General features: G+C 24.0%; 55 protein-coding genes, 7 tRNA genes and 1 pseudogene (1 of these 63 running past the window's edge). 28 read left to right on the plus strand and 35 right to left on the minus strand.

Annotated elements, in window-relative coordinates:
• The 4 genes in view from gshB to hemW are tightly spaced (at most 45 nt apart) and all read left to right on the plus strand, a layout consistent with a single transcriptional unit that may run on beyond the window.
• Window positions 1-858 carry the 3' portion of a glutathione synthase gene (gshB, locus tag D9V59_RS02765; RefSeq protein ID WP_158364867.1) on the plus strand. 105 nt of this gene lie to the left of the window's left edge, so only the last 858 of its 963 coding nucleotides appear in the window; the start codon falls outside the window, past its left edge; the stop codon is at window positions 856-858.
• An 11-nt stretch (window positions 859-869) separates the two neighbouring features.
• Window positions 870-1,283 (plus strand): Holliday junction resolvase RuvX, encoded by a 414-nt coding sequence (gene ruvX / locus D9V59_RS02770; RefSeq protein ID WP_158364869.1) that lies wholly within the window; start codon window positions 870-872, stop codon window positions 1,281-1,283.
• 45 nt (window positions 1,284-1,328) lie between these two features.
• Window positions 1,329-2,009: a YggS family pyridoxal phosphate-dependent enzyme gene (locus D9V59_RS02775; protein WP_158364871.1), complete on the plus strand. Its 681-nt coding sequence runs from the start codon at window positions 1,329-1,331 to the stop codon at window positions 2,007-2,009.
• Window positions 2,010-2,046: 37 nt separating this feature from the next.
• Window positions 2,047-3,177, plus strand: a complete 1,131-nt coding sequence (gene hemW, locus D9V59_RS02780) for a radical SAM family heme chaperone HemW (protein WP_158364873.1) — start codon at window positions 2,047-2,049, stop codon at window positions 3,175-3,177.
• Between the two features lie 10 nt (window positions 3,178-3,187).
• On the opposite strand, the gene trmB is transcribed toward hemW, so the two are convergent.
• Complete coding sequence (gene trmB / locus D9V59_RS02785; RefSeq protein WP_158364875.1) at window positions 3,188-3,910, minus strand: tRNA (guanosine(46)-N7)-methyltransferase TrmB; 723 nt, start codon at window positions 3,908-3,910, stop codon at window positions 3,188-3,190.
• 148 nt (window positions 3,911-4,058) lie between these two features.
• Here trmB and mutY point away from each other — a divergent pair, with 148 nt between their 5' ends.
• From mutY to murI, 3 genes are all read left to right on the plus strand, one after another.
• Complete coding sequence (gene mutY, locus D9V59_RS02790; protein ID WP_158364878.1) at window positions 4,059-5,126, plus strand: A/G-specific adenine glycosylase; 1,068 nt, start codon at window positions 4,059-4,061, stop codon at window positions 5,124-5,126.
• Between the two features lie 5 nt (window positions 5,127-5,131).
• Window positions 5,132-5,365 (plus strand): oxidative damage protection protein, encoded by a 234-nt coding sequence (locus D9V59_RS02795; RefSeq protein ID WP_158364880.1) that lies wholly within the window; start codon window positions 5,132-5,134, stop codon window positions 5,363-5,365.
• Between the two features lie 73 nt (window positions 5,366-5,438).
• Window positions 5,439-6,224: a glutamate racemase gene (gene murI / locus D9V59_RS02800; protein WP_158364882.1), complete on the plus strand. Its 786-nt coding sequence runs from the start codon at window positions 5,439-5,441 to the stop codon at window positions 6,222-6,224.
• Here murI and sbcB read toward each other — a convergent pair.
• Window positions 6,214-7,653 (minus strand): exodeoxyribonuclease I, encoded by a 1,440-nt coding sequence (gene sbcB, locus D9V59_RS02805; RefSeq protein WP_158364884.1) that lies wholly within the window; start codon window positions 7,651-7,653, stop codon window positions 6,214-6,216. The genes murI and sbcB overlap by 11 nt on opposite strands.
• Window positions 7,654-7,766: 113 nt before the next feature.
• On the opposite strand from sbcB, the gene D9V59_RS02810 reads away from it, so the two are divergent.
• A complete protein-coding gene (locus D9V59_RS02810) occupies window positions 7,767-8,075 on the plus strand; it encodes a DUF496 family protein (protein ID WP_158364886.1) in 309 nt (102 codons plus the stop codon).
• Between the two features lie 10 nt (window positions 8,076-8,085).
• On the opposite strand, the gene D9V59_RS02815 is transcribed toward D9V59_RS02810, so the two are convergent.
• A tRNA-Asn gene (locus tag D9V59_RS02815) sits at window positions 8,086-8,158 on the minus strand.
• Between the two features lie 135 nt (window positions 8,159-8,293).
• Between D9V59_RS02815 and D9V59_RS02820 the strand changes: the two genes are divergently transcribed.
• Together D9V59_RS02820 and pyrE are read left to right on the plus strand one after the other, a co-directional pair.
• Window positions 8,294-8,366: transfer RNA gene (locus D9V59_RS02820), tRNA-Ile, on the plus strand.
• A gap of 172 nt (window positions 8,367-8,538) precedes the next feature.
• Window positions 8,539-9,156: pseudogene (pyrE, locus tag D9V59_RS02825) on the plus strand (orotate phosphoribosyltransferase); the annotation flags it as partial.
• On the opposite strand, the gene dut reads toward pyrE, so the two are convergent.
• The 14 genes from dut to pgi all read right to left on the minus strand — a co-directional run bounded on the left by dut (window position 9,153) and on the right by pgi (window position 25,321).
• Window positions 9,153-9,614, minus strand: a complete 462-nt coding sequence (gene dut, locus D9V59_RS02830; protein ID WP_261979412.1) for a dUTP diphosphatase — start codon at window positions 9,612-9,614, stop codon at window positions 9,153-9,155. The pseudogene pyrE and the gene dut overlap by 4 nt on opposite strands.
• A gap of 29 nt (window positions 9,615-9,643) precedes the next feature.
• The gene (gene cysQ / locus D9V59_RS02835) at window positions 9,644-10,402 is read right to left on the minus strand and encodes a 3'(2'),5'-bisphosphate nucleotidase CysQ (protein ID WP_158364890.1); all 759 of its coding nucleotides are present in this window, start codon (window positions 10,400-10,402) and stop codon (window positions 9,644-9,646) included.
• 40 nt (window positions 10,403-10,442) lie between these two features.
• Window positions 10,443-10,895 (minus strand): 50S ribosomal protein L9, encoded by a 453-nt coding sequence (gene rplI, locus D9V59_RS02840; protein WP_158364892.1) that lies wholly within the window; start codon window positions 10,893-10,895, stop codon window positions 10,443-10,445.
• 47 nt (window positions 10,896-10,942) lie between these two features.
• A complete protein-coding gene (gene rpsR, locus D9V59_RS02845; RefSeq protein WP_158364893.1) occupies window positions 10,943-11,170 on the minus strand; it encodes a 30S ribosomal protein S18 in 228 nt (75 codons plus the stop codon).
• 117 nt (window positions 11,171-11,287) lie between these two features.
• Window positions 11,288-11,629 (minus strand): 30S ribosomal protein S6, encoded by a 342-nt coding sequence (gene rpsF, locus D9V59_RS02850; RefSeq protein WP_158364895.1) that lies wholly within the window; start codon window positions 11,627-11,629, stop codon window positions 11,288-11,290.
• A gap of 155 nt (window positions 11,630-11,784) precedes the next feature.
• Entirely contained in the window at window positions 11,785-13,968 is a 2,184-nt protein-coding gene (gene rnr, locus D9V59_RS02855; RefSeq protein WP_158364897.1) for a ribonuclease R, read from the minus strand.
• Between the two features lie 109 nt (window positions 13,969-14,077).
• Window positions 14,078-15,376 (minus strand): adenylosuccinate synthase, encoded by a 1,299-nt coding sequence (locus D9V59_RS02860; RefSeq protein ID WP_158364899.1) that lies wholly within the window; start codon window positions 15,374-15,376, stop codon window positions 14,078-14,080.
• A gap of 39 nt (window positions 15,377-15,415) precedes the next feature.
• On the minus strand, window positions 15,416-16,345 hold the full coding sequence (gene hflC, locus D9V59_RS02865) for a protease modulator HflC (protein WP_158364901.1): 930 nt from the start codon (window positions 16,343-16,345) through the stop codon (window positions 15,416-15,418).
• A 4-nt stretch (window positions 16,346-16,349) separates the two neighbouring features.
• Complete coding sequence (gene hflK / locus D9V59_RS02870; protein ID WP_158364903.1) at window positions 16,350-17,588, minus strand: FtsH protease activity modulator HflK; 1,239 nt, start codon at window positions 17,586-17,588, stop codon at window positions 16,350-16,352.
• A gap of 132 nt (window positions 17,589-17,720) precedes the next feature.
• The gene (miaA, locus tag D9V59_RS02875) at window positions 17,721-18,623 is read right to left on the minus strand and encodes a tRNA (adenosine(37)-N6)-dimethylallyltransferase MiaA (protein WP_222836974.1); all 903 of its coding nucleotides are present in this window, start codon (window positions 18,621-18,623) and stop codon (window positions 17,721-17,723) included.
• Between the two features lie 37 nt (window positions 18,624-18,660).
• Entirely contained in the window at window positions 18,661-20,328 is a 1,668-nt protein-coding gene (mutL, locus tag D9V59_RS02880) for a DNA mismatch repair endonuclease MutL (RefSeq protein ID WP_158364907.1), read from the minus strand.
• A gap of 93 nt (window positions 20,329-20,421) precedes the next feature.
• Window positions 20,422-21,588 (minus strand): mannitol-1-phosphate 5-dehydrogenase, encoded by a 1,167-nt coding sequence (locus D9V59_RS02885; RefSeq protein ID WP_158364909.1) that lies wholly within the window; start codon window positions 21,586-21,588, stop codon window positions 20,422-20,424.
• A gap of 50 nt (window positions 21,589-21,638) precedes the next feature.
• Entirely contained in the window at window positions 21,639-23,555 is a 1,917-nt protein-coding gene (locus D9V59_RS02890) for a PTS mannitol transporter subunit IICBA (protein WP_158364911.1), read from the minus strand.
• A 116-nt stretch (window positions 23,556-23,671) separates the two neighbouring features.
• Window positions 23,672-25,321, minus strand: coding sequence for a glucose-6-phosphate isomerase (gene pgi, locus D9V59_RS02895; protein ID WP_158364913.1), 1,650 nt, complete (start codon window positions 25,319-25,321; stop codon window positions 23,672-23,674).
• A gap of 212 nt (window positions 25,322-25,533) precedes the next feature.
• Here pgi and orn point away from each other — a divergent pair, with 212 nt between their 5' ends.
• The 3 genes from orn to D9V59_RS02910 all read left to right on the plus strand — a co-directional run bounded on the left by orn (window position 25,534) and on the right by D9V59_RS02910 (window position 27,380).
• Window positions 25,534-26,082: an oligoribonuclease gene (gene orn / locus D9V59_RS02900; protein WP_158364915.1), complete on the plus strand. Its 549-nt coding sequence runs from the start codon at window positions 25,534-25,536 to the stop codon at window positions 26,080-26,082.
• Window positions 26,083-26,152: 70 nt separating this feature from the next.
• Window positions 26,153-26,228, plus strand: a tRNA-Gly gene (locus tag D9V59_RS02905).
• A 438-nt stretch (window positions 26,229-26,666) separates the two neighbouring features.
• Window positions 26,667-27,380, plus strand: coding sequence for an N-acetylmuramoyl-L-alanine amidase (locus D9V59_RS02910; RefSeq protein ID WP_158365006.1), 714 nt, complete (start codon window positions 26,667-26,669; stop codon window positions 27,378-27,380).
• Between the two features lie 67 nt (window positions 27,381-27,447).
• Here D9V59_RS02910 and rpmE read toward each other — a convergent pair whose 3' ends face one another.
• Window positions 27,448-27,666: a 50S ribosomal protein L31 gene (rpmE, locus tag D9V59_RS02915; protein ID WP_158364917.1), complete on the minus strand. Its 219-nt coding sequence runs from the start codon at window positions 27,664-27,666 to the stop codon at window positions 27,448-27,450.
• 527 nt (window positions 27,667-28,193) lie between these two features.
• On the opposite strand from rpmE, the gene hslV reads away from it, so the two are divergent.
• The 4 genes from hslV (at window position 28,194) to D9V59_RS02935 (ending at window position 31,605) form a co-directional block, all read left to right on the plus strand.
• The gene (gene hslV / locus D9V59_RS02920) at window positions 28,194-28,724 is read left to right on the plus strand and encodes an ATP-dependent protease subunit HslV (protein ID WP_158364919.1); all 531 of its coding nucleotides are present in this window, start codon (window positions 28,194-28,196) and stop codon (window positions 28,722-28,724) included.
• Window positions 28,725-28,735: 11 nt separating this feature from the next.
• Window positions 28,736-30,067, plus strand: coding sequence for an HslU--HslV peptidase ATPase subunit (hslU, locus tag D9V59_RS02925; protein WP_158364921.1), 1,332 nt, complete (start codon window positions 28,736-28,738; stop codon window positions 30,065-30,067).
• 201 nt (window positions 30,068-30,268) lie between these two features.
• Window positions 30,269-30,751 (plus strand): Hsp20 family protein, encoded by a 483-nt coding sequence (locus D9V59_RS02930; RefSeq protein WP_158364923.1) that lies wholly within the window; start codon window positions 30,269-30,271, stop codon window positions 30,749-30,751.
• Window positions 30,752-30,846: 95 nt separating this feature from the next.
• Window positions 30,847-31,605, plus strand: a complete 759-nt coding sequence (locus tag D9V59_RS02935) for an FAD-binding oxidoreductase (protein WP_158364925.1) — start codon at window positions 30,847-30,849, stop codon at window positions 31,603-31,605.
• Window positions 31,606-31,621: 16 nt separating this feature from the next.
• Here the strand turns inward: D9V59_RS02935 and epmA are convergent, their stop codons facing one another.
• Complete coding sequence (gene epmA / locus D9V59_RS02940; RefSeq protein WP_158364927.1) at window positions 31,622-32,599, minus strand: elongation factor P--(R)-beta-lysine ligase; 978 nt, start codon at window positions 32,597-32,599, stop codon at window positions 31,622-31,624.
• 97 nt (window positions 32,600-32,696) lie between these two features.
• Between epmA and coaD the strand changes: the two genes are divergently transcribed.
• Entirely contained in the window at window positions 32,697-33,191 is a 495-nt protein-coding gene (gene coaD, locus D9V59_RS02945) for a pantetheine-phosphate adenylyltransferase (RefSeq protein ID WP_158364929.1), read from the plus strand.
• Window positions 33,192-33,260: 69 nt separating this feature from the next.
• Here coaD and D9V59_RS03125 read toward each other — a convergent pair whose 3' ends face one another.
• Together D9V59_RS03125 and D9V59_RS02955 are read right to left on the minus strand one after the other, a co-directional pair.
• Window positions 33,261-34,058 (minus strand): hypothetical protein, encoded by a 798-nt coding sequence (locus D9V59_RS03125; protein ID WP_261979385.1) that lies wholly within the window; start codon window positions 34,056-34,058, stop codon window positions 33,261-33,263.
• Window positions 34,059-34,348: 290 nt separating this feature from the next.
• Window positions 34,349-34,687 (minus strand): hypothetical protein, encoded by a 339-nt coding sequence (locus tag D9V59_RS02955; protein ID WP_158364931.1) that lies wholly within the window; start codon window positions 34,685-34,687, stop codon window positions 34,349-34,351.
• 188 nt (window positions 34,688-34,875) lie between these two features.
• Here D9V59_RS02955 and D9V59_RS02960 point away from each other — a divergent pair, with 188 nt between their 5' ends.
• Window positions 34,876-35,625, plus strand: a complete 750-nt coding sequence (locus D9V59_RS02960) for a class I SAM-dependent methyltransferase (RefSeq protein ID WP_158364933.1) — start codon at window positions 34,876-34,878, stop codon at window positions 35,623-35,625.
• A gap of 52 nt (window positions 35,626-35,677) precedes the next feature.
• On the opposite strand, the gene D9V59_RS02965 is transcribed toward D9V59_RS02960, so the two are convergent.
• The 3 genes from D9V59_RS02965 to dapF form a co-directional block, all read right to left on the minus strand.
• Entirely contained in the window at window positions 35,678-37,150 is a 1,473-nt protein-coding gene (locus D9V59_RS02965) for an inorganic phosphate transporter (RefSeq protein ID WP_158364935.1), read from the minus strand.
• A 130-nt stretch (window positions 37,151-37,280) separates the two neighbouring features.
• A complete protein-coding gene (locus tag D9V59_RS02970) occupies window positions 37,281-38,498 on the minus strand; it encodes an MFS transporter (protein ID WP_158364937.1) in 1,218 nt (405 codons plus the stop codon).
• Window positions 38,499-38,528: 30 nt separating this feature from the next.
• The gene (dapF, locus tag D9V59_RS02975) at window positions 38,529-39,383 is read right to left on the minus strand and encodes a diaminopimelate epimerase (protein ID WP_158364940.1); all 855 of its coding nucleotides are present in this window, start codon (window positions 39,381-39,383) and stop codon (window positions 38,529-38,531) included.
• Window positions 39,384-39,584: 201 nt separating this feature from the next.
• Between dapF and cyaY the strand changes: the two genes are divergently transcribed.
• From cyaY to D9V59_RS02995, 4 genes are all read left to right on the plus strand, one after another.
• Complete coding sequence (gene cyaY / locus D9V59_RS02980; protein ID WP_158364942.1) at window positions 39,585-39,917, plus strand: iron donor protein CyaY; 333 nt, start codon at window positions 39,585-39,587, stop codon at window positions 39,915-39,917.
• A 69-nt stretch (window positions 39,918-39,986) separates the two neighbouring features.
• Complete coding sequence (gene hemC, locus D9V59_RS02985) at window positions 39,987-40,931, plus strand: hydroxymethylbilane synthase (protein ID WP_158365010.1); 945 nt, start codon at window positions 39,987-39,989, stop codon at window positions 40,929-40,931.
• An 11-nt stretch (window positions 40,932-40,942) separates the two neighbouring features.
• Complete coding sequence (locus D9V59_RS02990; protein ID WP_261979413.1) at window positions 40,943-41,275, plus strand: uroporphyrinogen-III synthase; 333 nt, start codon at window positions 40,943-40,945, stop codon at window positions 41,273-41,275.
• A gap of 2 nt (window positions 41,276-41,277) precedes the next feature.
• Window positions 41,278-41,685 carry a uroporphyrinogen-III synthase gene (locus D9V59_RS02995; protein ID WP_261979414.1) on the plus strand — a complete coding sequence of 136 codons (408 nt, stop codon included), beginning with the start codon at window positions 41,278-41,280 and terminating at the stop codon, window positions 41,683-41,685.
• 4 nt (window positions 41,686-41,689) lie between these two features.
• Here D9V59_RS02995 and D9V59_RS03000 read toward each other — a convergent pair.
• The 9 genes from D9V59_RS03000 to D9V59_RS03040 all read right to left on the minus strand — a co-directional run bounded on the left by D9V59_RS03000 (window position 41,690) and on the right by D9V59_RS03040 (window position 49,728).
• Window positions 41,690-41,766 (minus strand) — tRNA-Pro (locus tag D9V59_RS03000).
• Between the two features lie 19 nt (window positions 41,767-41,785).
• Window positions 41,786-41,861 (minus strand) — tRNA-His (locus D9V59_RS03005).
• A gap of 35 nt (window positions 41,862-41,896) precedes the next feature.
• A tRNA-Arg gene (locus D9V59_RS03010) sits at window positions 41,897-41,970 on the minus strand.
• 188 nt (window positions 41,971-42,158) lie between these two features.
• Complete coding sequence (gene rho, locus D9V59_RS03015) at window positions 42,159-43,418, minus strand: transcription termination factor Rho (RefSeq protein WP_158364948.1); 1,260 nt, start codon at window positions 43,416-43,418, stop codon at window positions 42,159-42,161.
• Window positions 43,419-43,531: 113 nt separating this feature from the next.
• Window positions 43,532-43,861, minus strand: coding sequence for a thioredoxin TrxA (trxA, locus tag D9V59_RS03020; RefSeq protein ID WP_158364950.1), 330 nt, complete (start codon window positions 43,859-43,861; stop codon window positions 43,532-43,534).
• A gap of 141 nt (window positions 43,862-44,002) precedes the next feature.
• Window positions 44,003-46,006 (minus strand): UvrD-helicase domain-containing protein, encoded by a 2,004-nt coding sequence (locus D9V59_RS03025; RefSeq protein WP_158364952.1) that lies wholly within the window; start codon window positions 46,004-46,006, stop codon window positions 44,003-44,005.
• Window positions 46,007-46,067: 61 nt separating this feature from the next.
• Complete coding sequence (gene ilvC / locus D9V59_RS03030; protein WP_158364954.1) at window positions 46,068-47,540, minus strand: ketol-acid reductoisomerase; 1,473 nt, start codon at window positions 47,538-47,540, stop codon at window positions 46,068-46,070.
• A gap of 39 nt (window positions 47,541-47,579) precedes the next feature.
• Window positions 47,580-49,433, minus strand: coding sequence for a dihydroxy-acid dehydratase (gene ilvD / locus D9V59_RS03035; RefSeq protein WP_158364956.1), 1,854 nt, complete (start codon window positions 49,431-49,433; stop codon window positions 47,580-47,582).
• 221 nt (window positions 49,434-49,654) lie between these two features.
• Window positions 49,655-49,728: transfer RNA gene (locus D9V59_RS03040), tRNA-Trp, on the minus strand.
• 174 nt (window positions 49,729-49,902) lie between these two features.
• On the opposite strand from D9V59_RS03040, the gene D9V59_RS03045 reads away from it, so the two are divergent.
• The 5 genes from D9V59_RS03045 (at window position 49,903) to fdx (ending at window position 54,324) form a co-directional block, all read left to right on the plus strand.
• Window positions 49,903-51,117: an IscS subfamily cysteine desulfurase gene (locus D9V59_RS03045; protein WP_158364958.1), complete on the plus strand. Its 1,215-nt coding sequence runs from the start codon at window positions 49,903-49,905 to the stop codon at window positions 51,115-51,117.
• 28 nt (window positions 51,118-51,145) lie between these two features.
• Entirely contained in the window at window positions 51,146-51,526 is a 381-nt protein-coding gene (gene iscU, locus D9V59_RS03050) for a Fe-S cluster assembly scaffold IscU (RefSeq protein ID WP_158364960.1), read from the plus strand.
• A 96-nt stretch (window positions 51,527-51,622) separates the two neighbouring features.
• Window positions 51,623-52,138, plus strand: coding sequence for a Fe-S protein assembly co-chaperone HscB (gene hscB / locus D9V59_RS03055; RefSeq protein WP_158364962.1), 516 nt, complete (start codon window positions 51,623-51,625; stop codon window positions 52,136-52,138).
• A 21-nt stretch (window positions 52,139-52,159) separates the two neighbouring features.
• Complete coding sequence (gene hscA, locus D9V59_RS03060; RefSeq protein ID WP_158364964.1) at window positions 52,160-53,989, plus strand: Fe-S protein assembly chaperone HscA; 1,830 nt, start codon at window positions 52,160-52,162, stop codon at window positions 53,987-53,989.
• The gene (gene fdx, locus D9V59_RS03065) at window positions 53,989-54,324 is read left to right on the plus strand and encodes an ISC system 2Fe-2S type ferredoxin (protein WP_158364966.1); all 336 of its coding nucleotides are present in this window, start codon (window positions 53,989-53,991) and stop codon (window positions 54,322-54,324) included. Before hscA ends, fdx begins: the two co-directional genes overlap by 1 nt.
• A 3-nt stretch (window positions 54,325-54,327) precedes the next feature.
• On the opposite strand, the gene der is transcribed toward fdx, so the two are convergent.
• Window positions 54,328-55,683 carry a ribosome biogenesis GTPase Der gene (gene der / locus D9V59_RS03070; RefSeq protein WP_158364968.1) on the minus strand — a complete coding sequence of 452 codons (1,356 nt, stop codon included), beginning with the start codon at window positions 55,681-55,683 and terminating at the stop codon, window positions 54,328-54,330.
• Window positions 55,684-55,713: 30 nt separating this feature from the next.
• A partial coding sequence (locus D9V59_RS03075; protein WP_158365012.1) for a YfgM family protein occupies window positions 55,714-56,221 on the minus strand: 508 nt, incomplete at its 5' end.

Raw genomic sequence — 56,221 nt, forward strand, 5'->3', positions numbered from 1 at the left:
AGAAATCATGCAATTTATTATATGAAAATGAATGATCTTTATTTAAAAAATGGCAATCCATATGCAAAAACTCGTATAATAAAATTAATTAAAAATACGCAAAAATGGCATGAAATTATTCAAGAAAAAAATATATCTTTAAATGAACTAGATGTTATTTTGATGAGAAAAGATCCTCCATTTAATACTGAATTTATTTATTCAACTTATATTTTAGAACGTGCAGAAGAAAAAGGTGTATTAATTATTAACAAACCTCAAAGCTTAAGAGACTGTAATGAAAAAATGTTTATATCTTGGTTTCCTGAATTAATCACTAATACTTTAGTCACAAGAAATATTTCTAAAATACGAGATTTTTGGATAGAACATCAAGATATTATAATAAAGCCATTAAATGGGATGGGAGGGGCTAGTATTTTTCGTATTAAAAAAAATGATCCTAATTTTACAGTTATTGCTGAAATTATGACGAATTATGAAAGAAAATATTGTATGATTCAAAGTTTTCTGAAAGATGTAGAATTTGGTGATAAAAGAATTTTAGTTATCAATGGAGAAGCAGTTTCTTGGTGTTTAGCTAGAATTCCATCTCTTGGAGAAACAAGAGCTAATTTAGCTGTTGGAGGAAACGGTAAAGTACAAAAATTAACTCAAATAGATTGGAAAATAGCAAACTACTTATCTCCTATTTTAAAAAAAAGAGGATTAATTTTAGTTGGATTAGATGTAATAGGTGATAAATTAACAGAAATAAACGTTACAAGTCCAACATGTATTTGTGAAATTGAATCAGAAACAAAAATTTCTATTACTGGTATGTTATTAGATTACATTGAAAAAAAAATATTAAAATAGAGATCAGAAAAATGATTATACTTTCATTTGATTTTGGTATGAAAAAAATAGGAGTAGCAGTAGGAGAAGATGTTACTAAAAAAGGAAGGCCTTTAATAGTTTTAAAAGCGTTAAATGGAAATCCAAATTGGAATATTATAAAAAATTTAATTGAATATTGGCATCCTAAATTTATTATTGTTGGTTTGCCATTAAATATTAATGGCACAAAACAAGATATCACTAATAAATCAGAAAAATTCGCTAATATATTAAAATATAAATTTAATATAATTGTAAAAATGCACGATGAACGTTTAACTACAGTTGAAGCTAAATCCATAATGTTTAAAAAAAGAGGTTTTAAAGCATTGAAACAAGCAAAGATTCATTCTTTTGCTGCCGTCGTTATATTAGAAAGTTGGCTGAATCTAAATATAAAATAAAATTTTTTTGTATATAAGATATTAAATTTTAAAAAAGAGAAAACAATGAATTATATTTATCTAAATTTTAAAAATTTAAAAAAAAATATAGAAAATATTATTATTGAAAATAATATTTTAATAAAAAAAATTAAAATAATAGCGGTTAGTAAAAATCAAAATATTAATACACTCAAAAAAACAATATTATTAGGAATAAATAATTTTGGAGAAAATTATCTACAAGAAAGCATTCCAAAAATAAAAAAGTTAAAAAAATATAATATTATTTGGCATTTTATTGGTAAGATACAGTCTAATAAAGTTAAAATGATTACTAAATATTTTGATTGGTGTCAAACAGTTGATAGAAAAAAAATCGCTTTTTTATTAAATAAACATAGACCTAAAAATCTACTGCCAATAAACGTATTAATACAAGTCAACGTATCTCAAGATTTACACAAAAATGGCATTAATATAAAGGATTGTTATCAATTAGCAGAAATAGTTTCTTCAATGTCTAATGTTTGCTTGAGAGGAGTGATGGCCATGCCTTCAATAACGACAAATATTATTGAAAATAAAAAACAATATGAAACGATAAAATTTATCTTTAAACAATTAAAAGATAAATATAAATCAATAGATACTTTATCATTAGGTACAAGTAATGATATAAAAGAATCATTATTAGCTACAAGTAATATGATAAGAATTGGACGCAATATTTTTAATAAGCAATAATATCATATGAAAAAAATTCAAAAAAGATAAAAATATCATGGTTACCTCAATTCCTATAAGTTTATACATTCATATTCCTTGGTGCTTAAAAAAATGTGGATATTGTGATTTTTATTCTTATGTTAGTAAAACAACTATTCCGGAAAAAAAATATATTGACAATTTATTAAAAGATTTTGAACAAGATTTATCTTTAGTTGGCAATAGAGAAATAAATACTATTTTTATTGGAGGAGGAACTCCTAGTTTACTAAAAAATGAATCTATAGAATATTTGTTAAATAGTATCAAAAAAAGAAGCATAGTTTCTAATGTTGCAGAAATTACTATAGAAGCGAACCCTAAAATACTAGAATATCAAAAATTTGTTAATTATAAAAAATGCGGTATTAATCGTTTTTCTATAGGAATACAAACATTTAATTCAAATTTATTAAAAAAAATAGAACGTACATATGATTTTTTAGAAGCAATTTATTCTATTCAAGAATCAAAAAAAAATAATTGTAACTTAAATTTAGATTTAATGTATGGATTACCTGATCAATTATTAGAAAACGCAATATTAGATTTACAATATGCTATCAAATATCATCCGGCTCATATATCATGGTATCAATTAACTATAGAACCTAATACTCCTTTTTATGCAAAAAATATCAAATTACCTGATGAGAATATGATTTTTCAAATGTTCTCTGAAGGCGATCAATTATTACGTAAATCAGGATATAATAAATATGAAATATCGTCTTATTCCAAATTAAATTATCAATGTCAACATAATTTAAATTATTGGAATTTTGGAGATTATATCGGAATAGGATGCGGGGCTCATGGTAAAATTACTCAAGATAATGGACAAATAATTAGAACTGTTAAAAATAAAAACATTCATGATTTTTTAAATGGTCATTATCTTAATAAGATGCATGTAGTTTCTAAAAAAGACAAAATATTTGAATATTTTATGAACGTTTTAAGATTATATAAACCTGTTTTTAAAAAACATTTTAGAGAAACAACTAATATCAATGAAATTTATATAGAAAAAAAAATTCAAATCGCAGTACAAGAAGGATTTTTAATTGATACAACAGATTATTGGGATACTACAAAAAAGGGTAAGTTCTTTTTAAATTCATTATTAGAAATTTTTTTAAAATAAACTGCAAATATTATTCTTTTATTTGAAACATTAAATCAAAAATTTTATTACCTTGAAGAAATGCTTTTCTTTCAAATCTAGTTATTATACGAGATGTCGGACGTTCAACAAACAAATGTTTTTTGGATAAATTTTTATATTCTTGAACATCTTTTATTTCATTTAATATATATAAAGCATATTCCTCTGAATCTGTAGCAATATGCAATATACCACTAATTATTAACTTTTTTGAAATTATTTTTAAAAAACTACATTTTAATAATCTTCTTTTATGATGACGTTTTTTGTTCCAAGGATCTGGAAAAAAAATTTGTATTTTTGATAAAGTACGATTTAAAATCATAGTGTTTATCACTTCTATTGCATCATGATTAATAATTTTTAAATTTTGAATTTTAGAAGAATAAGCAAAATTTAAACAAGAACCAATACCTGATTTATATACTTCTATTCCTAAAAAATTTTTATCAGGAAAATTTTTTGCAGTTTCAACTAAAGACTGGCCCGAACCAAAACCAATTTCTAATATAATTGGATTATTGTAATTACTGAAAATAGATTTTAAATTTAATGGTGTTAATTGAAAATCGATACCTATTAAAGACCAATGTTTTTCAATAGCATTTAATTGAGATTGAGTAATACGACCTTGTCGACAAACAAAACTACGAATTTGACGAAAAAAAACACCATTTTCATTATATTCTTCTGTTAAAATATTTTTCTTCATATTTATTTAATTAAATTTATATTATTAAAACAAAAAAACTTTGTTAAAAATGTTATTTAAAAATAATAACATAAATCAATATAGTTTAAAATATATATTCATCTAAATAAGACTTTAGTTTTATTTTTTAAAAAATGGTTTAACTATAATGACAACATATATTTTTTCACAATTAGTTTTAAATTGGTACCATAATAATGGTAGAAAAAACTTGCCATGGCAAAAAAATAAATCATTATATATTGTATGGATATCTGAAATTATGTTACAACAAACTCAAGTGAAGTCTGTTATTCCATATTTTAAAAAATTTATACTAACATTTCCTAATATAAAATCTATAAATGATAGTACATTAGATGAATTATTACATTTATGGAGTGGTCTTGGGTACTATAGAAGAGCTGTAAATATTTATAAAACAGCTAAAATCATTGAAAGAGAATTTCAGGGTGTATTTCCTACAAAATTTTTAGATGTCATTAAATTACCAGGAATAGGAAGATCTACAGCAGGCGCTATTCTATCATTATCCTTGAATTTTTTTTATCCTATTTTAGACGGAAATGTAAAAAGAATTTTAATTCGCTATTATGGTATTGTTGGAACTTTACAGAATAAAATTATAGAAAAGAAATTATGGAATATTATTGAATTAATTACACCAATACATAATACCGGAAAGTTTAATCAAGCTATTATGGATATAGGTGCAATAATTTGTACTCATAAAAAACCAAAATGTAAAATATGTCCATTACAAGAAAAGTGTATTACTAAATTAGAAAAAAAATGGGAAAAATATCCCTTAAAAAATATAAAAAAAATATGTTTAAAAAAAATATCTTGGTTTGTTGTAATTAAATTTAAAAATAGTTTTTGGATGCAAAAAAATATAAAGAAAAAAATTTGGAAAAATTTATTTACTTTTCCAACATTCGAAACTGAAATATTAGCTTTAAACTGGTTAAAAGAAAAAAAAATTAATATAACAAAATATGAAAGAATGACATCTTTTATTCATAAATTTAGTCATTTTAATTTACAGGTTTATCCTGTTTTAATTAAAATATCTTATAATTCAAAATTTTATAAAGAAAACAATACTGGTCTTTGGTATAATTTAAAAATGCCTCAAAATATAGGATTACCTAAACCTGTTCAGGTAATATTGGAAAGTTTTAAGAAAAACACTTTAAAAAAAAAGGAGAATTAGAAACTATGAAACGTATAATTTTTTGTACATTCTTAAAAACAAAATCTGAAGGTCAGGATTTCCAAGAATATCCAGGTGAACTAGGAAAAAAAATATATAATGAAATTTCTAAACAAGCTTGGAAAAAATGGCTAGAAAAACAAACTATTTTAATAAATGAAAATAAGCTTAACATGTCTAAATTAGAAGATCGAAAAAAAATAGAAAAAGAAATGAAATTATTTTTATTTCATGAATAAAACTATTTTATATTAACATTAACCGTTAAAAATAAAAATTACTTTCTTATTTCATTAATAAAACATTAATACAGTGCTTATATTTGATTCTGGTGCAGGTGGTTTATCTTTTTTAAAAATTATTAATAAAAGAATGCCTAATATTAAATATATTTATATATTAGATAATGAAGCATTTCCTTATGGAAATAAAACAGAACTCTTTCTTATTGAAAGAAGTATAAAAATAATTAATATAATAAAAAAAAAATATCCTATTACTATAGTAGTAATAGCATGTAATACAGTTAGTACTGTAGCTTTATCTACTTTAAGAAAAAAATTTAATTTTCCTATTATTGGAATATTTCCTAGAATAAAAGCTGCAGAAAAAATTACAAAAAACAAAATCATTGGTTTAATAGCAACGAAAAGAACTATTAATTCATCGTATACTCAAAATATAATATATAAAAAATCTTCTTGTAATATTATAAAAGTCATAGGTACGAATAAATTAGCTTTAATAGCCGAAAAAAAAATTAGAGGTCTTAAATTTTCAAAAATATCATTAGCTAATATTTTTAAACCATGGAATCAAGTCCAAAAAAAACCTGATACAATTATATTAGGATGTACACACTTTTTATTATTAAAAAAAGAAATTAAAAAAATTTTATGTACACCATATATTTATTTTATAGATTCAACAGAAATACCACTGTTACAGATTAAAAAGTATTTTGCAAAATTTAACAAAAATCAGATAATACAAAAAAATATTTTTTTTTATTCAGAATATAATAAAGAATTAAGAGAGTTATTATTTTTTTTAAAACAATATGATTTTTATACAATTCAACATATTATTATAAATTAAAACTAATATAACATAATTTTTGATGTTTTTTTATTGCATAATCCAACAATCTTGTCAATAAGATTTTGTTTTTTGAATTAAAAGAATATTTCTTTAATAAACACTCAATTTTATTTTGATATTCATTTAAAGTAAACGGATTTAAAATTTCAAAACAATGTTTTAACCAGATTTTTTTTTCGTTATTATCTAATGTATGAAAAAAATTTCGAGCTCGATAACGAAAAAAAAGCACTTTTAAACGGGGATCATGAAAATTACAATATTCTTTTTTTAAATATATTGGCTCAATTTTTCTAATATCGTTTATAATTTTTTTATCATTTAAATTAAAAAAAGAATTGTATATTTGCAGATCAACATTAGAAGAATGATTAACAATATTGTCTTTAGAAAAGATTATTTGAATATTTTTAATCAAAGAAGAATTTCTCTTTAAAATTTCAATTTTTTTATAATATAAAATTAAATTAAATTTTAATCGATCATGATCTTCTTTACGAATTGTTTTAATCGGCGCTAATATAGGACAGCGATTCAAATGTACTAATACTACTCCTGAATCCAATAATTCTTTAATAAAAGAACCTTCAAAAGAAATATTTTTGCATAAAAATATAAGTTTTTTAATATCTTTAAATAAATCAATAGCAATTAATATATTTTTGTTATTTTGATGCCATATTAAAGGAAAAATACAACTAGCATTTTTCCGAATAGCACCAAAAAAATTAGAAATACAAACAATTGGTTCTGATTTTTTTAAATTAATTAATTTATACAATTCTTTTTTATTTTTGTTTTTAAAAAAGAAATTAAATAATTTAGGTTGTTTAGTTTTAACAAGTTTTGCCATTTCAATAGTCGCGTATACATCTGACATAGCATCATGTTTATCTAAATGTATGATATTATTAATTTCAGTTAAATCTGATAGTTTAAAACTAGGTAATCCTAATTGATTTTTAGGCCATTTAATACCAATAGGTCTTAATGCGTAACAGGCTCTTAATAAATTTATTATATCCCAACGAGAATTTTTATTCTTCCAACTCCATTCATAAGGATCAAAAAAATTTCTATAGAATATATTTCTTGTAATTTCATCGTCAAAATTTATATTATTAAAACCAACAGTACAAGTATAAGGTTGCATTAAAATATCATATATTTTTTTTGAAAAGTTATATTCATTCATGCCATTTTTTTGAGTATATTGAGGAGTAATATGAGTAATTAAAACAGATTGAGGATCTGGTAAATAATCATCTGCTGGAAAACAATAAAAACATTCTGGAATATCTATGATGTTCAAATTTAAATCTGTTCTAATACAAGCAAATTGAGCTGGTTTATCTAAAGCTGTATGTGTTCCAAAAGTTTCATAATCATAAAATAAAAAAGTAGGTTTATAGTTTTTAAAAAGCATTATGGTATTATTTTATATTAGTAATTAAATAAGATGTTAATTTTTTAAAGATCATTAAAACAATCAAAAGAAATACAATTTACATCGAACATAAAAAATAAAAGGATTATCAAATGTCAGAAACTAAGAAATCATTTAAAAATGTTTTAGAATTCGTTCATAAATTTAGAAGAAAAAATAAAATTAAAAGAGAAATATGTGATATTGAAAAAAAAATTAGAGATAATCAAAAAAGAATACTACTTCTAGATAATCTTGCTCAATATATTACATCAGATATGAATCATGAAGAAATTAAAAAAATAATTTTTATGATGAAAAATGATTATGAAGATAGAATAGATGATTATATTGTAAAAAATGCAGAATTGTCAAAAGAAAAAAGAAATTTATCAAAAGAATTAAAATTAATTATTAATTAAAATTGTTTTTCTCCCCTGACTGGATTCGAACCAGTGACATACGGATTAACAGTCCGCCGTTCTACCAACTGAACTACAGAGGAAGTAAATTTATATATATCAAAATTTTATATCTCTGTCAAATATATATAAAATATTTTTAAAAAAAATATAATTTTTAAAAAGAATTCTAGATTATTAGAAAAAATTGATTTATAGTAAAGATAGCAAAATAATGTGGCCCTTTAGCTCAGTGGTAAGAGCAGGCGACTCATAATCGCTTGGTCGCTGGTTCAAATCCAGCAAGGGCCATCATAAAAATAAAAAAATTACTTTTCTATAGTATATTGTTTTGCATAACAATAAAACTAGATAAGTATCAATGTTAATTGATATAAATATTTATAATGAATGTATATGTATTAAAAATTTTATAATAAATTAAGGTTTAATTTTTTATGTATTTAAAAAAAGAAGTAATTAATTTTTTTGTAAAAAAAAAGTATTAAAATTTGGATCTTTTAAATTAAAATCAGGAAGAAATAGTCCTTATTTTTTTAATTCAGGTGTATTTTCTACCGGAAAAGATATTATTAAAATTGGTTTATTTTATGCTCATGCTATAATAAATTCAAAAATAGAATTTGATATATTATTTGGTCCAGCATATAAAGGCATTCCTATTTCTATAGCTACTTCTATAGCACTAAAACATTATTATAATTTAAATATTCCGTATTGTTTTAATAGAAAAGAACACAAAATACATGGAGAAAAAGGAGAATTAATTGGTCAAAACGTTTCTAATAAAAAAATTGTTGTTTTAGATGACGTTATTACATCAGGAACAGCTATACATCAAGCTATTAAAATACTTGAAAAAAAAGAAGCAAAAATCGTATCTGTTTTCGTTCTTTTAGATAGACAAGAAAAAGGAAGAAGAAACTTAAATGCTGTTAGTCATATAAATAATAAAAAAAATTATAAAATTATTTCTATAATTACCATTGAAGATTTAATTAATTATTTACTAGAAGATAAAAAATTAAAGAAAAATATTCCCCAGTTAATAAAATATCGTGAAAAATATGGAATCTTTTAAAGTAATCCAGAATGACCAAAACCTTTTTGATCACGTACTGTCTTTTCATTAAAATCTTTTACTAAAGAAAAATATGGTTTAATAATCGGAATAAATATTATTTGTGCTATCCTATTATTAGGATAAATAAAATATTGTTTTTTACTACGATTCCAAATTGAAATCATCAATTGACCTTGATAATCTGAATCAATTAAACCAACAGAGTTTCCTAATATAATACCTTTCTCATGACCTAATCCAGATCTAGGCAAAATTAAAGCAGCAATGTTAGGATTTGCAATATGTATAGCTATACCTGTTGGAACTAAAACAGTATCTTGAGGATTTAATTGAATTTTTTCTTTTATGCAAGCCTTAAGATCTAAACCAGAAGATCCTTCTGTTGTATATTTAGGTAAAGAAAAATTTTTATTTATATGTGTATTTAAAATTTTTATTTCGATTTTATTCATAATAATATTATCTACTTTTTAATAAAAAATGTTTAACAAGTTTCTGATGCAGATACGTAAAAACCAGAATTAATAAAAGAAGAACGAGAAGATAATAAATAATTTAATGTATCCCCAGTCCATGTTCGCACTATTCCCCCAGCAGCAACAACAATAGCATGACCAGCAGCAGTATCCCAAATATGTGTATTCCCAAACCTTGGATAAATTTGAGCTTTTCCTTCTGCTATCAAACAAAACTTTAATGAAGATCCTAATTTTTTTATTTTATAATTTTTTATTTTTTCTAAGTAATCATTTAATTTATTATGAGAATGTGAACGACTAGTTATTAATAATGGAATATTTTGGTTAGAAACATAAATTTTTTCTCTTAAACCTAATTTGGTCTCTTTCCAAGCATTTTTTTCAAAAGAACAATATAAAACATCAAAAAAAGGTGCATATATTACTCCCAAAACGGGTATTCCATTTTTAATTAAACTAATATTTACTGTGAACTCACCGTTTTTTTTTAAAAATTCTTTAGTTCCATCTAATGGATCGACTAACCAATAATTATTCCAAGATTTACAAATTTTAAAATCATATAATCCTTCTTCAGAAATAATAGGAATTTTAGGATCGATTAACGCAAGACCTTTTTTAATTATATTATTAGCTTCACGATCAACATTAGTTATAGGGCTTTTATCTGATTTATAAAAAATATTTAAACGTTTTTCAGAATTATAAAAACTCATAATTGTATTTCCAGCACTACGTGCTAACTGACAAATTTGATCTAACATTTTATACCGTAGATTTATATATTAAAAAAATTTTAAAGAATTAATTTTTTGGAATGATATTGACTATAAAATAAACAACAACATCATGATGTGGTTGAAACATTACTTTATGTTCACCAATGTGACGTAACAAACCATTTGGCAGTCGAATTTCTTTTTTATTTACTTTGATTCCTAATGTTGTTATTTCTTTAATAATATTTCTTACACCTACAGAACCAAATATTTTATTTTCTTTTCCTACTTTAGAAGCAATAGTTATAGATTGTATTTTTTTAATTTTATCAGCTCGAGACTGTGCTATTAATAATTTACTTTTATTTTCTTGTTCCAATGCAATACGTTGTGCTTCAAAAGATTCGATATTTTTTTTGTTAGCTAATATCGCTTTTCCTTTAGGAATTAAAAAATTTCTTGCATAACCAGATTTAACATTAACAATTTTTCCAGAATCACCTAATTTATAAATTTTAGATAAAAGAATGACTTCCATAGTTTATTATTCTCTTTGATAGTTAACTTGTTTTTGTAATTATCGTATCAACGATGTTGATCAGTATATGGCAATAAAGCAAGATACCGTGCGCGTTTAATAGCTCTAGATAATTGTCTTTGATACTTTGCTCTAGTTCCAGTAATGCGACTAGGAACAATTTTACCACTTTCTGTAATATAATTTTTTAAAACTGCAACATCTTTATAATCTATTTCTTGAATACCTTCTGCAGTAAATCGACAATATTTTCTACGACGAAAGTAACGTGCCATTTATATTTTCTCCAAATATAATAAATATATTATATTAAATATTTGTTTTTTTAAAAGATTAAAGAAACTTTTTTTTAAAGATTTTTTAAATATCATTAAAACTTTTTATGATTGACGTTATTTTTTTTCTTTTTTATCATCTTTTAATTTTAATATAGGTGATAATTCAGTTATTGCTTTTTTCATAGACATAATCATATTTCTAAGAATAATGCTATTAAAACGAAATTCTGTTTCTAACAGATTAATGGTTTTAGGAAAAACTTCTATATTCATTAAAATATAATGTGCTTTATGTAATTTTTTAATAGAATAAGATAATTGACGTCTGCCCCAGTCTTCTAGACGATGTATAATTCCTTCGTTATCAGAAATTATTTTTTTATACTTTTCAATCATAAGAGGTATTTTTTCACTTTGATCTGGATGAATCATAAATATTATTTCATAATGACGCATAAAATATGTCCTTTTGGTTTTTAAGCTTCCTTACTAAGATGGTTGTATACACTTTTTAAGGAAGCAAGGCACAATGTTAAATTAAAGAAAATAGGTATACATGGTATTTTAATTACAAAAAAAAATCAATATAATTTATATTATACAAAATAGAATTAATAAGATTTACATAAAGATAATTCTATTTTTCGTTCATTTAAATTAATAGAAATAACTTGAACTTTTAAAATATCACCAAGACGATAAATTTTTTTACTAGACTTTCCAATTAGCTTCAGTCCTATAGAGTCAAAATAATAATAATCGTCATTTAACGAAGCTATATGAACTAATCCATCAATAAAAAATTGATTTAAACGCACAAAAAATCCGAAAGAAGTAACATTAGAAATTACTCCAGTAAATATTTGTCCAATTTTATTACTCATAAAATCGCATTTCAACCAGTCAATAACATCTCTACTAGCTTCATCTGCTCGTCTTTCAGTCATAGAACAATGCATTCCTATTTTTTTTATTTCATGAGAATTATACAAATAAGCATTATAATTAGAAGATTTATTCTGCTTTTTAGATAATAAATATTTAATAACTCTATGTAATATAAGATCAGGATAACGTCTAATAGGTGAAGTAAAATGAACATAACTAGACAAAGACAAACCAAAATGTCCGCAATTATCAGGAGAATATACAGCTTGTTTCATAGATCTTAATAATATTGTTTGAATCATTTCATATTCAGGAAGATGAGCAATATTTTTTAATAAATTTGAATAATGCATAGATTCAGGTGTTTCTCCTCCAGATAATGTAAGTCCTAATTCTTTTAAAAATAGACGAAAACTAACAACATTTTCTCTTTTAGGACGATCATGATTACGAAAAAGAACAGGATATTTATATTGCGAAACAAAAGAAGCAGAAGCTATATTTGCTAAAATCATACATGATTCAATAAATTTATGCGCATCATTCCTAATATTTTTATAAATATTTTTAATTCTATGATTAACATCTAAAATAAATTTAGGTTCTATGCTGTCAAAATCAATACCTTTTTTAGAAAAAATACTTTTATTAAAAACTTTTTGTAAATGTGAAAAATTGTCAATGTATTTTAATAATTTTTTATATTTAGAACGAAGAAAAATATCCCCATTCCATATTTTAAAAATTTCGTTATATGTAAATCTTCCATGAGAAGAAATAATTGCTTCATAATGTTTGTAGCTAACTAACTCTCCTTTTTCAGATAAACTGATTTCACATACTAAACATAGACGTTCTTTATAAGGATTTAAAGAACATAAATCTGTAGAAATTTTTTCTGGTAACATTGGCACTACTAAGGAAGGAAAATATATAGATGTTCCTCTTTCTAATGCCGCTTTATCTAGTGCACTATTAGGTTTAATATAATAACTAACATCTGCAATCGCAACCCATAAATTCCAACCTCCTTCTGAATATGGTTTTTTTTTACAAAAAACAGCATCATCAAAATCACGAGCATCTTCATCATCAATGGTAAAAAATGGAAAATTTCTTAAATCTATTCTCCTTTTTAAATCATATTCACTAAATTTACTATTAATTGCAGATATTTCTTTTTTAACTTCATTCGACCATAGGTAAGGAATAGAATGTGTGCGTAATGCCATATTTATGGATAGATTAATACCCATTTCTTTTCCGAGAACTTCTACGATTAAACCTTGTATTTTGCTATTTCGTATAATATTTTGTTTTAATTTAACAACGACAATAGAACCTGTAGAAATTTGTTTATTGACAGATGAAATTATAAAAATTTTAAAATGAAAACGAGTATCATTAGGAATAACAATTTTTTTTTCATTTTCAATAGCATATCTACCAACAATTAATATATTATTAGGTTGTAATAATTTCAAAAACCTAGCAGTTTTTCTTCTCTTTTTATCAGAATTAATAATATGAGCTAGAATAATATCACCATGAATGCAATATTTCATTTGCTCTGAAGACAACCAAAGATCATCTTTTAATGTTTCCGTTCGAAGAAAACCATAACCATCTCTATGACCAATTACTTTTCCTTTAACTATTTTTAAATTTTCAGGAACGATATAACAGCGATTTCTGGTATATATTACTTGACCGTCTCGTTCCATTGCTCTTAATCTTCGACGTAGTGCTTTTTTTTGTTCTTGATTATTAATATCAAATTTTTTTTCTAAGTATTTCTGACTTATTAAATCATCACAAGTTTTTAAACACGATAAAATATACTCTCGACTAGGAATAGGATTTTGATATTTTTTAGCTTCTCTTTTTTGGTAGGGATCTGCTACCATATTTACTTCTCCATGTATATTGTGTTTTAAAACAATATATTAATAATAAATAGATATCTATTTTAGATTTACATTATATTAAATGAATATCAATAATTTAAAAAAATTATTACTTCATATAAAACAGATCGCGAACTAAAATAATATCAGAACGATCAGGACCTGTAGAAATTATATCAATAGGAACTTGAGTTATTTCTTCTATACGATTAATATAGTTACGCGCTTCATAAGGCAAATCTTTAATTTTATTTATTCCTAAAGTTTTTTTAGTCCATCCTGGATAAGTTTCATATACTGGTTTTATACTGTCCCAATCATTATTTTCAAGAAATGATGTAGGATTTAAAGTTTGAGAATTTTGATAAGATGTACAAATTTTTATTTCTTTTAGTCCATCTAATACGTCTAATTTAGTTATGCATAAACTAGACAAAGAATTAATTTTTACTGCTCTACATAAAGATACCGCATCTAACCAACCAGTGCGTCTTTTTCTTCCAGTTGTAGAACCAAATTCATGACCTTTTTTAAAAAAATGTTTGTCTATATCATCAAATAATTCAGTAGGAAAAGGACCATAACCAACTCTTGTAGAATATGCTTTTGTTACTCCAATAATATAATCTAAATTTTTAGGGCCTATCCCTGTTCCAGTCATAACACCACCGATAGTGCTATTAGAAGAAGTAACATAAGGATATGATCCATGGTCAATGTCTAAAAAAGTTCCTTGAGCTCCTTCAAAAATTATTTTTTTATTATCTTTGATGGCATTATGTAAAATATATGTAGTGTCTTGTATCATATCATGTATGATATCTATGATTGGTAGTAAATCTTTTAAAATAATCTTGTAATCGATAGATTTGTGTTTGTAAAAAGATACCAATTGATGATTGTAATATTCAACTATTTTTTCTAAACGTGAAGATAAAACTTTTTCATTTTTTAAATCCCCAACACGTAAAGCACGGCGTGCTATTTTATCTTCGTAAGCAGGACCTATACCTCGTCCTGTTGTTCCTAATAAATTAATTCCTAATCTCTTTTCACGAGCAATATCCATTTCAATATGATATTGTAAAATTAAAGGAGCTGAATTAGAAATAAATAAACGTTTTCTAGTGAAAACATTATTTTCTTCTAGCATTTTTATTTCTTTTATTAATTCTAATGGAGATACTACTACTCCATTAGCAATAATGCCAGTGACGTTATTATGCAACAACCCAGAAGGTACTAAATGAAGAATGATTTTTTTTTCATTAACAACTAAAGTATGACCGGCATTATGACCGCCTTGATATCTTACAACATAAGAACCATCTGAAGTTAAACAATCTACTATTTTACCTTTTCCTTCATCACCCCATTGTGTCCCAAGTATTACAATATTTTTTTTCATACTTAATCATACCTATTAATATTTTTATATTTATAAGATTTATTCTTTTATTTGAATCATCTTATTCATATATTTAAAAAACATACTATCTGAATTAATCAGCATAATGTTTTCTTGATTTTTAAAACTATTTTCATAAGCACGCAAACTACGAATAAAAAAATAAAAATATGGTTCTTGACTAAAATTTTGTGCAAATAATTTTGTTACTGTTGCTTCTGCTTCTCCTTTAATAATCAATGCTTGTTTTTTTGCTTCTGCTAATATTATAGAAACTTTATAATCTGCTGCTGCTCGTAATTTTTCAGCTTTTTCTTTTCCTTGAGAACGTTGACTTCTAGCTACAGCTTCTCTTTCTGCTCTCATTCGATTGTATATAGCATCAGAAACTTCATTAGGTAAGTTAATTTGTTTGATACGAATATCTACAACCTCTATTCCTAATGCATTCATGCTATTTACATTAATTAAAGATGTTTTTTCTAAATTCATACTACCTTTATTTAATGAATCGAGAACATCTGTAGTTAATCTGCCTCGTGAATCTGTAACAATCTCTTTAACATTAAGACGACCTATTTCTGAACGTAATCGATCGCTAAATTTTCTTTTTAGCAATACTTCAGCTTGAAAAATATCTCCTCCTCCAGTTGCAAGGTAATAACGACTAAAATCATTAATTTTCCATTTAACGTAAGAATCAACAATAAGATCTTTTTTTTCTTTTGTAACAAAACGATCCGCTTGATTATCCATAGTATGAATGCGTTTATCTAATATCTTGACTGTTTCTAAAAAAGGTATTTTAAAATGCCATCCAGGATTGTACACTAAAGTCTTTTGTTCATTATTACGTAAAACTTTGCCAAATTGTAAAACAATTCCACATTCTCCTTCTTTTACAATAAAAAAAGAAGAAGAAATAAAAAAAAACAATACACTTGATAAACAAATTAAAATTTTGTTCATATATTTATTCTCTCTCTTCATTAGTTTCGTAACTTCTTAAAGAGTTAATACGACGTTGTTCTAAAATATCTTTAGAAGATAATGAAGAAGAATTATTAGTTTTTTTATCTTTATTAGAAAAATAAGAATGATTTTTATTATTTCTATTAAAATTATTTTTTTTTCTAAAATTTTTATTAATAGATTCTATTTGAGAAAAAAGTTTATTTAAAGATAAAAAAAATATTGATTTATTTTTTTCATCAATAAATATTTTTTTATTTTTACTTAATAATCTTTCCATAGATTCTATGTAAAGACGTCTTAAAGTTATTTTCTTAGCTGCTTTATATTCAGGTAAAATTTTAGAAAAACACGCTACTTCTCCTTCAGCTTCTAAAATTATGCGCGATGAATATGCTTTAGCTTCTTCTAAAATTCTTTGTGCTTGTCCATTAGCTCTAGGTTCTACTTCATTTGAATAAGCTTCAGCTTCACGTATATATTGTTCACGATTTTCACGAGCTGCAATTGCATCATCAAAAGAAGCTTTAACTTCTTCAGGAGGTCTAGCTGTTTGAAAGTTAACGTCTAATATTGTAATGCCCATTTTATAAGGTTTAATTGTTTCTTCAATCTCTTTTTGAGTATCGCTACGTACTAGAGTGCGTCCTTCTGTTAGTACTCGATCCATAGTTGAGTGCCCAATAACTCCTCTTAAAGCGCTATCAGTTGCTTGACGCAAGCTATCATCTGGATAAGAAACAGAAAATAAATAGTCAGCAGGATCAGTTATTTTATATTGTACATTCATTTCTACACGCACTACATTTTCATCTGAAGTCAACATTACACCTGAAGTTGCTAATTCTCGTACTGTTTCGACATTGACAGTTTTTACTTCATTAATAAAAATTGGTCTCCAATTTAATCCAGGTTCTACTATATGACTAAATTTACCAAAACTAGTAACAACACCACGTTCAGCTTCTTTTATGGTATAAAAACCACTAATACACCAAGTTAAAAAACTTATAAAAATTATTATTAAAAAAGAATAATTTTGATTATTTGATAAAGTTGTAGAATTATTTTTTTTATTAATAGTATTTTTTATGTTATAAAAAAAAATTTTTATATCTTCTATAATAGTTTTTTTAATTATTTTTTTATTATTTTGATCTTCAGATTTTTTATTATCATTTTTATTATCCCCCCATGGATTAAGATCAGGTTTATTATCACTTGGTTTATTCCAGGCCATTCTATGCCTCATTTATTATTGTTATCACCAAAAACTCAAAAAAATTATTGAGAATTAAATTTTAAATTTAAACAAATATTTAATTTATTTATTAATAAAATATAAATAAAATTGTATTTCTCAACAATAATATTATATAGATACTTGATGTTTTTTAACAGTTTCTAATATTTTATTGACTGTAATGTTAGTGTTATCACTATATAATATTTTATCAAGATTTTTCCATTTTTTTATCCATGTTAATTGATGTTTAGCAAGTTTTCTTGTAGCATAAATAATTTTATTAAACATTTCTTTATAACTATTTTTATATTCAAGATATTCCCACATTTGACGATATCCTATGCATCGAATAGATGGTAAATTTATATGTAAATCTCCTCTTAAAAAAAGTGTTTCTACTTCTTTTTGAAAATCTAGATCTAGTATTTTCTTTGTACGAAGTTCAATTTTATTATTCAACCATTCTTTATTAGGAGGCATAATAGCAAATTGAAAGATATTATAGGGTAATTCATTACTATTACTTTTTTTAAATTCTGTTAAATTTTTTCCAGAAAGATAAAAAATTTCTAATGCTCTTAATAATCTTTGAAAATCATTTTTATGAATTCGATTAGCAGAAATAGGATCTATTGATTGTAATTTTTTATGTAAAGTATTTTTATTTTCTTGAAGTAAAAACTCACGAAGTTTAACATTAGACGATGGTAAAATAGATGATTCATGCAATAATGTATGATAATAGAACATCGTTCCGCCAACAAGACAAGGTATTTTTCCTAATTGAATAATATCTGTAATTGCTTTTAGAGCATCATGTTTAAATTCAAAAGCTGAATAGTATTCACTTGGATCTTTAATATTTAATAAGCGATGCGGATGATTCGATAAAATAGATGGACTAGGTTTATCTGTTCCAATATCCATTCCATGATAAATTAATGCAGAATCTACACTGATTAATTCTATTGGCAAATACTTTCTAAGATCAATAGCCAGTTGACTTTTTCCACATGCTGTTGGTCCCATTAAAAAAAGAACTATAGGTTTTTTTTTTAACATAATCTTATATTTTTAACGTATATAATACTGTATCAATATTTATTTTTTGTAATAATTTTAGAGGAGGATTTGTTAATAATAAAGGATAACAATATTCTATTTCTGAAATTACTGCAATGCCATTAGTATAATTCCAATTTTTTTTTTCTATAAAAATATTAAGATAAAACCAATTTATTATTTCTGAAATCGATATTTTTTTTCTAAGAAATAAAAAATTAAAAAAATGCAATATTATATAATTAATATATTTTTTTAAAAAACATGGAATAGATCTTAAAATAACATATTTTGTTTTAAAGATTAAATTAAATCCAACTTGTAATAAAATTTCTTTATTTTCAAATAATATGATATATTCTTGAGGTATTGAAGAAATTTTAATATTAATTAAAGTAATATCAGATATATTTTTTTGTTTAATATTTTTAATAAATTTATTTTTCCTAATTATACCTTTGGCTAAAGGTAATGAAAGTAAGTACAAATTATTATTATAGTAGACCAAACCATAATATTTGCGAATAATAATTAATAATTTTACTAAAGAAAAATTATATTTTATTGAAGATGCATTCATAATATAATTTCTATGATCTTTTATTGTATCTTCTTTGTAAAGAATATGTTTTGTATTTAATAAATACTTTTTTTTTAATTCTACTAGATTACACACAATAGTTTCATAAATAAATTGATAAATAAAACAAGGATTATGAAATTTAATTTCTTTTTTGGTAGGATGAATATTTACATCAATACAGTCAGATGGAATTTGAAAATATAAAATAAAAGACATTTTATTATTGCCTATAATTTTATTACAAGCTTTTCGAAAAGCATTAATAACAATATGATTATAAACAAATCTATTATTAATATAACAATATTGTATTTTTTTTTGTTTACTAATATCTTCTGTATAAAATGTCCATCCAAATAAAAAAACATTATTTTTTTGAGAATTTATTTCTATTAATTGATTTACATCTAATTCATGGAATATTTCTTTCAATCTATGATTGTAATTATTTTGATTATTTATAGTTTTTTTATTTTTATTTATAGCATAATATCGTGTAATTAATTTATTATTATGTATAAGAGAAAAATTAATTTCAACATGAGACAAAGCTATTTTCTTTATTACTTCAAAAATTTTTAAAAATTCTAATTTTTTATTTTGAATAAACTTAAGACGAACTGGTATATTATAAAATAAGTTTTCTACTATAACAGTAGTACCTTGAGGGTGTGCTATCGGTTGCAAAAGAATATTATTGTTAATAAATCTTTCAGAATATATTTTCCAAGCAACATCACTATGTTGAGTACAAGAAATTAATGTTAATCTTGAAACAGCTCGAATACTAGCTAAAGCTTCTCCCCGAAAGCCAAAAGTAGAAATAGTTTTTAAATCTAATAAAGAAGTAATTTTACTTGTAGCGTGATGAGTTATAGCAAGTAATAATTCTTTTTTTTTAATACCACAACCATCATCTGTTACAGAGATATATTGAAAACCACTTTTTTCAACTGTAATATTAATATTTTTTGAACCAGCATCTATACTATTTTCTACAATTTCTTTAATTACACAAGATGGTCGCTCAATAATTTCTCCAGAAGAAATTTGACTAGATAAATTACGTGGCAATATAACAATAGGCATTACCTAATTCTCGAAATAAATGAAAAACAAAACTATTTTAAAAACAGAATGAAATCCTGTATAAATTAGAAATAAAATTGACTTATTAGATAATTACTTTTTTTTATTGAAAAAATTAATATATTCTAAAATTATAGAATATAATTCAGGACTATTTTTAGATAAATTACAAATTTTAATTATAGCATTTTCAATTCCTTTGTCTTTGACGAAAGATGATATTTTCATTGATTCTAAATCTTGAGGATTATGATAATGAAATGCTGCGGCAATACCTTTTGATAAATTAAAATAGGGTAAGTTGTATTGAATACTACCTAATAACGGTCCTATTAAACGTTCTTTATTTCCTAATTTTTGCAATGGATTACGTGCTATACGTTTGAGACTATCTGATAAAAAAGGATTGTCAAAACGACTAAAAATTTTATTAATATAATTAGCATGTTCATTTTTATTAAAATTATAACGTTTAATTAATACTAAACCACTTTCTTCCATAGCAGATTTAACAACCAAACGTATTTCTTCATCTAACATAGATTCTTGTATAGAATTATAGTTTTTCATTAAACCTAGATAGGCAGCTATAGCATGACCAGTATTTAATGTAAATAATTTGCGTTCTATAAAAGACTTTAAATTATCACTATATTTTATATCAATTATTTTAGGCAAATCTCCTTTAAACTGATTAACATCAACTATCCATTCTTTAAAATCTTCAGCAAGTAAAAATAAAACATCTTTATTGTTTTTAAAATGAACTAAAGGTATAATTGTATCAATACTACAATCTATAAATCCAACATATTTATTTAGATAATCATGATATATTGGAGATAATTTTTTTAATATTTCTTTTTTCAAAAAAGAACTTGCTTGAACTTTATTTTCACAAGCAATAATGTTTAGTGGTGTTATAGAACCGTTTTTAATTTTTAGTAATATTCCTTGAGCAAGAATTAAAGCAACAACGTGCAATGCATTAGCACCGACTGCTGTAGTAATTAATTTAACTGAAGAAATTATTTTCATAATTTTTAGATCATGAAAATGCACAGCACTAACTTTTCGAACATTAATAATTTTTTCTTGATGATTACCTACTATTTTGACAGTATACTGTTGATTAGAATTAATAATATTTATTAAATTTTGATCTATATCAGAAAAAATTACATCATAACCTGATTCTGATAAAATTCTTCCTATAAAACCTCGTCCGATATTTCCAGCTCCAAAATGGAGTACTTTCATAAATTATTCCAATAAAATTTATTAAATAAAAAATTAATCACAGATATATATTAATCTTTTTTCATTTTTAAAAGTGATAACACTTCTTCTACACTAGTAGTATTAGATAATTGTTTAATTACGTCTTTATTATCTAATGCATTAGTAATGTTACTCACAACCATGATGTGTTCATTATTTTTAGCTGCTATACCAATAACAAGATAGGCGATATCGTCAATATCTTCTCCAAAATGAACACCCTTGGGAAATTGACAAAAAATTATTCCAGTTTTTAAAACTGAATCTTTTGATTCAATAGTTCCATGTGGTATAGCTATTGATTCTCCTAACCAAGTAGAAGATATTTTTTCTCTTTCTAACATTGAATTAATATAATTTAATTTAACATATCCTTGTTTTACTAAATGTTTTCCAACAATATAAATAGCTTCTTCTTTATTAGCTGCATATTGATTTAAAACAATGTTTTTTTCACTTAACTGAAATAGATTATGTGATTTTACCTCACAATTTACACTGTTATTATTATCGAATAGATTAATGTTTTTTTGATCTAAAACAATCATATTTTTAGTTATTTTTTTTATTAAATTATCATAAAACGTGTTGCTAAGAAAGTTTTTTAAAGATAAATGATTAGCATAAGGTGCGTATTCTTTAGCACGATTTGTTAAATTTTTGTGTGTAATAATTAAATCTGCATTTTTAGGAAGCATATTAATTGCCATATTCAGTACAGAAATATGATTTAAATTAGCATTCTTTATTTTTTTTCGAAGGATACTTGCACCCATTGCACTAGATCCCATTCCAGCATCACAAGCAACTATAATCGTTTTTACATTCGCAAAAAAATTAGATTGAAAATTATTATTCTTTTTGAGAACATTTGAATTTAAAGAATTGTTGTTTTTTTTAAAATTTTTTTTATCATCTTTCTCAATTATATAAAAATCATATTTTAGCAATATAAAAGAAGTTATAAAAGAAATTAAAAAAGAGCAAAAAACAGAGGATATATTAGCAATATATAAACCTTTAGGTGTCATGGCTAAAATAGCTAAAATAGAACCTGGTGATGCAGCAGAAATTAAACCACCATGTAATAAAACTAGTATAAAAATACCAGTCATTCCACCTAAAATAAGCGAAAAAATTAATTTTGGTTTAATTAAAATATAAGGAAAATAAATTTCATGAACTCCTCCTAAAAATTCAATTATTGCTGCTCCACCTGAAGATTTATATAATTCCCCTTTACCACAAAAAAAACATGCTATTAACACTCCTAATCCTGGACCTGGATTAGATTCAATTAAAAAAAATATAGAACTATGATTCTCAGATGCATCTTGAATGCCTAAAGGAGAAAAAATTCCATGATTAATAGCATTGTTTAAAAAAAATATTTTAGCTGGTTCTATTATAATAGAAGTAAAAGGCAGTATATTATAATGTACAATAACTTTTATCAATTGCCCTAAAATATGAGATATATATTCAATAAATGGACCAATAAAAAAAAATGAAATTATTGCTAATAACATTCCACATATAGCGATAGAAAAATTATTTACTAACATTTCAAAACCATTTTTTATCCTATTTTCTATTTTTTTATCAAAATATTTTATAGCATAACCTCCTAAAGGTCCTGCAATCATTGCTCCTAATAACATTGGACTGTTCGTGCTAACAATCATTCCTATAGTTGTTATGCTTCCTACTAAACCTCCTCGAATGTTAGAAATTAAACTTCCTCCAGTATATGCAATTAAAATAGGTAAAAGATAAACAATTATAGGTGATATTAACTGTTCTAAAGTTTTATTAGGTTGCCATCCTAAGGGTATAAATAAAGCAGTCATCATTCCCCATGCAATAAAAATACTTATATTAGGCATTATCATACTGCTTAAAAATTGACCGAATTTTTGTATTTTTAATCTAATTGATATAAACATAATAACCACTCATATTACGAAAAACTAAGATTATAAAATAGTTTTAAAAAAATATAATTTTATTCTATTTAATTCTTTAAAGAAAATTTAAACTTATTTAAACTGTAAATAAGTAGTTAAATTAAACAAGATTTATAAAAATTAATAAGTCCTTCAGTAGAAGAATCATAATTTTGATTTTTTATATTATTATTTAAAGAATTATAAATATTTTGAGATAATTCTTTTCCTATTTCAACACCCCATTGATCAAAACTAAAAATATTTAAAATATAACCTTGAACAAAAATTTTATGTTCATATAAAGCAATTAATGCTCCTAAATTATATGGAGTAATTTTGCGTATTAAAATTGAATTTGTAGGTTGATTTCCTTCACAAACCTTAAAAGGTAAAATTTTATTTAAATCATTATAATTATTTCTAGATAATTTAGATTCTTCTAAAAACAGTTCTTTAGATTTACCAAAAGCTAAAGCTTGTGTTTGAGCTAAAAAATTAGATAAAAGTTTTTTATGATGATTGTCTAAATTATTATGCGAAATAACTGGAGCGATAAAATCGCAAGGAATTAATTTAGTACCTTGATGCAATAATTGATAAAACGCATGTTGACCATTTGTGCCAGGTTCTCCCCAAATAATAGGACCTGTTTGATAAAGTATTTTTTTGCCATTTCTATCAACAGATTTTCCGTTAGATTCCATATTAGATTGTTGAAAATATGCAGAAAAACGATGCATATATTGATCATATGGCAAGAGTGCTTCTGTTTCAGAACCAAAAAAATTAGTATACCAAACACTAATTAATGCTAATAATATTGGAATATTTTTATTGTAACTGCTTTGATAAAAATGATTATCCATAGCATGTGCACCATCTAAAAATTTTTCAAAATTATTAAATCCAATTGATAATATAATAGATAACCCTACTGAAGACCATAATGAAAATCGCCCACCTACCCAATTCCAAAATTTAAAAATATTATTAATATTAATTCCAAAATTCAAAACATTTTCTATATTGCTGGATAATGCAAAAAAATGTTTATTTAAAGCATCTAGATTTTTTGCACTATATAAAAACCATTTTTTTGCGCTATGTGCATTAGTCATTGTTTCATCTGTTGTAAATGTTTTAGAAGCAATTAAAAAAATAGTTTTTTCAGGATTTACTTTATTCAGTACTTCAATTAAATGAGTGCTATCTATATTCGAAACATAATGAATATTTAAATGATTTTTATATGGACGTAATGCTTCGGTAACCATATATGGTCCTAAATCGGACCCACCAATTCCAATATTTATAACGTCAGAAATAGTTTTTCCACTATAACCTTTCCAGTCACCATTGATAATAGAACGTGAAAAATTCTTCATTTTTTTAAGAACAGTGTTAATTTCTAACATAATATTACAATTATCAACTATAATAGGACGATTGCTTCTATTACGCAGTGCTATATGTAAAACAGCACGATCTTCTGTTTTATTTATTTTTTCACCAGAAAACATTGATTTTATTCCAGATTTTACATCAGTTTCTTGTGCTAAATTTAATAAATAAATTAAAGTTTCCTCATTAATTCGATTTTTTGAAAAATCGACTAAAATCTGATCTTTAAATAAAATTGAAAATTTTTTAAATCTATTCAAATCAGATGCAAATAGATCTCTTAAATGAATATTTCTTATTTTTTTAAAATGTCTTTTTAAATTTTTATAAGATTTAGTATAGTAAAAATTAATATTTTTCATTAAAAATTTTATCTCTCTTATTATATCAAAACAACATCAATATATATATTATCTGCTTGAAAAAAAATTAAAAATTTTAAGATACAGAAAAGAAAATATTTTAAATTAAAAATTTAATGTATAATTATAATATAAAAATAATGAAGAACTTCTAATAATCATCAAGATAATTAGACTTAATTACAATTAGTTTTTCTTGATTAAAGAATATTATGAAAATTAATAAAAAAAATTTAATTTGGATTGATTTAGAAATGACTGGATTAAATCCTAGTATACATCGCATTATAGAAATTGCTATATTAGTTACAGATATTAACTTAAAAATAATTGCAGAAGGACCCGTAATTGCTATACATCAAAAAAGAGAAGATATTTTATCCATGAATTCATGGAATCGTTTAGTACATAACAACAACGGATTAATACAACGTATTAAAAATAGTTTATATAATGAAAAAAAAGCAGAAAAAGAAATTTTATTTTTTTTAAAAAAATGGGTTCCTATAAAATCATCTCCAATTTGTGGAAATAGTATTAATCAAGATCGAAAATTTTTATTCAAATATATGCCAAAATTAGAAAATTATTTTCATTATAGAAGTATAGATGTTAGTACGTTAAAAGAATTAGTAAAGCGTTGGTATCCAATTATATATAGTAAATTTAGAAAAAAAAATCATCATAAAGCATTAGAAGATATTCGAGAATCTATCATAGAATTAGATTTTTATAGAAAAAACGTTTTTAAATTAGAATAAAAATAATTTTTTGTAAAAGAAAGCTTGAAAATTATATTTTATATATATAAAATATATTATATATTCATAAGCGGGAATAGCTCAGTTGGTAGAGCACAACCTTGCCAAGGTTGGGGTCGCGAGTTCAAATCTCGTTTCCCGCTCCAATCTTATTATTATTAAAATATTTTTTTAAAATAACTAGTAATTTTTCAAACGTAAAAAATATTTTATTTTTTAAATCTTATCTAAATTAAATATTATTATAATATTAAATTTTAAATGATTAAAAAATTCATAAATATAAAATAAAACAATTAAGGAAAACATTTATGAATTTTTACTGTTATAAAAAATGGAGCTTTCAAAAATTGAAAAAATCATTTTTTTATAAATTAATAATATTTTTCACCTTATTATTTTCAAATCAAATTCAAGCTATTAATATAAATAATCTTCTATTTAATAAAAACAGTTTTAAAAAAAATTATTTTTTTTTTAATCAATTAATCAAAAAAAAAGAAAAAGGTATTTTTTTAAAAACATTCGATTTTTCTAGTAAAAAAAATTTTTTAAATCAAATTCAAAAAAATCATGATATATGTATATCAAGAAAAATTACAATAGCTATTGATGCCGGACATGGAGGTAAAGATCCCGGAGCAATTGGTTATTCAGGACTGCAGGAAAAAAAAGTAAATATTGAAATTGCACTTAAACTAAGTAAATTACTAAATAATGATAATATGTTTAATGCCAAATTAATACGTAATGATGATTTATATTATTCATTAAAAAAAAGAAAAGATTTTTTAAAACAAAACTATGTAAATTTATTAATTTCTATTCACGCCGATTCCTCAAAAAAAGAATATGTATCAGGAGCATCTATATGGATAGTTTCAAACATTAGAATGAATCGTGAAATTAATAATTTTATTAAGAAAAGATTAACAACATATTTTCCTAAAAATATTGAAAATATATTTAAAGATAACGAAAATGATATTTTTTTAAAAAAAACTATTTTAGATTTACAATCTTATAATTTTCAAAAAATAGAATTAGATTTATCAAATCATATACTTGAACAACTAAGAAAAAATATAAAATTACATAAAATACATCCGAATTACGCTAGTTTAGAAATATTAAGTTCTATACACATACCTTCTATATTAATAGAAACTGGTTTTCTTACAAATATTTTAGAAGAAAAAAAACTGAAAACATCTGACTATCAAAACAAAATTGCTAATTCTATTTATTTAGCTCTAAAAAATTATTTTTATAATTTTTTTAAAAGTAAATGTTTTTAAAAATAGTTTTTTATAACCTCTTAAGCATCTAAAAAAATAACTTAAGATGCTTAAACTAAAGATAATTTTAAGTTAATTCTTTTTTAGAAAATTTAAAACGTTTTTTAAATCTTTCAACACGTCCTCCAGTATCAATAATTCTTTGTTTTCCCGTATAGAATGGATGACATTTTGCACATATATCTAAATTAAGATTATTAGTAATAGTAGAAAAAATTTCAATTACATTGCCGCAAGAACAAGTAGCAGTAATTAGAGCATAATGAGGATGAATGTTTTTTTTCATAAAGATTTTTCCTAAATGTTAAAGTGTCTTTTCTCTAAGTTGAATAATAATATATTAATATCAAAAAACTAATAGTTTTTTAAAAAAATATTACAAAAATATATGTATGATAATAAAAAAAAGATTGATTTTATATATTTTAAAAAAAAAAGAAGGTATTCGAATTTATTTTTGACAGTAATCTTTATGTTTTTTATCTTTTTTATTTTTTTTAATATAAAAAATAAAAATACTTCTCAAATAAGAAATACTGATTTTAAAAAAAATAGCAAAAGTAATATTTTATTACCTCCCAAACCAAAAAAAAAATGGAAATATATTGAAAAATTAAAAAATTTATAAAAAAATATAATTTTTAAAAGAATTAAATACGTTTGCTAATAGTTTATATTACAACATATTGCTTAAAAATTTTAGAGACTAATGTAAAAAAAATATTTCTCATGTTATTAAAATAGTAAATTCTATTTATGTTATCTGTTTTTAATAATCAAAAATAAAAATGTTATTTTAAAGAGGCTTTTCTTGTGACTACAATATTAAGTGTAAGATTAAAAAATAAAGTAGTAATTGGAGGTGATGGACAAGCCACTTTAGGCAATACAATCATGAAAAGTAATGTCAAAAAAATTAGATCATTGTATCACGAAAAAGTAATTGCTGGTTTTGCTGGAGGAACTGCCGATGCGTTTACTTTATTCGAAATGTTTGAAAAAAAATTAGCAATGTATCAAGGTCAATTGCAACGTTCAGCCATTGAATTAGCAAAAGATTGGCGATCTGATAGAATGTTACGAAAACTTGAAGCTTTATTAGCTGTAGCTGATAAAGAAACGTCATTAATAATAACAGGAAATGGAGACGTCATACAACCTGAAGACGATTTAATAGCTATAGGATCAGGAGGCACATATGCTCAGTCTTCTGCTAGAGCATTAATTGATAATACAAATTTAAATGCCAATCAAATTGTAGAAAAATCTTTAAATATTGCTGCAAATATTTGTATATATACAAATCATACTTTTACTATAAAAGAACTATTTTCAGAAAAATAAGGATTATCTCTATGTCTGAAATGACTCCTCCTCAAATTGTTTCTGAACTTGATAAATTTATTATTGGTCAAGAAAAAGCAAAAAGAGCTGTATCTATTGCATTAAGAAATCGTTGGCGTCGTATGCAGTTAAATAGTGAACTACGTCATGAAATTACTCCAAAAAATATTTTAATGATTGGTCCTACAGGAGTAGGTAAAACAGAAATTGCAAGACGTTTAGCTAAATTAGCTAATTCTCCTTTTATTAAAGTAGAAGCAACTAAATTTACTGAAGTAGGTTATGTTGGAAAAGAAGTAGATTCAATTATTCGAGATTTAACTGATGCTGCAATAAAAATGATTCGCATAAAAAACATTGAAAAAAACAAAATTCGAGTAGAAGAAATTGTAGAAGAAAAAATATTAGATATTCTTGTTCCCAGACCTAAAAAAAATTGGACAGAAAACGAAAATAATGAAAGTTTATTAAATACAATTCAAACTTTTCGAAAAAAATTAAGAGAAGGTTTGCTGGATGAAAAAGAAATAGAAATTAACGTATTAGCAACTACCATGGGTGTTGAGATAATGGCTCCTCCAGGAATGGAAGAACTAACTAGTCAGTTACAATCCTTATTTCAAAATTTAGGAGGACACAAAAAGAATCTTAGACGTCTTAAAATAAAAGACGCTATTGTATTATTAACAGAAGAAGAAGCTGCTAAACTAATTAATCAAGAAGAAGTTAAAAAAGAAGCAATTAACGCAGTTGAACAACATGGTATAGTATTTATTGATGAGATTGATAAAATATGTAAAAGAGGTGATTCTTCTGGACCTGATATTTCTCGCGAAGGCGTGCAAAGAGATTTGCTTCCATTAGTTGAAGGTTGTACTGTATCGACTAAATACGGTATGGTTAAAACAGATCATATTTTATTTATTGCATCCGGTGCGTTTCAAACATCTACTCCTTCTGATCTAATCCCTGAGTTACAAGGACGTCTACCAATCAAAGTTGAGCTCCAAGCACTGACTATCGATGATTTTGAAAAAATTTTAACAGAACCAAAAGCATCTATTACTGCACAATATAAAGCTTTAATGGAAACAGAAGGTGTGCATATTAATTTTACAAAAGAAGGAATTCGTAATATTGCAGAAGCCGCTTGGAAAGTAAATGAATCTATGGAAAATATTGGAGCTCGTCGATTACATACCATATTAGAAAAATTAATGGAAGATATATCTTTTAATGCCAGTAATAACTTTGGCAATACTATTGAAGTTAATGAACGTTATGTAGGACAACATTTAGATCAATTGATATCTAATGAAGATCTTAGTCGATTTATTTTATAATTCTTATGAAATGAATTATTTCTATTAATATAAGATAAATAAATCTTTTTAATTTATACAAATTTAATATTAATTAATTTCAAAATACTTGAAAAAAAAAAATAAAACCTTATTTATAACATAAGACTTTTTAATTTTCTTTAAAGGATAATTAAAGTTAAAATTTTTTCTAATACTTAACATAATTAAGAGGAATTTTATATGTCTTATCGTGCTTTTTCATTTATTCCAAATTTTAATGATAATAATATTTTTTCAAACAGATTTAATCAAATTGATAAAATGTTTAGCACTCTAACAGGAGAAAAACCAATATCTGATATACCAACATATGATTTTCTTCAAATCAATGAAACTGAATATCAGCTTACATTGAGTATTCCTGGATATCATGAAAAAGAATTAGATATATCTGTTCACAACAATCAATTATCTATTCAGGGAAAAAAAAATAATTCGGAAAAAAATGATGAGAAAGACGTTAAAAAATGGTTGCATAAAGGTATTAATTTAAATGATTTTTCTCTAAATTTTAATTTAGATCACAAAATTAAAGTAACAAAAGCAGAATTATCTTTAGGTTTATTAACATTAAATTTTGAATGCAATATTCCAGAAGAAGAAAAGCCTAAAAAGATTTTAATTAATATGTATAATGATACAAAAAAAATTGATAAAAAATAAAAAAATATGTTAATTTTGTGTTATATAAAAAGAATCATTGTGCTTATAAAACATAAGTGCAATGATTTAATTTTCATAATTATTGAGCATAACTAATGAATCCATGGATTAATGCAAACGTTATAAGTATAAAAAGATGGAATAATAATTTATTTAGTCTATTTTTAAATGCACCAATAGAACCTTTTTATGCAGGTCAGTACACTAAGTTGTCTTTATATGATATAGATGCTTCTCATCAAAAAAGAATCCAAAGAGCCTATTCATATCTCAATGCTCCTAGTGATAAAAAAATAGAAATTTATATTGTTCGTATAGAAAATGGAAAGTTAAGCAATCTACTATACAACCTTAACAAAGGAGATATGGTATTTATCAAAAAAAAATCTTTTGGATTTTTTATAATAAACGAAATACCAGATTGTGAAAATTTATGGATGTTTGCTACAGGAACTGCTATTGGTCCATATCTCTCTATTTTACAAGAAAGAAAAAATATTGATAGATTTAATAACATTATATTGATACATGCAGTAAAATATCAAAACGAATTAATTTATCTTCCTCTTATGAAAAAACTTCATAATGAATATAATGGAAAATTAAAAATACAAACAGTAACCAGCAGAGAAAAAAATATAAACTCTTTAACTGGTAGGATTCCCTTTTTAATAGAAACTAAAAAATTAGAAAAACATATAGGCTTGTCTATAAATTCTAAAAATTCGCATGTAATGTTATGCGGAAATCCTGAAATGGTAAAAGATACATATTCTTTTTTAATAAAAAACCGGAATATGATAAAACATTTACGCAGAAAAAAAGGAAACATTACAATGGAAAATTATTGGTAAACGTTTTTACTTACTATTAACAACGATCTAATGTAAAAGATATAACTTGATTAATACTTTTTTTATTTAAAATTAACATAACTAGTCTATCTATTCCTATTGCAAATCCTGAACAAGGAGGTAATCCATGAGATAAAGCGTTTAAAAATAGTTCATCTATTTTTTGTAGAGGAAGATTTATAGAAAAACGTTCTTCATTATCTTTAATAAACCGTTGCTTCTGCTCATGAACATCTGTAAGTTCGTAAAAACCATTTCCTAGTTCTATTCCTTTAAAAAATACTTCAAATCTTTCTGATATACGAGAATCCTTTGAATTAATAGCAGAAAGAGAAGCTTGTTTTGCAGGAAAATTATAAACAAATAAAGGTTGGTCTTGTCCAAGAAAAGGTTCAATTTTCATTGAAAATAAAAATTGTAATAATTTATCTAAGTCATTTTCAATATAATTAAAGTTATCTATTTTTAATTTTTTAAATATTTTTTGTAATTCAGATAATCTAGTAGATAAAGGATCAATTTTTAAAAATTTTATAAATATGTCTTGATAAGATATTTGATCAGATTTATTACATTTTAATATAATTTGTAGAAATTCATCAATTTCTAAAATTAATTTTTTCATGGAGTAATAAGGTTGGTACCATTCTAAAATGGTAAATTCTGGATTGTGATATCGTCCTAATTCTTTATTTCTAAAACTATGACAAATTTGATATATAGGTCCGCTTTCTGATGCTAATAAACGTTTCATATGATATTCTGGACTAGTTGTTAGCCATAATTTTAATTTATCAAAGTTGTTTAATGAAAAAAAATTAGTTTCAAAAGGTATTAAATTTACATCAGTAACTGTCGATTGCGATAATGTTGGCGTTTCTACTTCCATGATGTTTTTTTTTGAAAAAAACAAACGAATATTAGAAATAATTTTAGATCTTTTTAGTAAGGTTTTAATAGAAGCACTAGGTTTCCAAGTATTTTTTTCTTTCATATTAGTTGTTCTTTATAGACCTGTATTTTTAATAATTAAAAAATATTTATATAAAAAAACTAATTTTTATAAAATTACTTATAAAAAATATAAAAACATGAACATAACAGCAATATATCCAGGAACTTTTGATCCAATTACATATGGACATTTAGATATTATAACACGTGCAACAAAAATTTTTGATAGTATAATCATTGCAATTTCTAATAATTTAAGAAAAAAACCTCTTTTTAATTTAAAAGAACGAATTGAATTAACTCGAATAGCAACTATACATATTAAAAATATAAAAAAAATACTTGGATTTGATGATTTACTTGTTAATATAGCAAAAAAAGAAAAAACAAAGATTTTAATTAGAGGAGTTAGAACGATATTTGATTTTGATTATGAAATAAAATTAGCCGAAATAAACAAACAGATTTATCCAGATTTAGATAGTATATTTTTAATTTCTTCTAAAGAAGTATCTTTTATATCTTCATCTTTTGTCAAGGAAATTGCTAAATATAAAGGCAATATAAAATCATATCTTCCTAAAGAAGTACATTTTGCATTATTAAAAAAACTTAATATTTATCAAAAATAAAAAATAATAGGGTATATTACATACCCTATTATTAAATAAATTGTTATGTTTTACATAAAAAAATAATAATTATTTTACAAAATGTGAATATTTTAAAGTTGGTAAATTATATGGAGAAAGAACAATAGTTGCACGTGTCCCAAAAGATTTATATTTTTGAGTAGGATTATTATCATCTGTTTTTAAATCAGATAAATTAGTAGCAACTAATTTTATTGAACCATCAACAAATGTATCAACAATATAAAGATTACGTGAATTTTTTATTTGATACTGTTGAATTTCTGGATGTTCAGAAACTAATTGAACATAAGATTGATGTAAAAAATTTTGATTTGCATATGTAGAAATTAATTTTTGAGTTTGTATATCTGGTGTAATTTTTGTGAAAGATTTCATCATTGTTTCTTTATCATTAGCAACAATTACTGTACCATCTATAATAAAAAGAGATGGATTAGAATCAGTCATGAATGATTCATCTAATTCACTAGAAAATTTTAAATTGTCATAATTTTGTTGAAAATGGTTAATTGTAGATTCAATATTACTTAACGATTTTAATTGATCAGATACTGTCCATGAATTATTTTCAATAAAATGATTATAATATGATTTTTCAATATTTTTATTCATTCTTTTCTTAAAATCACTATCTACTTGATAAATATTTTTTCTTCCTTTCAAATCAAAATTTTCATCTACTCTTACAAAAGGATAAAAACTATCTTCGTTATTAGGTTTTGGTGTAACAGTAAGCAGATCTGGAAATGAGCTTTGAAATTCTGGATGTTGCCGATTACCATTTAATTCATTAACAATTTTTATCTTCCCTTGATATCTAATTTTTTCCATAATAGCTTTCATAAAAAGTTTAGCAGATTCAATTGTTTTTTCAAGTTCTTTAATATGTTCGGATAAAGAAACAATAGAATCAGTACTAGTATTTTCTGGTGCACTATCTGAATAAAATATTTTTTTAAATGTAGTTCCATCTAATAAATTTACAGTTTCTGTTTTAATAGATTCACAAGTTGCAACTATAGTATTTTTAACTGTATCAAAAACATCTTTAGCAATGTCTAACAGATTAATATCAAAAAGTTTTTGATTGAATTTTTGTTTGGAAGCTTCAAGAGTGATTAAAGTAGGATTATTTAGAATTTTTTTTTCATTAATAATGAATTTTTAATTTCATTAAGATGATCGAGGTTGATAACTTTATTTAAATGTTTTTCTAGATTATATTTTTTAAAAATATCATTCTCTGTTTGTTTTTTAATCATAATTAGAGAATTGATATATGCATTTTCTAAATCAATAAGATCATTTTCATTTTTTAATGATGAATCAGATGCTGTGTCTAAATTGTTAGTAATATTTTTTTTAGATTTTTTTATATTATTATTTTTAGATATTTCTTGAATATTATTAACATAAAAATCTTTTTTATATGGATATTTTTGATTTGTTATATTGATATTATTAGATGACATAATATTTTTATCCTTTGTTAATTTTAATTTAGATAAAATATAAATTAAATTCTAAAAATTGCTTTTATTGATTATTTTTTAATATAACGTATATTAAATAGAAATATTATAAAATAACAATTTATATTGTAAATATTTTTTTTTAAAAGTCAATTATTAATTTAAAAAAAAAATAAATAGATAAAAACATGAAAATATATTTATCATTTAAATGTTATAACAAAAGAATATATCAATTAATTAATACACTTAATTTAGAACACGATGAAGATTCTTCTATGGCTTTGTTAATTAATGAAAACTCGTTAGAGTTATATGATCGTGAAAATTTAAAACAAAAATCTATAAAAGTTGATTTTACTTCAAAAAAAAATAATTATAGATGCCTTCATTTTAAAAAGAAAAATGAAGTTTTATCTAGAGTTATAGGAATAAAAAAATCTTATTTTCCTGTCATATTAGATGCAACTGCAGGATTAGGTAATGATGCTTTTATTTTTTCATTTTTAGGATGCCAAGTTATCATGATAGAACGTCATCCAATAGTTGCCGCTTTGTTACAAGATGGCTTACAAAGAGGATATAAAGATAAAAAAATAGGCTTTTGGTTAAAAACAAGATTACGTTTACTAATTTGTGATAGTTTAAATATGTTGAATATACCTATGTTAAATCCAGATGTTATTTATTTAGATCCTATGTATCCGGTTAATAAAAAAAAATCTTTGCCAAAAAAAAACATGCAATTTTTTAGAAAATTAATAGGAAACAATTGTAATTCTCAAAATTTATTAAATATTTCTAGAAAATTTGCAAAAAAAAGAGTTGTAGTAAAACGTCCTTTTTATGCAAAACCTTTATCTCAAGATCAAGTTAATTTTATAATTAAAACTAAAAATCATCGTTTTGATATATATAATCCTTTTCAAATAAAATAGGAGTACATACTTAATAAGTACTCCTACAATTAATGTTAATTAAATTTATTTTTTATATTAAAAACAATATTATCGAATATAAAACACTAGATAATAAAATTGAAACAGGTAATGTAAGTATCCATGCTAAAGCAATGTTTTTAATAGTTTTAATTTGAATGCCATCTCCGTCAATTAACATTGTTCCTGCTACAGAAGATGAAAGAATATGTGTTGTAGAAACAGGTATACCTGTATAACTTGCTATTCCAATAGAAATAGAAGCTGTAATTTGTGCTGACATAGCTTGTGCATATGTCATGCTTTTTTTTCCTATTTTTTCACCAATAGTTACAACTATACGTTTCCATCCTATCATTGTTCCTATTGACAAAGATAAAGCAACAATTAATATTATCCACATTGGTGCGTATTCAATAGTATTCAGTATGATTTCTTTATTTTTTTTTAAAAAATGTTTATCTTGAATATTAATGTGATTATCATTTATAATATGATCTATTGCATCAGAAATACATAATAAAAAATGACGTAACTCTAATCTTTTTTTAATACTTAAAGTATTATAATTAAATATATTTTTTAATAATAATTTAGCTTTTTTAATATCTTTTATAGTATGAAAAAATTGATCGGTTATTATTGAATGATAAATTTTATTATTTTTATAGTTTTTATCGGATGTATTCAAAATATGTTGTAAATAATATTTTTCTAAATTATTCAAAACATTTTTTGTATCAATTATTTCTTTCTTGTCAGCGTTTAAATTTACTGAAAAAGAAGCAGGCATAATACTTATAAGAACAAGCATTATTAATCCAATTCCTTTTTGTCCGTCATTAGCTCCATGAGCATAACTAACTCCAATAGATGATAAAATTAATGCGATTCGAATTAAAAATGGTGGTCTTTTTTTACCATCTACTTTTTTTCTCTCTAAAGGCGTCATGTGAATACGATGAAAAGTTTTATTATCTTTTAAATAATGTCTTAATAAAAAAATTAAACTTCCAGCTATAATTAATCCAATAACAGGAGATAGTATTAAAGATAAAAAAACATTAGTCATTTTAGGAATATTTAATGCATTTACTAAAGAAGAATTTGTAATAATTGCATTAGTTAAACCTATTCCAATGATGGCTCCAATAAGAGCATGTGAACTTGATGCAGGTAAACAAAAATACCAAGTAGATAAATTCCAAATTATAGCTGCTAGTAACATTGAAAAAATCATAGCAAGCGCGTTTTTAGAAGTAGCATTTAATAATAAATCATTTGGTAATAAATGAACAATGGCATAAGCAACAGTTAAACCTCCTAGTAAAACTCCTAAAAAATTAAATACACCAGACATTATGACCGAAGTATACGCAGACATAGCTCGAGTATATATTAAAGTAGATACCGCATTTGCTGTATCATGAAAACCATTGATAGCTTCGTAAAATAAAATAAATAATAAAGCTAAAAAAACCAACAAACTATGATTCAAATCAGAATAAGAAAATAAATATAGCATAATCTTTAAGCCATTTTGATGAATTGAACTAAGTTTATTATCTGTGAGAAACTATGTTTGAGGAAAGAAAAATATAAATTATATTTTATATAAATACAATTTATTTTTAAATCAAATAAAAAATCTTATTTTATGAATTGATTTTTTTTAATGTATAAGACAAAATAATTCCTATAAATAACATAATTATAATAAAAATAGAAATACCAGGCCACTTTAAATAAAACCAAAAAAAACCTCCAAATGTACCAAAAACACTCGAACCTAAATAATAAAAAAATAAGTATAAAGAAGTAGCTTGTACTTTAGCAGTATTAGTATGTGAACCTATCCAACTACTTGCAGTAGAATGAGATGCAAAAAAACCACTAGAAAATATTATTAAACCTAATATTATTATTAATAATTGATTATATTGTGTTATAAAAACACCTATTATCATTAATAAAATCGATGCAATTAAAATATCATTTCGATGGTATTTCTCAATTAATATTCCAGCTTTAGGAGAACTATAAACTCCAGTTAAATAAATAATAGAAAGGAATCCTATACTAGAATGGCATAAAAAAAATGGTTCTAATATCAAACGATAACCAATATAATTAAAAACAGTTACAAAACTACCCATTAATATAAAACCTAATAAAAATAATATTAACAGTGCTGGTTTTTTTAATTGCAAGAAAAAAAGATGTAAAAAATTACGAAAATTAATAGGAATAGAACAAAAATTTTTAGATTTTGGTAAAAAATATAAAAAAAAACAAGATGATATTAGTGAAAATAAACCAATTATTAATAATGCAACATGCCAAGAAAATTTTTCAGTTATAATACTAGTCAAGAGTCTTCCTGAACATCCACCAATAGTGTTTCCACTAATATACAAACCCATACATAAAGACAATGAGTTAGGATGAATTTCTTCACTAATGTACGTCATAGCCACAGTAACAACACCACTTAATGCTAAACCAGTTAAAGAACGTATTAAAACAATACTTGTCCAACTACTCATCATAGAACATATAATAGTTAACAGAGTGGCTATAATTAAAGAAGCAGACATAATTATTTTTCGACCAATTACATCAGATAATGGTCCAGTAAATAACATTCCTAATGCCATAGTTACAGTTGCAGCAGAAAGAGATAAACTGCTTTCTGCAGGAGTTAAATAAAATTGTTTAGAAAAAATTGGCAAAATAGATTGCACACAATATAAAATAGAAAATGTAGAAAATCCACCTGCAAAAAGAGCTAAAATGACTTGATGAAATTCTTTTGTATTTTTTTTGATATATTGTTTTTTTAACGTTTTGTATTTATGTTTTAATAAAATCAAAATATATCCTCTTTTTCAGTAAAATAATTTTTATATATGTATATAACCATCATAAATAAGTTCTGCAGGACCTATCATATAAAGAGGATATCCAAAACCTTTCCATTGTATAATTAATTTTCCACCTAACAATTCTACTTCAACATTATTAGAAAGAATTTTTTGTGCTATACCAATTGCAACTGCTGCACAAGCACCACTACCACATGATTGCGTTTCACCTACATCACGTTCGTATACTCTTAATTTAATATAATTTTTATTTACAACTTGCATAAAACCTACATTAATTTTTTTTGGAAAAATTGAATTTTTTTCTATATTTTTACCAATAATTTTTACTGGAGCATTTTTAATGCATTCTACTTTAATAACACAATGAGGATTTCCAATAGAAACTAAACTACAAATTAAATTTTCATCAATAAGTGTTATAGAAAATTTATTATTTAATATAATATTAGACAATAATAATTTATAATATGTAAAATCAGGTTCATTCATATTAACTTTAATCATATTATGAGATATAAACTCTATGATTAATGGTTTTGTTTTTGTACTAACACAAATTTTTTTTTTATTAGTCAAACCTTTTAATAATAAAAAAAGACCAAAGCATCTTGCACCATTACCACATTGTTCTACTTCATTTCCATTAGAATTAAAAATTCGATAATGAAAGTCAAATGCAACATTATTTGATTTTTCTACTAATAATAATTGATCAAAACCAATTCCAGTATGTCGATTAGATAATTTTTTTATTGTTGAAGAAGATAAAAAAAAACTATTTTTTATACAATTGATAATTATAAAATCATTTCCTAAACCATGCATTTTAGAAAAATTAATTTTTTTTTTATTTCTATAAGATAAATTCATGTTTTTCCTGAATAATCATTTAATAATTTTAGAAAATATTTATTTTTAATATTAAATATAAGAATTTATTAAGATTAATTACAAATTTGATTAATATTATTAAATCTGATATTTAAATAAGAGTATACTTATTATATACAAAGTTAATTATTTTTGTTTTTATAATTTGTTATAATAAAAATTAACAATCAAGGGTATTTTATGAAAAAAAAAAGTAATAATTTTTATATGTTAGTAAACAACTTATTTCTAAAAATAGAAGATAATTTAAATTTATATGATAATGAAATTGATATTGATTATGAAATTCAAGATTATGTCATGACTATCACTTTTTCAAAAGGCAATGTAATTATTATTAATAAACAAGAATCATTAAAACAAATTTGGTTAGCTACAACATTAAATGGATATCACTTTAATTACAAGAAAAATAAATGGATTTGTAATCGTACTAATAAGAATTTTTGGGAAATATTTCAAAATGCATGTTCTCTTCAATCTAATAAAAATTTAATTTTTTATGATAATTAATATTTATTAAAAATAAAAATTTTCTATATATAAATAAAAAAATATATCCATGTTCATATGAATCGTAATATGAAAAACAAAACGTTAAGAATTGCGACTAGAAAAAGTCCTTTAGCTTTAGAGCAAACTAAATATGTTCAAAAAAAAATATTATCTTTATATCCAAATTTAAATATAAAATTAGTTCCCATCGTTACTCATGGAGATAATATTCTAAATAAATCTCTCTCAAAAATTGGTGGAAAAGGATTATTTATTAAAGAATTGGAACTAGCTCTTCTTGAAAACAAAGCAGATATTGCTATTCATTCAATGAAAGATCTTCCAGTAAAAATTACAAAAGAACTATGTTTAGTTAGTATATGTAAAAGAGGAAATGCTTTAGATACATTAGTATCAAATCATTATCAATCAATTAATCAATTACCTAAAGGTGCAATAATTGGTACGTCTAGCTTAAGAAGACAATGTCAATTAATCACTTATCGACCAGATTTAATTGTTTCTCCTTTACGAGGTAACATAGAGACAAGAATAGCTAAATTAGATGCAGGACAATATGATGCAATTATTTTAGCTACAGAAGGATTAAATCGATTAAGTTTAAAACATAGAATTACTCAAATAATACCTGCAGAATTATCTCTTCCTTCATGTGGTCAAGGTGCTATTGGTATCCAATCTAGAATACATGATAAAAATGTTTTATTTTTTTTATCTCGTCTTAATCATATTAATACTTTTATTGAAATTAATGCAGAAAGAGCTTTTTGTCGAAAATTAGAATCAGGATGTCAAATTCCTATTGGAAGCTATGCTATTTTAAAAAAAAATAAAATTTGGCTTAGAGGATTAGTAGGATCTCCTAATGGTAAAATAATATTAAAAGGAGAAAGAACAGGTTTGTGTGATACAGGAGAAATAATGGGATATTCATTAGCTGATGAATTATTAAAAAATGGAGCTAAAAGTATTCTTAAAAATCTTTATTTAAAATCATCTTATTACATATGAAAATATTAGTGATGCGTCCTTCTCCTGTAGGAGAAGAATTAGTAAAAAATTTAAATAATATAGGTATACCTGCTTGGCATTTTGCTTTATTTGATTTTTATCCAAGTTTTAGTTCAATTAGTTTATCAAAAAAAATAAATGAATTATATAAATCAAATATTATTTTAGTTTTTTCCAAACAAGCTGTTTATTATACAAATATTTATTTAATTAATAACAATTTAACATGGCCAACTGGTCCTCGATATTATGCTATTGGTAAAAAAACAGCTTTTCTTTTATATAAAACTATTAAAAAAAAATTATTTTTCCTAAAAACAAAGAAAATAGTGAAGGTTTATTAACGATTTTAAATAAACATAAATTACAAAATAATAAAATTGTTTTATTACAAGGAGAAAACGGAAGAAAATTAATAGAAAAAAATTTAAAAAATAAAGGTTTAAAAATTTCTGTAATAGAATGTTATAAGAGAGTTTTAAAAAATGTAAATGGAAATATAGAGACAAAAAAATGGCGTTCATATGAAATTAATACTTTAATAGTAACAAGTAGTGAAATACTATATCAATTAAAAAATATTATTTCTAAGAAAAATCAAATTGATTGGTTATTGAAATGCAAGATTTTTGTTGTTGGAAAAAGATTATTTCAAATAGCAAAAGAATTAGGTTGGAAAGATATAATTGTTTTGAATAATGCAAATAATGCATCTTTTTTTAAAACAATTAAAAAAATGTATTTCAAAAGTTAATTTTTGGTCGGCGAAAGAGGATTTGAACCTCTGACCTACTGGTCCCAAACCAGTTGCGCTACCAAGCTGCGCTATTCGCCGTTTTTATAAATATATTTTTTGGGGTGGCTAATGGGATTCGAACCCATGACCACTGGAATCACAATCCAGCACTCTACCAACTGAGCTATAGCCACCACAAATAAAAAAATATTTTTACTACTGATACATATGCGCTCGACAGGATTTGAACCTGACACCTCTACCTTCGGAGGGTAGTGCTCTATCCAAATGAGCTACGAGCGCATTAATATAACAAGTTAGATTTTAAGATTAATCATCTTGAATGTCCAGCTTTTTTTTATAGAAATTTAAACAAAATAATGTTGTTACAGTTAATTATAATTGTTTTTATTTCAAAAATAAAATATTATAAATTATTTTAGTAAGATAATTTATATGTTATTAATTTATAATATAAATTTTTTAAATATTTATGAACGTTTCATCATATCAAAAAATTCATCATTAGTTTTAGTCATTGAAAGTTTATTTAACAAAAATTCCATTGCATCAATTTCACTCATAGGATGAATAATTTTTCTAAGAATCCACATTTTTTGAAGTTCATCTGGTAAAGTCAATAGTTCTTCTTTTCTTGTTCCAGATCTATTATAATCAATAGCTGGAAAAACACGTTTTTCTGCAATTTTTCTAGATAACGGTAATTCCATATTACCTGTTCCTTTAAATTCTTCATAAATAACTTCATCCATTTTCGAACCTGTATCTATTAAAGCAGTTGCAATAATTGTTAAACTTCCTCCTTCTTCCACATTACGCGCAGCTCCAAAAAAACGTTTAGGTCTATGCAATGCATTAGCATCAACGCCTCCCGTTAAAACTTTTCCTGATGCTGGTACTACTGTGTTATAAGCACGTGCTAAACGAGTAATTGAATCTAGTAAAATAATAACATCTTTTTTATGTTCTACTAATCTTTTAGCTTTTTCGATTACCATTTCGGCTACTTGAACATGTCTTGAGGCAGGTTCATCAAAAGTAGATGCTACCACTTCTCCTTTAACCAATCTTTGCATTTCAGTTACTTCTTCTGGTCTTTCATCAATTAATAAAACCATTAAAACACATTCTGGATGATTGTATGCAATACTTTGTGCAATATTTTGAAGTAATATTGTTTTTCCAGCTTTTGGAGGAGCTACAATTAATCCTCTTTGTCCTCTTCCGATAGGAGAGGCTAAATCTAATACTCTTGCTGTTAAATCTTCAGTTGAACCATTTCCACGTTCCATTCTTAATCTAGAATTAGCATGTAACGGTGTTAAATTTTCAAATAATATTTTACTTCTTGCATTTTCAGGTTTATCATAATTGACTTCATTGACTTTAAGTAGAGCAAAATATCTTTCACCTTCTTTTGGAGGTCTTATTTTTCCAGAAATAGTATCACCTGTTCGTAAATTAAATCTACGAATTTGACTAGGAGAAACATAAATATCATCAGGACCAGCTAAATAAGAACTATCAGCAGAACGTAAAAAGCCAAATCCATCTTGTAGTATTTCTAAAACACCGTCTCCAAATATATCTTCTCCACTTTTTGCATGTTGTTTAAGGATGGCAAAAATAATATCTTGTTTACGCATACGCGCTAAATTTTCCAACCCCATTTTTTCACCAAGAGTAATTAATTCAGAAACTGGTAGATTTTTAAGTGCGGTAAGATTCATAATGGTGGGTTCTTAGTAAAATCGGGGTAAATCTCGAAATAATAATTATTATATATTTTTAAAATTTATTATTAAATTTTGAATTAAATTTTTATATTTTTATTAACATAGTATTAATTAATATTCTCGTCTAAAAATTCTTTAAGTTGTAATTTAGAAATTGCTCCAACTTTAGTAGCAAGAATAGCACCGTTATGAAAAAGTAATAATGTAGGAATACTTCTAATAGAATACATTGGAGCAATATTGGGATTTTTTTCAATATTTAATTTTCCAAAAACAATATTTTTATTAGAATATTCTTCTGCTATTTCTTCTAAAATAGGAGCTAAAATTTTACAAGGATTACACCATTCAGCCCAAAAATCTACCAAAAAAAAACATTTTGATTTTAAAACTTTTTCTTCAAAATTTTGATTCGTTAGTTCAATTAATTTATTCATTGTAATATATTTGCTCAATATGAAAATTTAAAATAAATATAAGTTTTATTCATATGCAATTTAAAAGTGCATTGCTATGATAATATCATTTTTATTTTTTTTTTTAAACTAAATTTAAAAAATTTTATTAAAAATAATTTTTTATTTTTTTAATATTTTTTTTAAGTTTTGTATTTTTAGTTTGTTTTTTTCAGTATTTTTTAAAGATTTTTTTAAAAGTATATCATTTTCCCATTGTAGATCTTCTTTTGGTAGTTCAAGTAAAAACCTACTAGGTAACATATTTAATTTTTGTCCATATTGCATTCGATTCGAAGAATAGGTAAAAAAAAGTTGTTTTTTTGCTCTAGTCATTCCAACATATGTTAAACGTCTTTCTTCCTCTATTTTGTTTTCATTAATACTTTTTTGATTAGGTAAAATTCCTTCGCACATGCCTACTATAAAAACTGAAGAAAATTCTAATCCTTTAGAAGCATGCAAAGTCATTAACTGTACTTGATCTTTCTCATCTTTTTTTGTATTTTCTTCAGAAATATCACGAAGTGTCATTTGTATTACAATTTGTGATAAGCTCATTGGCTTGTCAAATTCATTTCCTTTAAGCATACTTTTAAACCATTTTGATAATATTTTTATATTATTAATACTCATTTGAATTTTATCTGGTTCTTCTAAAATTTTAATTAACCATTCTTTGTATTTAATATCATTAATAATTTTATCTATGATATTATATGGTTCTATGTTAGATGATTTAACAAAGCTTTTTATTAATAAAATAAATTTTTTTATTTTAGTAATCGTTTTTTCTTTTAAAATATTTTTTATTTCTTCATCGTTGCTTAATTGAAATAGACTTTTATTTTGTTTTTTTGCAAATTGTTCTAATTTGTTTAATGTAATTTTACCTATTTTACGAGAAGGTGTATTTACAATTCTGATAAATGCATAATTATCATGTGGATTAATAATTATACGAAGATAGCTTAATAAATCCTTAATTTCAAGACGAGAAAAAAATGATGAGTTTTCAGAAATATTATATGGAATATTTTTTTTTATTAAAATTTTTTCAATAATTCTAGATTGATAATTGCCACGATATAAAATAGCATAATCTTGATATTTATTTTTTTTTATAATATGTTGAAATATAATTATATTTGCTATTTTTTCTGCTTCATTTTCTTCATTTTTACCTATGATGATATTGATATGTTTACCATATTTTAATTTAGAAAATAATTTTTTATTTAAAAAATGTATGTTATGAGAAATTAGACTATTAGCTGCTTTTAATATTCTTCCTGAAGAACGATAATTGTGTTCCATTTTTATAATTTTAATATTAGGAAAATCTTTGTTTAATAAAAAAATGTTTTTAGGATTTGCTCCTCTCCAAGAATAAATAGATTGGTCATCGTCTCCAACTAATGTAAAATTATTATTAGTGAGTGTTTTAAAAAACTCATATTGACTATTATTAGTATCTTGATATTCATCTACTAATAAATAAGAAATCTTTTTTTGCCAATAATTTTGTATTTTTATATTTTTTTTTAATAATAATGTTGGAATGCAAATTAAATCATTAAAATCTAATATATTAAGTTCACAAAGATAATGATGATATTCATCATAAATAGATGCATAATTCTTTTCTATATCTGATTTTGCTAGTAATTTAACATCTAAGGGAGTGAGAAATCTATTTTTCCAACAGGAAATCATAAAATTAATTTTTTTTAATGATTTTATATCATGCTTTAGATCTTTTTTACATATTTTTTTTAGTAACATTATTTGGTCTTTTTCATCAAATAAAGTGAAATTTTCAGTAAACTTTAAAGAATTGATTTCTTTTTTAATAATTTTTAATCCTAATGAATGAAAAGTAGAAATAATCATATTCTTTATTTTAGAAATATTTAAATGTTTTGAGAGTCTTATTCTCATTTCACGGGCTGCTTTATTTGTGAAAGTTACTGCTGTAATATTATTAGGATTTATTTGACAATGATCAATTAAATAAATTATTTTATTAATAATTACTTTAGTTTTACCAGAACCAGCCCCTGCTAAAATTAAACAGGGACCGTTAATTAATTCAATCGCTTTTTTTTGAGAAATATTTAGAGACATAAAATATTAATTGTTTAGTTGATGAAAATATATAATATTTAGATGTATAGACATGTTATTTTTATTGTGCTACGTTAATTTTTTTAATTTTTTTCATATAATTTCTTAATTTATATCCAATTATTTCAATTGGATGATTACGAATTTTTTCATTTATTTTATATAATTCTAAATTATCTATTTCATTGTTAGGATATGAACAACCAAGAACATTTTTTTCAAGATTTAATATAAATTTTTTCAAAATTGGATAAGCAGATTCAGAAAAAAGATAATTTCCATATTCAGCAGTATCTGAAATAACCATATTCATTTCATATAATTTTTTTCTTGCAATAGTATTAGCAATTAATGGTAATTCATGAAGTGATTCATAATAAGCAGATTCGGCCATAATACCTGTTTCAACCATCTTTTCAAAAGATAATTCAATACCAGCTTTTAAAATTGCGACCATTAATGTACCATGATTATAATATTCTTGTTCTGGTATTTTATGTTCATAATAAGGTGCTTGTTCGAAAGTAGTATTTTTTGTCTTATATCTCCAATTTAATAATTTTACATCACTGTTTTTCCAATCTTTTATCATATCATTGGAGAACTGACCTGAAATTATATTGTCCATATGTTTTTGAAACAATGGTGATAAAATCTTTTTAATCATTGTAGCGATTTTATAAGCCTTTATTTTTGATGAATTAGATAAACGATCCATCATTAAAGTAATGCCACCATGTTTAAGTGATTCAGTAATAGTTTCCCAACCATATTGTATTAATTTTGCAGAATATGCTGGATTATAATTTTCTTTTATTAATTTTTCATAACATAATAGTGAAGCAGTTTGAAGCATTCCACATAAAATTGTTTGTTCTCCCATTAAATCCGATTTTACTTCAGCTATAAAAGAAGATTCAAGTACACCTGCACGATGTCCTCCTATAGAAAAAGCCCAGGATTTTGCAATTTCAAATCCTATTCCTTGAATATCGTTTTCACAATGTACTGCAATTAATGTAGGAACACCAAATCCTCTTTTATATTCTTCTCTAACTTCTGTTCCAGGACATTTTGGAGCAACCATTATAACAGTAATATCATTTCTTATTTTTTCACCCATTTCTACGATATTAAAACCATGTGAATAGCCTAAACAAGAATTTTTTTTCATTAGTTTTTGTAATTCTTGAATTACATTGCTATGTTGTTTATCAGGTGTTAAATTAATTACCAAATCAGCTTGAGGTATTAATGATTCATAATCATTTACTTCAAAATTATTTTTAGTAGCGTTTATCCAAGATTTATTTTTTTTTAAAATACTAGTTTTTTTAAGTGCATAAGAGATATTTAATCCTGAATCTCTCATATTTAAGCCTTGATTTAAACCTTGAGCACCGCAACCAACAATGACTATTTTTTTGTTTTTTAAAATATCATTTTTATTATTAAATTCTTCTTTTTTCATAAAACGACATTTTTTTATTTGATTAATTTGTTGACTAAAATTTAATGTATTAAAATAATTCATAATAGTAGACCTATGTTAAAAATATATTTTTGTTTAATGTTAAATGTTAGATATTTTTTTATAATCCCTAACAGCTCCTTGGTCAGCACTTGTAGCAAAAAATGCATATGTTTTTAAAGCAGAAGAAACATTTCTTTTTCGATTATAAGGTTTATAAGCTAAAGATCCTTTTGATTTTTCTTCAACAATACGATGGGATAATTCTTTATCTGTTATTTCTAAGTTAATTGTTCTATTAGGAATGTTTATATTAATAATATCGCCATTTTTAATTAAAGCAATTAAACCTTTATTAGCTGCTTCTGGTGAAATATGTCCTATAGAAATTCCAGATGTACCTCCTGAAAATCTACCATCGGTAATTAATGCACATGTTTTGTCTAAATTTATAGATTTTAAATATGTAGTGGGATATAACATTTCTTGCATGCCTGGACCTCCTTTAGGTCCTTCATAACGAATAACAATAACATTGCCTGGTACTATTTTTTTATTAAGTATAGCGTGAACTGCTTCTTCTTGACTCTCATAAACAACAGCAATTCCAGAAAAAATATAGTTTTTTTTATCTATTCCAGCAGTTTTTACTATGCAACCATTTTTTGCTATATTTCCATATAAAACAGCTAATCCTCCATTTTGACTATAAGCATTATTACAAGAACGAATACAACCGTTCTCACGATCGTAATCTAATTTTTTCCATCTAAAATTCTGAGAATATCCTTGTGTTGTGCGAATTCCACCCGGTCCTGCTTTAAACATTTTAATTACATTTGAATTTTTTGTTAATAAAATATCATACTCATTTAAAGTGTTTTCTAAATTAAGTTGTAATATATTATTCGTGTTTTTATTTAATAGATTAGAACGATTTAACTCTCCTAAAATTGCCATAACACCACCAGCACGATGTACATCTTCAATATGATATAAAGAGGTACTTGGTGCTACTTTGCATATATGAGGTGTTTTTCTAGATAATTTATTGATATCAGACATCTTGAAATTAACTTTGCCTTCTTGAGCTGAAGCTAATAAATGCAATATAGTATTAGTTGAACCTCCCATTGCAATATCTAATATCATTGCATTTTCAAAAGATTCTTTATTTGCAATATTTCTTGGTAAAATTGTTTTGTTATTTTTTTTATAAAATTCTTCAGTAATATTAACTATAATTTGAGCAGATTTTATAAATAGTTTTTTACGTTCTATATGAGTAGCTAATAATGTTCCGTTTCCAGGTAAAGATAAACCCATTGCTTCTGTCAAACAATTCATAGAATTAGCTGTAAACATTCCTGAACAAGAACCGCATGTAGGACATGCAGAAAGTTCAACTTTTTTTATAAAATCATCTGATTTTTTAGCATTGCCTCCATGAATAATCGCATCAACTAAGTCAATTTTTATTGTATTATTATTCTCTTGTATTTTTCCTGCTTCCATAGGTCCGCCAGAAACAAAAACTGATGGAATGTTTAAACGTAAAGACGCCATTAGCATGCCTGGTGTTATTTTATCACAATTCGAAATACATATCATTGCATCAGCGCAGTGAGCATTTATAACATATTCTATTGAGTCTGCAATCAATTCACGAGAAGGTAAAGAATACAACATTCCTGTATGGCCCATAGCTATTCCATCATCTATTGCAATAGTATTGAATTCTTTTGCAATTCCACCTGATTTTTCAATTTCTTTAGATATGAGTTTTCCAACTTCTTGTAAATGTATGTGTCCTGGAACAAATTGAGAAAATGAATTAACCACTGCAATGATTGGTTTTTTAAAATCTTCATCTGTCATGCCCGTAGCACGCCAAAGTGCTCTTGCTCCGGACATATTTCTGCCATGTGTAGTTTTAAAAGAACGATATTTAGGCATGTAAAGAACTCCAGAAAAAATAATAATTTTTAAAATTAGCATTTAATATAAATTCGTTAAAAATATGTTTGATCATAAAATTTTAAATGAAATGTAATTTTTTAAAAAATTATTTTAAAAAGCAGGAATTATATTCTTGATATAATTATAAATTGATATTGATTTATTTTTTAATAAATATATAAAATGTTATTAAAAATTTTTCAATTATTGACGTTTTTCAGGGGTGGAAGGATTTGAACCTACAACTTTCGGTTTTGGAGACCGATGCTCTACCAAATTGAACTACACCCCTAATAATATTAGCATTATTATGATAATAATGATTATTATGATAATCCAAATAATAGAAAAAGTCTAGTATGTATTATATAATTTTTTAATTATAAGTTTTATTGTTTTTAAGTATAAAATACCATTAAAATACATAGATAAATTAGAATTTTATCTTTTGAGGTAAAAATTAATTATGAAAACTCCAATTTATTTGGATTATGCAGCAACTACACCTGTAGAATTAGCAGTTACAAAAAAAATGATGAATTATTTAACAATCAATGGGGTATTTGGAAATTCTGCCTCACGTTCTCATAAATTTGGTTGGGATGCAGAAGAAGCTATTGATATTGCACGTAATCAAATATCTGAATTGATTGGTGCGGATTCTCGAGAAATTGTTTTTACTTCTGGTGCTACTGAATCTAATAATTTAGCTATAAAGGGAGCCGCCTGCTTTTATAAAAAGAAAGGTATGCATATTATTACTAGTAAAACAGAACATAAATCTGTTTTAGATACTTGTAGATATCTTGAAAATGAAGGCTTTACCTTAACTTACCTTACACCTAAAAATAATGGTATAATAGATTTAAATGATTTAAAAAGAAATATTAAAAAGGATACTATCCTGATATCTATAATGCATGTAAATAACGAAATCGGGATTATACAAGACATAGAAGGTATTTCAAAAATTTGTCGGAATAATGGTATTATATTCCATGTTGATGCAACTCAAAGTGTAGGAAAAATTGCTATTGATTTAAAAAAAACATCTATAGACCTAATGTCTTTTTCTGCTCATAAAGTCTACGGCCCTAAAGGCATTGGTGGTCTTTATGTTCGTCGAAGACCACGTGTACGTTTGTTAGCATTAATTCATGGAGGAGGACATGAAAGAGGAATGCGTTCTGGAACTTTACCTGTTCATCAAATTGTAGGAATGGGCGAATCATTTATGCTTGCACAAAAAAAAATAAAAAATGATTTTGCTTATTTAACAAATTTAAGAAATTATCTTTGGAATGGTATTAAAAATATAGAAGAAGTTTATTTAAATAGTGATTTAAAACAAGGAGTTCCGCATATTTTAAATGTTAGTTTTAATTATATTGAAGGTGAATCACTGATTATGGCTCTTAAAGATTTAGCAATTTCTTCTGGTTCTGCTTGTACTTCTGCTAGTTTAGAACCATCTTATGTTTTAAAAGCTTTAGGTATTAAAGATGATTTAGCGCATAGTTCTATTCGTTTTTCTATTGGACGATTTACTACAGAAGAAGAAATTGATTATACAATAAAATTAATTCATAAATCTATAAAAAGATTACGTGAATTATCTCCTCTTTGGGAAATGTTTAAATCAGGAGTTGATTTAAATAGTATAGAATGGGATCATAGTTAATTATTTTTAGAATTTAAGGTGGTATTAAATGGCATATAGTAAAAAAGTAATGGATCATTACGAAAATCCTAGAAATGTCGGGTCTTTTTCTAATTCAGATATTAATGTAGGAAGTGGCTTGGTAGGAGCTCCTGCTTGTGGAGATGTAATGAAGTTGCAAATTAAAGTAAATGATAAAGGTATTATTGAAGATGCATGTTTTAAAACATATGGTTGCGGTTCTGCTATTGCATCAAGTTCATTAGTCACCGAATGGGTTAAGGGTAAATCTATAACAGAAGCTGAAACAATTAAAAATACAACTATAGTAGAAGAGTTAGAATTACCTCCAGTCAAAATTCATTGTTCTATTTTGGCAGAAGATGCTATTAAAGCTGCTATTGCTGATTATAAAAGCAAAAAGATTTAAAATTTTTTTATGATTATTTAGTGTTGAAAGAAAGTATTCTTTCAACATGCAAGTTAGTTTTTCTATGTTTACTATAATAATTTATTCAGGTGTTTTATGAATTATTTTGAACTATTTAATATACCAAAAAAATTTAAAATTAATAAAAATTTATTATCCAAAAATTATTATCAATTACAGTTAAAATTTCATCCCGATTTATTTATAAATCATTCCTCCTTTGAAAAGAAAATAGCTTTAAAAAAATCAATAGAGATTAATAAAGGTTATAATACTCTAAAAAATTTTTTAAGTAGGGCAATATATTTGCTGAATTTATATAATTTTAAAATAAAAAAAGAAGTTATTTTATTAAAAAATAATGATTTTTTAATTCAATACTTTTCTTTATATGAAGAATTAGATTTTTTAAAGAAAAATAGTTTTCAGAAATTTCAAGTAAATTTTTTTTTTGAAAAAATAGAAAAAAAAATTAAAAAATATGAAAAAAAAATTGAAATAGAATTTAAAAATAAAAATTTTGAAAAAGTAGTTCAAATAATAGCTAGATTACTTTTTTTAAAAAAAATTAAATTAACTTTAAGAAAAGAACAAAATATGTATTTAAGATAAAATAAATTAGGATGTTTTTATATGGTTTTCTTAAAAAAAGAAAAAAATGAAAAATTGTTTTTAGGAATTGATCTTGGTACTACTTATTCTTTAGCTTCCACTATAAGAAATAATCGTATTGTTTTATTGTTAGATGATAAAAATCGTTATTTATTACCATCAGTTGTACATTATAAAAAAAACACTATATCTATAGGTTGGTCTGCTTTAGAAAATATCATTAAAGATCCGTCTAATACTATTTGTTCAGTAAAACGTTTATTAGGCCGTTCTATTGAATTTATTAAATATAATTATCCAATTTTACCATACATTATAGAAGAAAAAAAGTCTGGGGGTATTTTTTTTCATACAAATTTTGGTTTTGTAACTCCTGTTGATGTTGCTAGTGAAATTTTAAAATTTTTAATAAAACGAGCTAATTTTTTGTTTAATCAAGAAGTATGTTCAAGTATTATTACAGTTCCAGCTTATTTTGATAATTTTCAAAAACAAGCAATTAAACAAGCTGCGATTTTATCAAAAATTAATCTTATTAAGTTATTAAATGAACCTACAGCAGCAGCAATTGCATATGGTTCTCAAATGCGTAAAAAAGGAATTGTTTTTATTTACGATTTAGGAGGAGGCACTTTTGATGTTTCTATATTAAAATTAAATAAAAATATATTTGAAGTATTAGCTACTAGTGGAAATTCAAACTTAGGAGGTGATGATTTTGATTCAGTTTTAGCAAACTATATTTATAGTAAATCAAATTTGTTAAATAAATGCAATGATTTTTTTCAATCTTCATTATTACAAATTGCAAAAGAAACTAAATTAAAATTAACTAAATATAACACAGTAAAAATATGTTTTTTAAATTGGGAAGGTTTTATTACTAGAGATGAATTTAACTCTTTGATTATAGATTTTGTAAAACAAAGTCTGTTAATTTGTTCTAAACTTCTTCAAGATATTAATTTATCAGTCGATAAAATCGAAGAAGTTATTATGGTTGGAGGATCTACTCGTGTTCCATTAGTATATAAAGAAGTTTCAAAATTTTTTAAAAAACTTCCATTAAGTTCTATAAATCCAGATCAAGTTGTAGCAATAGGTGCGGCTATTCAAGCTAATATGCTTATCGGTGCTAATATAAAAAATAAAAAAATATTATTAGATGTAATGCCACTTTCATTAGGTATTGAAGTTATGGGAGGTTTTGTTGAAAAAATTATTTTTAGAAATACTTTAATCCCTATTTCTAAAACTCAGGAATTTACAACATATAAAGATAATCAAACATCTATTTTAATACATATTGTACAAGGTGAAAGAGCGTTAGTTAAAGATTGTATTTCATTATATCGTTTTATTTTAAAAAATATAAAACCCCAAAAAGCTGGTTTAGTACGTATTTTAGTTACATTTAATGTTGATACTAATGGATTAATTAATGTAAAAATTTCTGAAAAAAATAGTAATCAAGAAAAAAATATCGTTATTGATAATAATATTGTATTAAAGGAACTTAATATTTCTAAAATAGTAGATAATTCTTTAAAATATGCTAAAGAAGATTATTATTTTAGAATTAAAGAAGAAAAAAAAATCGAGTGCATGCATGTTTTAAGAATATTAAATACTGCTCTAGAAAAGGATAGTAAATTAATTACAAAAGAAGAATTAAATAAAATAAAATACCTAGAAAAAAAGCTAAAGGAATCTATTAATCAGAATGATTTATTTTCTATGAAAATAAATTTAAAAAAATTAGAAGAAGAAAGTAAAAATTTCTTTTCATTACAATTGAAAAATGCTATTAGTTTATCTTTAATCAAAAAAGTTTTAAAAGAGAACATATAATGCCTAAAATTTTATTTTTACCTCATAAGATTATATTACCAAAAGGTGGTGAATTTACAGGTAACACGGGAGAAACAATATTAAATGTAGCTCTTCGTAATAATATTAAGTTAGAACACGCATGTGAACAATCATGCGCTTGCAGTACTTGTCATTGCATTATAAGAAAAGGATTTTCATCTCTTTCAGGATGGTCTGAAAAAGAAGATGATATTTTAGATAAAGCTTGGGGACTTGAATCTCACAGTCGTTTGAGTTGTCAAGCAATTATTGGAAATTCTGATATTGAAGTAGAAATTCCTTTATATAGTGTTAATTATGTTAGAGAAAATTAGTTTTTATTTTATATAAGGATTTAAATTTTCTTTAAATTGTATTTGAATAGGTGTTCCCTTTATTTTAAGCGCTTCATAAAAAAAATTAATTAGATATCTTTTATAAGGAGCAGTTAAATATTTAACTTGATTTCCATGTATGATAATCTTAGGAGGATTAGAGCTTCCTAAATGTGCATATTTTAATTTTATTCTCCTTCCACGCACAATAGGTGGTTGATGTTTTTTAATTGCTATATGCATATTTTTTGTAAGTATAGATGTGCTTATTTTTATTTGTGAAGCTTTATATGCTTCATCAATAGATTGAAAAATCTGAAATATTCCTTTTTTATACAATGCTGATATAAAATGTATTCTACAAAAAGAAAGAAATTTTAAATTATTTTTTATTAGTTCTTTTATTCTTTTTTTGTTTACAGAATTGAGTTTATCACATTTATTCACAGCTATAACAATTCCTTTACCTGAATTTAAAATAAAATCAGCTAGCGATAAGTCTTGATTACATACTTCTATATTTGCATCTATAATTAGTAAGACTATATTAGATTTTTCAATAGTTTGTAATGTTTTAATAATTGAATATTTTTGAAAATTATTTAAATTTTTCTTGTTTTTAGAAGCTCCTGCAGTATCAATTAAAATATAACTTTTTAAGTTATATTTTATTGGTATTGAGATGCTATCCAATGTTGTTCCCGGTATATTGCATGTAATCATTCTTTTTTCTTTTACAAGACTATTGATTAAAGTAGATTTTCCTACATTAGGTCTTCCTATAAAAGCGATTTTTATTTTTGATTTTTCTGATTCTACATTTTTATTTTTTGAAATTTTTGTGTTATCTTTTTCATTTTTTAAATTAATTGAAGGATTTAAATATTTTTTTATCAGTTCTTGAATTCCTTGATTGTGACTAGAAGAGATTTGTTGTATTTTTTCAAATCCTAAGGAATAAAACTCATTAATTGAAAGAATATCACGTATACTATCTATTTTATTAATTACGAGAATAGTTTTTTTTTCATATATTCTTATTTTTTTAGCAATTTCAAATTCTTGAGGCATTAATCCTTCTTTAGCATCTACAATAAATAAAATTATATTAGCTTCTTTTATAGCAATTAAAGTTTGTTTGTATGCCTTTTTTTCTATTTCATTTATTGTAATATCTAATCCTGCAGTATCAATTAAAATTCCTTTTTGATTTGATTCGAATTGACAATATCCATATTGTCTATCTCTAGTGACACCTGGATAATTAGCGACCAATGCATTTCTAGTTTTTGTTAACATATTAAATAAAGTAGATTTTCCTACATTAGTACGACCGATTAATACAATAATAGGTGTCATTATAAATCATGCTCTTATGTTAATTGAATATTAATTTTCTTGTATTTGTTCGTTGATTTTCATTTGAATAATTTCTTTAGATGCATTGGAATTTTCAATTAATAAACTGTTTTTCCAAGACTTTATTGCTTCTTTTTTATTTTTCTGATTAATAAAAATATCTCCTTTCATATTTTCAACTATATTTTTCCAATTATCGTCTTTAATATTTTCTAGAATATTCATAGCATTTTGATTTTTAAGATTTTGAATTTCTATTTTAGTTATTCTTAATAGTAAAATATTTTTTAAGTTTTCTTCTTTTGTATATTTTAAGCTGTTTTTTAACTGAATTAAAGCTTTTTCAAAATTGTTTTCTAAAATATATTTTTTTGCTAAACATAAAGACGTTAAAGTTCCATAAATATTTTCATTTTGAATGATGAAATTTTCCGCTTCAATAAAGTTTTTAGAATCTTCTAAATTAATTTTTCTTATAATTTCTTCATATTTAGACGGTTCTTCTTGGTTATATTTAGACGGTTCTTCTTTTTTATGC

Origin of the sequence: Buchnera aphidicola (Artemisaphis artemisicola) (assembly GCF_005082365.1) — a bacterium.
In the GTDB taxonomy this organism is placed as follows: domain Bacteria; phylum Pseudomonadota; class Gammaproteobacteria; order Enterobacterales; family Enterobacteriaceae; genus Buchnera; species Buchnera aphidicola_AR.

Coding starts and splice junctions, on each gene's coding strand:
- ruvX (WP_158364869.1), top strand. CDS start 870: ATGATTATACTTTCATTTGATTTTGGTATGAAAAAAATAGGAGTAGCA.
- D9V59_RS02775 (WP_158364871.1), top strand. CDS start 1,329: ATGAATTATATTTATCTAAATTTTAAAAATTTAAAAAAAAATATAGAA.
- hemW (WP_158364873.1), top strand. CDS start 2,047: ATGGTTACCTCAATTCCTATAAGTTTATACATTCATATTCCTTGGTGC.
- trmB (WP_158364875.1), bottom strand. CDS start 3,910: ATGAAGAAAAATATTTTAACAGAAGAATATAATGAAAATGGTGTTTTT.
- mutY (WP_158364878.1), top strand. CDS start 4,059: ATGACAACATATATTTTTTCACAATTAGTTTTAAATTGGTACCATAAT.
- D9V59_RS02795 (WP_158364880.1), top strand. CDS start 5,132: ATGAAACGTATAATTTTTTGTACATTCTTAAAAACAAAATCTGAAGGT.
- sbcB (WP_158364884.1), bottom strand. CDS start 7,653: ATGCTTTTTAAAAACTATAAACCTACTTTTTTATTTTATGATTATGAA.
- D9V59_RS02810 (WP_158364886.1), top strand. CDS start 7,767: ATGTCAGAAACTAAGAAATCATTTAAAAATGTTTTAGAATTCGTTCAT.
- cysQ (WP_158364890.1), bottom strand. CDS start 10,402: ATGTTAGATCAAATTTGTCAGTTAGCACGTAGTGCTGGAAATACAATT.
- rplI (WP_158364892.1), bottom strand. CDS start 10,895: ATGGAAGTCATTCTTTTATCTAAAATTTATAAATTAGGTGATTCTGGA.
- rpsR (WP_158364893.1), bottom strand. CDS start 11,170: ATGGCACGTTACTTTCGTCGTAGAAAATATTGTCGATTTACTGCAGAA.
- rpsF (WP_158364895.1), bottom strand. CDS start 11,629: ATGCGTCATTATGAAATAATATTTATGATTCATCCAGATCAAAGTGAA.
- rnr (WP_158364897.1), bottom strand. CDS start 13,968: ATGGTAGCAGATCCCTACCAAAAAAGAGAAGCTAAAAAATATCAAAAT.
- D9V59_RS02860 (WP_158364899.1), bottom strand. CDS start 15,376: ATGAAAAAAAATATTGTAATACTTGGGACACAATGGGGTGATGAAGGA.
- hflC (WP_158364901.1), bottom strand. CDS start 16,345: ATGAACAAAATTTTAATTTGTTTATCAAGTGTATTGTTTTTTTTTATT.
- hflK (WP_158364903.1), bottom strand. CDS start 17,588: ATGGCCTGGAATAAACCAAGTGATAATAAACCTGATCTTAATCCATGG.
- miaA (WP_222836974.1), bottom strand. CDS start 18,623: ATGGGACCAACAGCATGTGGAAAAAGTCAACTGGCTATTGATCTTAGA.
- mutL (WP_158364907.1), bottom strand. CDS start 20,328: ATGCCTATTGTTATATTGCCACGTAATTTATCTAGTCAAATTTCTTCT.
- D9V59_RS02885 (WP_158364909.1), bottom strand. CDS start 21,588: ATGAAAGTACTCCATTTTGGAGCTGGAAATATCGGACGAGGTTTTATA.
- D9V59_RS02890 (WP_158364911.1), bottom strand. CDS start 23,555: ATGTTTATATCAATTAGATTAAAAATACAAAAATTCGGTCAATTTTTA.
- pgi (WP_158364913.1), bottom strand. CDS start 25,321: ATGAAAAATATTAATTTTTACTATACTAAATCTTATAAAAATTTAAAA.
- orn (WP_158364915.1), top strand. CDS start 25,534: ATGAAAATTAATAAAAAAAATTTAATTTGGATTGATTTAGAAATGACT.
- rpmE (WP_158364917.1), bottom strand. CDS start 27,666: ATGAAAAAAAACATTCATCCTCATTATGCTCTAATTACTGCTACTTGT.
- hslU (WP_158364921.1), top strand. CDS start 28,736: ATGTCTGAAATGACTCCTCCTCAAATTGTTTCTGAACTTGATAAATTT.
- D9V59_RS02930 (WP_158364923.1), top strand. CDS start 30,269: ATGTCTTATCGTGCTTTTTCATTTATTCCAAATTTTAATGATAATAAT.
- D9V59_RS02935 (WP_158364925.1), top strand. CDS start 30,847: ATGAATCCATGGATTAATGCAAACGTTATAAGTATAAAAAGATGGAAT.
- epmA (WP_158364927.1), bottom strand. CDS start 32,599: ATGAAAGAAAAAAATACTTGGAAACCTAGTGCTTCTATTAAAACCTTA.
- coaD (WP_158364929.1), top strand. CDS start 32,697: ATGAACATAACAGCAATATATCCAGGAACTTTTGATCCAATTACATAT.
- D9V59_RS03125 (WP_261979385.1), bottom strand. CDS start 34,058: ATGAAAGCTATTATGGAAAAAATTAGATATCAAGGGAAGATAAAAATT.
- D9V59_RS02955 (WP_158364931.1), bottom strand. CDS start 34,687: ATGTCATCTAATAATATCAATATAACAAATCAAAAATATCCATATAAA.
- D9V59_RS02960 (WP_158364933.1), top strand. CDS start 34,876: ATGAAAATATATTTATCATTTAAATGTTATAACAAAAGAATATATCAA.
- D9V59_RS02965 (WP_158364935.1), bottom strand. CDS start 37,150: ATGCTATATTTATTTTCTTATTCTGATTTGAATCATAGTTTGTTGGTT.
- dapF (WP_158364940.1), bottom strand. CDS start 39,383: ATGAATTTATCTTATAGAAATAAAAAAAAAATTAATTTTTCTAAAATG.
- cyaY (WP_158364942.1), top strand. CDS start 39,585: ATGAAAAAAAAAAGTAATAATTTTTATATGTTAGTAAACAACTTATTT.
- hemC (WP_158365010.1), top strand. CDS start 39,987: ATGAAAAACAAAACGTTAAGAATTGCGACTAGAAAAAGTCCTTTAGCT.
- D9V59_RS02990 (WP_261979413.1), top strand. CDS start 40,943: ATGCGTCCTTCTCCTGTAGGAGAAGAATTAGTAAAAAATTTAAATAAT.
- rho (WP_158364948.1), bottom strand. CDS start 43,418: ATGAATCTTACCGCACTTAAAAATCTACCAGTTTCTGAATTAATTACT.
- trxA (WP_158364950.1), bottom strand. CDS start 43,861: ATGAATAAATTAATTGAACTAACGAATCAAAATTTTGAAGAAAAAGTT.
- D9V59_RS03025 (WP_158364952.1), bottom strand. CDS start 46,006: ATGTCTCTAAATATTTCTCAAAAAAAAGCGATTGAATTAATTAACGGT.
- ilvC (WP_158364954.1), bottom strand. CDS start 47,540: ATGAATTATTTTAATACATTAAATTTTAGTCAACAAATTAATCAAATA.
- ilvD (WP_158364956.1), bottom strand. CDS start 49,433: ATGCCTAAATATCGTTCTTTTAAAACTACACATGGCAGAAATATGTCC.
- D9V59_RS03045 (WP_158364958.1), top strand. CDS start 49,903: ATGAAAACTCCAATTTATTTGGATTATGCAGCAACTACACCTGTAGAA.
- iscU (WP_158364960.1), top strand. CDS start 51,146: ATGGCATATAGTAAAAAAGTAATGGATCATTACGAAAATCCTAGAAAT.
- hscB (WP_158364962.1), top strand. CDS start 51,623: ATGAATTATTTTGAACTATTTAATATACCAAAAAAATTTAAAATTAAT.
- hscA (WP_158364964.1), top strand. CDS start 52,160: ATGGTTTTCTTAAAAAAAGAAAAAAATGAAAAATTGTTTTTAGGAATT.
- fdx (WP_158364966.1), top strand. CDS start 53,989: ATGCCTAAAATTTTATTTTTACCTCATAAGATTATATTACCAAAAGGT.
- der (WP_158364968.1), bottom strand. CDS start 55,683: ATGACACCTATTATTGTATTAATCGGTCGTACTAATGTAGGAAAATCT.